The following is a 54,586-nucleotide window of genomic DNA, read 5'->3' on the forward strand; positions in this document are numbered from 1 at the left end:
CGTCGACCGCAAGAAGGACCTGGTGCTCGTCTCGGGCTTCAACGTCTATCCCAACGAGGTCGAGGATGCCCTGGCCAAGATGGAGGCGGTCCTTGAGGCCGCCGTGGTGGCGATCCCGGATGCCAGATCCGGCGAGGCCGTTCGGGCCTATGTGGTCAAGAATCCGGACTTCGCCGGCGAGCTGACCAAGGACGACATCCTTCGGCACTGCAAGGGTCTGCTGACCGACTACAAGGTGCCGAAATCCATCGTTCTGCGCGACGAGCTGCCCAAATCGCCCATCGGCAAGATCCTCCGCAAGGATCTGAAGTCCGAAGTGCGCGCCGAATTCGCCAAGTGAGGGGTCGCCAATGTTGACGGAACTGGAGACCACCCTGCTCGGCGTCATGATGATGGTCATCATGCTGGGCATGGGGGCGTCGATGACCTGGCGCGACTTCCTGATCGCGTTCCGCAAGCCCCAGGGCATCCTGGTCGGGCTGACGTCGCAATATCTGATCATGCCGCTGCTCGGCTTCACCCTGGCCATGGCGCTCGGCCTGCCGACGCCGATGGTGGTGGGGCTGGTGCTGATCGGCTGCATGCCGGGGGGCACCACCAGCAACATCTTCGCCTATTTCTCGAAGGGTGTGCTGGCGCTGTCGATCATGATGACCTCGGTCTCGACCCTGGTCGCCGTGATCATGGTGCCCCTGCTGCTGAGCTTCTACAGCAACCTGGCCGGTGTGACCGGCAATTACGTGATCCCCGCCGGCAATGTGGCCCAGGTTCTGGTCGTCCTGCTGGTGCCGACCGTGATCGGCATGATCCTGCGCAAGGTCAACGCCAATATCGGCGCCACCGTCGAGCTGATCGGCTCGCTGCTGGGTGTCGTGGTGATCCTGTTCCTGGTCGCCTCGTGGGTGCCGCGCAATTATCAGATGCTTCTGGACACGGGTCTGCCGGTCTATGTGGCGGTGATCGGCATCGGGCTGACGGGGATGCTGCTCGGCTACTTGCTGGCGCGCGCGCTCCGGCAGGACTCCAACCGCGCCCGCACCATCTCACTCGAGACAGGCATCCAGAACGGTCCGCTGGCGGTGCTGGTCATCACCCTTACCTTCACCGGCGTGCAGCAGCAGGAGGTGCTGTTCATCCCGGTTCTCTACAGCCTGTTCATCGTGATCACCTCGTCTCTCGTCACGATCTGGTACCGGAGAATGGCCACCACCGAGGCGCTTGCGCGCGATGCCGCCAAGGTGCGCACCGACGGCTGACCGGCGCGGCCGCATGACGACGGCGCCTTTGGTGCCGGTGTCGATGCATCGTGTTGCCGGTGGGTTCGGCATGGCACCCCCGGCAGAGATCCGTGTTGCTGACGGCGGAAGAGGATGGTTCTGTCCGCGCCGATTGGGCATCCGCCGCTCCGGCCATCGTCCTGCGCCGGGTCTGTCCGGTGCTCTCGGGCCAGGCCCGGCGGGACCCTGCCCACGCCGCCGCATCCCATGACCACCGCGCTGCCGCGCATCGCAGGAGCCCCCATGTCCCCGCCCCTTGACCGCATCGACAGCGATGCCAGCCTGCCGTCCCAAGCGGATGTCGTGGTCATCGGCGGCGGCGTCATCGGCATCTCGGCGGCCTACCAGCTTGCCCGCAAGGGCCATGCGGTGGCGCTCGTCGAGAAGGGCCATGTCGGCTGCGAACAGTCGAGCCGCAACTGGGGCTGGTGCCGCCAGCAGGGGCGGGCGCGGGCCGAGATCCCGCTGGCGCGCGAGGCGTTGCGCCTGTGGGAGGAGATGCAGGCCGAGGCGGGCCGCGATGCCGGCTTCCGGCGCACCGGCATCCTGTTCCTGACCCGCAATTCGGAGGAACTCGCGGCCTGGGAGAAATGGGCGGTGATCGCGCGCGAGCAGCAGGTCCATTCCACCGTGCTCACGCCGGCCGAGGTGCGCGAGCGCCAGCCCGGCCTCGCCGACGACTGGGTCGGCGGGCTCTACACGCCGAGCGACGGGCGGGCCGAGCCCTCGATGGCGGTTCCCGCGCTCGCCCATGCCGCCCGCAAGCGCGGCGTCACCCTTCACCAGGGCTGCGCGGCGCGCGGTCTGGAGACCGCTGGCGGGCGGGTCAGCGGCGTCGTCACCGAGAAGGGAACGATCCGCACGTCCTCGGTGCTGCTCGCCGGCGGGGCGTGGTCGTCGCTGTTCTGCCGGCGCCACGGCATCGACCTGCCGATCGGCCTTGTGAATGCCACGGCCTGCCGCACGACACCGGGTCCGGAGATCACCGAAGGCGCGCTCGGCACCGACTTCTACTGCATCCGGCGGCGGCTCGACGGCGGCTTCACGCTGGCCCTGCGCGGGCGCGGAACGGTGGAACTGACGCCCGACCTCATCCGCTACGCCCGCACCTTCCTGCCGACCTATCGCCAACGCCGGAAGGGCCTGAAGATCGCATTCGGCCGGGCGTTCTTCGACCAGCTCATGCGCGGGGCCAACTGGAGCCTCGACAGGCCCTCGCCCTTCGAGGCCGAACGGGTGCGCGATCCCGCGCCCGACATGGCGCTGGTCGAGGAGGGGCTGGCCGCCCTCATCGCCTCCAGCCCGGAGCTCAAGGATATCCGCATCGCGGAAGCCTGGGGCGGAACCATCGATTCGACCCCGGACACGATCCCGATCATCTCGGCCGTCGACACGCTGCCGGGCTTCTTCCTCGCCACCGGCTTTTCCGGGCATGGGTTCGGCATCGGGCCCGCCGCCGGCCGGCTGGCCGCCGACATCGTGACGGGCGACCCGCCGCTGATCGACCCGGCGGCCTACACCTACCAGCGGCTGGTGGACGGCCGCCCGCTCGCCCCGGTCGGCCTGTTCTGAGAGGCTGGCCGAAAAAGGGTTGGCGATGCCGACTTCGTCATGCCCGGCCTTGTGCCGGGTATCCATGACTTATCGTTTTCGGTCGTGTTCAAGTCGTGGATGGCCGGGACAAGCCCGGCCATGACGGTGGAGAGGGCTGCGTTTCCACATTCCGGGCCGGTTCTGAGGAACCCCGGGACGGGCTGGCCTGCCGTCCGGGGCCGGACGCGGCGTCAGTTGACCAGGGCCAGCGTCAGCCAGGGCATGGCGGCGATGGCGACCAGTGCCAGCAGCATGATCCCGAGGAAGGGCAGGGCACCGGCAAAAATCTCCTCGATGCCGGTCCTGTCCGCCAATGTCGCCTTGACGGTGAAGACGGATATTCCAAACGGTGGCGTGAGCAGCCCGGCCTCCACCGCGATGATCGTGATGATGCCGAAATGGATCAGGTCGAAGCCGAAGCCCTGCGCGATGGGTGCGGCGATCGGCACCATGATGAGCAGGATAGACGAGGAATCGAGGATCATCCCGAGCACGATGATGATCGCGACATAGATCAGCAGGAAGCCGTAGGGGCCAAGGCCGAGCTCGGTGACGAGGTCGGAGATCGCATTGGGGATTCCCGCCAGCGACAGCATGCGCGAATAGAGCCCCGCGGCGATCAGCAGGAACAGGATCGCCACCGACACCTGGCCCGTCTCGGTCAGGAGGCGCCAGAGGCGGCCGGGGTCGAGCCGGCGGCGAACGAGCGCGATCAGGAGCGCGCCGAAGGCGCCGACGCCACCAGCCTCGGTGGGGGTGAAATAGCCGGAATAGAGACCGCCGAGGATGAGCACCACCAGCGCCAGGATGGGCACCGACTTGCCCGCCATCTCCAGCACGCTCATGTCCGGCCCGTCATCGGCCGCGTCCGGCATCGCGGGATTGGCGAAGACCTGGCCCGGCGCATATCGCGCCATCAGGAAGATCAGGACGGCGAAGCCGACGGCGATCATGACGCCAGGAATGATGCCGGCGACGAACATCTTGCCGATCGAGACCTCCGCCAGCACGCCGTAGATGATCATCAAGAGCGAGGGCGGGATCAGCATGCCGAGGATGGATGACCCCGCCACGGTGCCGGTCGCAAAGCGCATAGTGTAGCCGTGGCGGCGCATCTCCGGCACCGCCACCTTGGTGAACACCGCCGCCGAGGCGATGGAGACGCCGGTTACCGCTGCGAAGACGGCATTGGCCGCAACGGTCGCCATGCCGAGCCCGCCGCGGATGCGCTTCATCAGCGCCTGGGCGACATCGAACGTGTCCTTGCCGACATCCGAGATGGAGACGAGAAGGCCCATCAGGACGAATAGCGGAATGGTGGCGAACAGATAGTCCTGGATGCCGGAATAGGTGGTCAGCGCGGTGAGGCGGAAGGCCAGTTCCAGATTGTCGCGGATCAGCCAGACGCCGACCGCGCCGAGCGCCATCAGGGCGATGCCGATATGCAGGCCGAGAATGATCAGCACGAACATGGCGCCGATCAGGATGAGGCCGATGAGGACGGGATCCATGGAAGTCCTCAGCGGCGGGGTGAGGCAGCCCCAGCCTGACGCAGCTCGGCGACGATCTGGACGGCAAAGACGATGGCGGAGAGCGTGGCCCCGAACACGATGGTGGCCCTGAACGGCCATGTCGGGATGGTGAACAGCCCCTGCACGCCGAAGAACTCGCTGGCGCGCAGCGCGTCCATCAGGGGCTTCCAGCCGGACCAGGCGATCAGCGCCATCACGGCCAGCCCGACGATGAGGAACAGGGCCTCCATCAGGTGGCCGAACCGGGGTGCCCGCAGGCGGACGGCGTCGATCATGACATCCGCGCGCGTCAGGCGGCGGGCATGGACGGTGGCGGCCAGCTGGATGAACACGATCGCGACGATCGAATGGGCGGCGATCTCGGCCACGCCCGTGATCGGCCGGGACAGGAAGGACCGCCCGATCACGTCGGCAACGATCAGGAACATCAGCAGGAAGGTCCAGGTCGTGCCGATCGCGGCGACGACATTGACGAAGCCGCCCAGCGGGCCGAGCGGCGTGGCTGACCGGTCGTCAAGGATGGCCGGGTCGGACTCTGTCGCCATGGGCACCTTCCGCGGCGAAGGGGCCGGCGCTGCCGGCCCCCCGCTGGTTCAACTGTCAGCGACCGGTGGCCGCCGGTCTCAGGCTTCCTCGTCCCAGGCGCGGGGCGGGCTGAACCCGCCCTGCCGCAGGGCCGCGAAATAGGCCCGGAGCATGGCACGCGACGCAGGACCTGCCGAGTCCGCCCAGGTCTTGCCGATGTTCGGCAGGCCCTTGATCCACTTCTCGCGATCGGCGGCGGCCAGGGTCGAGACGATGGCGCCCTTGGCGACCATCTCCTTCTCGTTGGCCTCGATGCGGCTGGCGACATCGGCGATGTGCCATTCGGTCGCCTTGCGGCCGGCCGCCACGAAGGCGTCTTGAACCGGCTTCGGATAGCGGTTCATCCGGTCGCGGTTGACCGCGATGGCCCCGACATACATCGATCCCAGATCGACCTTGGTGATGTATTTGGCGACCTCGTAGACGCGCGTCGGCAGAATGCCGACGAAGAACGAGATCGCGCCTTCCGACACGCCGGTCTGGATGTCGGTGTAGTAGGTGGTCAGCGCCCCATCGAGCGGCGTGGCGCCGGTTCCGGTGAGCCAGTTGGCCGAGGTGCCCGGTGCCGAGATCTTGCGGTTGCGCAGGTCGTCCAGCGAGCGGATCGGGAAATTGGTCCACAGGTGGTAGCTGTCGGTGATCATCGAGGCCAGCGGCACCATGTTCAGGCCGTTCCACGAAGCCCGGAGCGGGGCTACCGCGGTGTTCAGCATCTCGAAGGTGCGGGCCACCAGGCCATGGTCGCCGCCCGAGAAGGGCGTGAAATAGGTCATGTTCTGGAGCGGCATCGTCGAGCCTTCCCAGAGCGTCCCGACGAAGCCGACATCGACGATGTTGTCGCGCACCGCCTCCATCGTGTCCTGGAACTTGTAGAGCGTGCCGCCATAGGCCTCGCGCCAGGTGATGCGATGGGTGTTGCCGTTGTCGCGCAGGAACTTGTCGACCTCCGGCTGGAACGACTGCTTCATCGCCGCCACCCACATGTTCTGGACCGGATGGCTGGCACCGATCTGCACGGTGATGGCCTGCTGGGCACTGGCGCGGATGCTGAAGACGGGCAGGGTGGCGGCGCCAGCGGCACCGGCCATGAAGCGTCGACGGGACTGCTGGGACATGGAAGTCTCCTCCTTCGATGACAAAAAGGCCATTGGGCCTGTCGTGGAAGCCGGTCTGCCGCCGGCCTTGGCGGTTTCAGTAGCGGCCGAGCGCCCGCAGGATGCGGTCCGGCGTGAAGGGCTGGGCGAAGACCTTGGCCCCGAACGGGCGAAGGGCGTCGTTGATGGCGTTCATGATGGCGGCGGGGGCGCCCGCCGTTCCGGCCTCGCCCGCGCCCTTGGCGCCGAGCAGCGATTCCAGGGTTGGGGTCTCGACATGGCCGACATGAATGTCCGGCATCTCGGCCGCCATGGGCACGAGATAGTCGGCAAGCGTGGTGGTCAGGAGCTGGCCCTGATCGTCATAGACACAGTGCTCGTAGAGCGCCCCGCCAATGCCCTGCACCACGCCGCCGCGCACCTGCTCGTCGACCAGCATCGGGTTGATGATGCGGCCGCAATCCTCCACCACCCAGTGATCGAGAAGGCGGACGATGCCGGTCTCGACATCGACCTCCAGCCAGCTTGCCTGGATGCCGTTGGTGAAGGCGAAGGGGAATTCCTTGGTGGCGAAGTGCCGCGTCTGGACAAATTCGCGGGCGAGGTCCTTGGGCAGCGTGTCGCCGCGGAAATAGACCAGACGGCCGAGCTCCGCGAGTGCCAGCCGCTGCTCGCCGCTCGCCTTGTCGACGACATGGCCCAGCACGATGTCGAGCGCTTCGGGCGCTGCCTGCAGCATGGCCGCCGCGACCGTCAGGATCTGCTCGCGCAGGGCCAGTGCCGACTGGAGCGCCGCCTCGCCGCCGATGCCCGCGCCGCGGCATGCCCAGGTGCCGCCGCCATAGGGCGTGGTGCGGGTGTCGCCGGTGACGACCTTGACCTTGTCGATGGCGACGCCGACGCCCTGGGCGACGATCTGGGCGAGGATGGCCTCGGTGCCCTGGCCCTGCTCGGTGACGCCGGACATGGCAACCACCGATCCGTCCGGGTCCATGCGCACGGTGCAGCCATCCTGCGCGGAGATGCGCGCGCCGCCGATGCCGTACATGAACGGCGAGGGATTGGTCAGTTCGATGAAACTGGCGATGCCGAGGCCGCGGTAGATGCCCTGCTTGCGGAGCGCTGCCTGCTCGGCACGCCGGCCGGGCACGTCCACCATCTCCACCAGCATGTCGAGGGCCTTGTGGTGCGACAGCCCCTCGAACCGCATGCCAGACGGCGAGGTGAAGGGATAGGCGTCGTCCGCGATCAGGTTGCGGCGGCGGATGTCCACCGGGTCCATGCCGAGGGCTTCGGCAGCCAGATCCACCAGCCCCTCGGTCACCGTCGTGGCGATCGGATGTCCGACGGCCCGGTACTGGCAGGTCGGGGCCTTGTTCTGGAACACGACCGTCGTCGTGCAGCGGTAATGGTCGAAGGCATAGGGCCCGCCGCACAGGTTGACGACCTGGTTGCCTTCGATGGCGCTCGTGCGCGGATAGACCGAATAGGGGCCGATGCCGGTCAGGTCGTCGATATCGAAACCGATGATCCGGCCGTCCTCTGCGACCGCGATCCGCCCCTTGATGCGATGGTCGCGGGCATGGATGTCCGAGGCGAAGCTCTCGTAGCGGTCGGCGACGAATTTCACCGGCCGGCCAAGAATGCGGGCCATGGCGGCGACCGCCATCTCGTCGGGATAGACGTGAACCTTGATGCCGAACGAGCCCCCGACATCCTTGCAGATGACCCGCACGTCGCCTTCCGCCATGCGCAGGTGCTTTGCAAAAACCGTCTGCATCATGTGCGGTGCCTGGGTCGAATGATGCACGGTGAGCGTGCCGTCGGCCCGGTTGTAGTCGGCCACGATCGAGCGCGGCTCGAGTGTCACCCCCGTGTGGCGGGCGGTGTGGAAGGTCGCTTCCACCACCTTGTGGGCCCCCGCAAAGGCCTCGGTCACGGAGCCTGCCTCGGCGGTTCGGGTGAAGGTCAGATTGTCGCCGAGATCGGGATGAATCACCACCGCGCCGGGCGCCAGCGCGGTTTCCATGTCGGCCTGGACCGGCAGCGGCTCCCAGTCGATGACCACGAGCGCGGCTGCATCCTCGGCCGCTGCCACGCTGTCGGCCGCGATCGCCACCACCGCCTCGCCCAGCCAGGTGGCGCGCTCCAGCGGCAGCGCATGCTGCGGCGCCGACTTCATGCCCTTGAGGTGGGCCAGCACCGCCACCCAGGGGTCGCAGACCTCGGCAAGGTCCGCACCGGTGAACACGCGGACGACACCGGGCGCGGCGCGGGCCGCCTCGACGTCGATCGCGCGGATGCGCGCATGCGCGAGCGGCGAGCGGACGAAAGCCGCGTGGACCATGCGCGGCAGGACAACGTCGTCGGTATAGGTCGCCCGGCCCTCGACGAGGCGGCGCGCATTGGGCCGCGGCACCGAACGGCCGATATAGCTGTTGGGCAGGTCGACGCTGGACAGGCCGGAGGCTGCGGGATGGCTCATGGCTCAGGCCTCCCGCGCAGCGAGCCGCCGGCCGGCCACTTCGGCCACCGCATCGACGATGGACTGGTAGCCCGTGCAGCGGCAGTAATTGCCCGACAGATGTTCGCGGATGGCGGCGCGGTCGGTGGTCGGAGCGTTTTCCAGCAGATCGGTCGCGGTTACCAGCATGCCCGGCGTGCAATAGCCGCACTGGCAGGCGTTGCGCGCGATGAAGGCCTCCTGCAGGTCGCGGATCCGGCCCTCGTCGGCGAGGCCCTCGATCGTGTCGACGCTCGCGCCGTCGAGACTGGCCGCAAGGACGAGGCAGCCGCGCACGATCTCGCCGTCGACGAGCACCGTGCAGGCGCCGCACACGCCATGCTCGCAGCCGGCATGGGTGCCGGTCAGGCCGAGGTCGAGGCGCAGGAAATCGACGAGATGGCGGCGCGGCTCGACATGGCGCTCCACGCGCTCGCCGTTGACGGTCAGACGGACGGGGACAGGGGCGGTCACGCGGCCTCCTCCTCGGCAGGCATGAAGGAGGCGAGCGCGCGCGACAGCAGCACGCCGGCAAGGTGGCGCTTGAGGGCGGCCGGCCCGTGCAGGTCGGCCGACGGATCGAGCTCGCCCCGGAGCGCCTCGCGCGCCGCATGGATCGCCTCCGGTCCGAGCGGCCGGCCGTCGAGCGCCGCCATTGCCCCGGCGGCGGCGACCGGATGCGACCCGACGCCGAAGCACACGATGCGGGGATCGGCGATGGTGCCCGCGTTCAGCGCCAGGGCGACCGCCACGCCGGCGATGGCGTAGTCGCCGCTGCGCCGGACGGTTTCCACGATTGCCTGGAGGGACCCTGGGGACGCCTTGCCGATCTCGATGGCGGCGAGAATCTCGAAGGGCTCCAGCGCGGTCTCGAACAGGTCGCGGAAGAAGTCAGCGGCCGCGATGCGGCGCTCGCCTGCTGCCGAAACCAGAACCAGTGTCGCATCGAGGGCAACCGCGCAGGCCGGCAGTTCGGCCGCCGGATCGGCCAGCGCCAGGCTGCCGCCGATGGTGCCGCGGTTGCGGATGGCGGCATGGGCGATCAGCGGCACCGCCTGGTGCAGCATCGGAGCGTGGGCGGCGACGAGCGCGTTGCGGCCGAGCTCGGCATGGGTCGTCAGCGCGCCAATTCGCAGGCGGTCGCCGAGGTCGACAATGCCCTTCAGGGCCGCGATGGCGCGGATGTCGAGAAGCGCCGGCGGATCGGAAAGACGGAACGCCAGCGTCGCCAGCAGGCTCTGCCCGCCGGCCAGAACACGCGCTTCGGGACCGGCGGCCTGCCAGGCCGGCCACAGGTCATCGAGCGCCGTCACCCGGACGTAATCGAACGCCGGCCACTTCATGGGCTCTCCTCGCCTTGCGGTGCCGTCGCCTTGGCGCGGCACTTTCACATTGTTATTGATCGAACGATAAATAAGATCGGCTTGAATGCAAGGCCCTTGATCGTCGCGGGCCGGACGGTCATGACCGGCCCATGGCAGACGGGATCCGGACCGGCAGGACAGGCACAGCGATGGACAGCGACCGCAGCGCGGAGGCAGGGGCGTCGGCAACGCGGCGCCGACGCCTTCAGCCGGATGCGCGCCGGCTCGAGATCGTCGACGCGGCGGTGGCCCATTTCGCCGAGGTCGGCCTGTCGGGGTCCACGCGCGACGTCGCCAGGCGCGCCGGCGTCACCCAGGCGCTGCTCTACAAATATTTCGCCAGCAAGGCGGATCTGGTGGAGGCCGTGTTCGAGCGGGTCTATCTCGGCCGGTTGTCGCCCGGCTGGCAGGATCTGATCCGCGACCGCAGGCTGAGCCTTCGCGAACGGCTCAACCGCTTCTACGGCGAATATACCCGCGCGATCTTCACCTATGAGTGGATGCGCATCTTCATGTTCTCCGGCCTTGCCGGGGAGCGGCTGAACCGCCGCTACCTCGAGCATGTGCGCGACGTGCTGCTCGTGCCGCTGCTGCAGGAACTGTCCGAGCCCGGCCACGGCAGCCCACCGGACGAGGAGGACATCTGGAACCTCCACGGCGGCATCGTTTACATCGGCATCCGCCGCTTCATCTACCAGTTGCCGACTCCGGATGACCTCGCCCCGGTCATCGAGCGGGCGATCGACCGGTTCCTCGGCGCCTATGCCGATGCCTATGCCGGGGCAACGATCCGGCGGTCGGGCCTCCGGCCGTCCTGAAGGCTGCGATCGGGCAGAGGCCGGCGATCTGATGGCGGTTCGGGAACGCAAGGCCGCGTGGGGGGTTGGTCAGGCAACCAGGAGGCCACCCCGATGCGCCAGACCAAGCCGGACCTGATTGCCGCCACGCAGCCCCAGACGCCCGAGCCGCCGCCGCGTCCCGGCCCGACGCCGGACCAGCCCCAGCCGCCCGCGCCGCCACCGCCGCCCACCGATCCGATTCCGCCGCCGCCGCGGATGTGAAGCCGGTCAGGTGCGCCGGACCCGCGCAGAGGGGCTGAAAGGCTGGATCAGCTTGTGCCGGCTGACCGTTTCCGAGCGAACCTGGCCGAGCGTCGCAATCACCTGATCGCGCGACGTGTACATGATGGCCTGCACCGCGCGCTCGGCGGCGGCTTCGTTGCCGTCGTGGATCGCGAGGCTGGCCTCGGTCCAGATCGTTGCCGACTCGCGCCGACGCTCCGTCGTCAGGAAGTCGAGCGGCCGCTGTCGCCAGATCAGGCCCCAAATGGACCGGTCGCCCTGGTCACGCAGGAAGTCTGCCAGATAGTCGCTGCCGCAATGGCGATACAGCGCGGCTCCCAGCCGGCCGTTGGCCATGGCAAATTCCATGGAGCCGATATCCGGGTCGTCCACGGCGGCAACCAGCGCCTCGGCACGGGTCTTCAGGTCGGAGAGCCCGGCGGGGGGCCGACTGCGGGCCAGATAGCAGGCGGCAAGGCCGAGCAGCCGGGCGCGGATGTTGAACATGTCGGCGAGCAGGTCGAGCGAGAGCGGCACGGCATAGGCACCGCGGCGCGGATAGATGCGCACGAGCCCGCGCGTCTCCAGCGCCCTCAGCGCATCGCGCACGGGTCCGCGGCTGACGCCGTAGTCGTCAGAGAGCTTCTGCTCGACGATGCGCTCGCCATGGGCATAGGCCCCTTCGACGATCGCCATCCCGAGTTGCTCGGCGATCTGCTCGGGCAGGGTGCGCAGGCGCCCGCCATTGCTGCCGCGCCCTTCTCCGGGCGTGTGGCGTGGCCGGTCTGTCGTTTCCAGGACCATTCTTGATCCGTTCAGGCTTCGCCGACGATGGAATCATCACCGCCGGACCGATGCCGACCATCTAGCGTGACGGACGCGATCGATCCACCGTGCCCATGCCACCCATGCAACATCGCCCGTTCGGCCATGTCAATTGTTAACAATTAACGTTTGACAGAAGGGGGTGCAGATGGTCCGATCGGGGCATCGCGCTGCATGGCTCAGGCCAGACAAGAACGACAGCGCATCAACCCTGGGAGTTAACGCCATGTTGAGCAGGCGCGACCTCGTGCTGTCTGCGGCCCTCGTTGCCGCGTCCCATCCGCTCCGGGCGCAGGGCGCCCCGCCGCAGGGCAGTCTGACCCTCGCCTTCGGTGCCGAGCCCACGACGCTTGATCCGGTTCGCTATTCGGCTGGTGTCGATACCTACGGCGTCGGCCAGCTGTTCGAACAGCTCACCCGTCCGGACCCGTCGGGTGTCATGCGCAACTGGCTGGCCGAGAGCTACGAGGTTGTCGGCACGGCCGAGAAGCCGATCATCGACATCCGCATCCGCCGCGGCGTGAAGTTCCACAACGGCGATCCGCTGACGGCCGCCGATTTCGAGTTCTCCTACCAGCGCCTGCGCGACCCGGCCCAGAGCCGCTGGTCTCACCTGCAGGCCAATGTCGAGCGCTTCGAGATCGTCGACGACCACCACTTCCGCCTGCATTTCAAGCAGCCCGACGCCGTCTATGTGGAGCGCTACCTCCAGCTCTGGGCAACGCCGAAGCGCTATTTCGAGCAGGTCGGCCCGGAGGGTTTCGCCCGAGCACCGGTCGGCACCGGCCCGTGGAAGCTCGTCTCCTGGAAGCCGAAGGAGGAGATGCAGCTCGAGGCCTTCGACGACTACTGGAACCGCGATCACCGCCCAGGCGTGAAGAATGTCACCATCAAGTTCATCCCCGAGGACCTGACGCGCGTCGCCGCCTTCAGGACCGGCGCCGTGGACTGGATCGACGCGGTGCCGCCGGCGCTGGTCGAGGAGTTCAAGGCAATGCCGGATGTCGAGACGACATCGGTCATCAGCGGCAACAACCTGTTCCTGAACTTCGGCACGCACATGCCGAACTCGCCGTTCAAGGACGTGCGCGTGCGCCAGGCGGCGGCCCATGCGGTCAATTTCGACACGATCATCCGCCGCGTGCTGTTCGGCCAGGGCCAGCGCTATGCCGAGATCGGCGAGGGCTCGTCGGGCTACGATCCGGACCTGAAGCCCTTGCCCTTCGATCCGCGCAAGGCGCGCGACCTTCTGCGCCAGGCCGGCTTTGCCAACGGCTTCGACACGCCCTTCTACAACCTCACCACGCCGCGCGAGCCGAACATCAAGGAGATGGGCGAGGCCTGTGCCACCTATCTGACGGCGGTCGGTATCCGCTGCCGCGTGGTCCAGCTCGAATATGGCGCCTGGATCAATCTCGGCCGCCGCGGCCGGTCCGGTCCGCCGGACATGGACGGCATCATCTCGTGGATGTGGTCGCACGACGTGCCGGGTGATCCGGGCACGGCCTGGGCCGGCCACCTGCACAGCTTCCAGGCCGGCCAGGGCTGGGGCAGCTACTCCTACACCGAGGACGCGGAGATGGACGCCCTCGTCAAGGAACAGCGCGGCATCATGGATCGCGAGAAGCGTGCGGCCCTGCTGCGCAGGATCGCCCGGCGCAAGCGCGACGAGGTGCTCGGCGGCCTGACCTCCTACCGCCCGCTCATCACCATCGCCTGGCGCAAGGACAAGGTCTCGTTCAAGGGCTGGCCGTGGCCCGGCTACTACCGCAACCTCCAGGAAATCGGCCTGAAGAGCTGAGCCGGCAGGAGCAAGCGAAATGGATGCGGCAGCCTACGACGCGCGGCTACAGGAACTCTGGCGCAGCAACTGGCCGGCGGCGGTTTCGCCCGAACTGACCTATCCGTTCGGCGAGATCCCGCTCGGCGACTATCTGCGCCGCCGCGCTTCGGAGGCCCCCGACAAACCGGCGCTGATCTTCTACGGCACGGTCATCACCTATGCCGAGCTGAACGATCTCAGCGACCGCTGTGCCGCCCTGCTGCACAGCCACGGCGTCAGGCCCGGCGACCGCGTCGCCGTGTTCCTGCAGAGCAGCCCGCAATTCGTGGTCGCCTTCTACGGCATCCTGAAGCTCGGCTGCGTCCATGTGCCGGTCAACCCGATGTTCCGGGAGCACGAGCTCGAATACGAGCTGAACGACACCGACGCCTCGGTCATCATCGCGCAGGACACGCTCGTCGAGCTGGTCCGCGCGGTGCAGGCCAGGACCAGCATCCGCACGGTCTTCTCGACCAGCCTGGCGGAGATGCTGCCGGCCAGGCCGACGATTCCCGTGCCGGCCGGGCTCGACGCGCCGCCGGTCTCCCGCGCCGACACGATCGACTTCCTGCCCGCTTTGCGTGCTGTCGAGGCTCCGCCGCCGCAGGTCGCGATCGACCTCGATGCGGTTGCGGCCCTCAACTATACGGGCGGCACCACGGGCATGCCCAAGGGCTGCGTCCATACCCAGCGGCACATGATCTACACCGCCGCCACCGTCTGTTCTCGCGACGGCGGCAAGTCGCAGGACCGGGTGCGCGTCAACTTCATGCCGCTGTTCTGGATTGCCGGCGAGAATGCCGGCCTGATCGTGCCGGTCTTCGCCGGCGCGACGCTGGTGCTGATGGCCCGCTGGGACCCCGTGGGCTGGATGGCGGCGGTCGATCATTACAAGGTCGAGACCGCCGGTCTGCTCGTCGACAACGCGGTCCAGGTGATGGATCACCCGGATGTCGGCCGCTACGACCTGACCTCGCTCAAGACCACGACCTGTTCGTCCTTCGTCAAGAAACTGAACCTCGAGTTCCGCAGGCGCTGGAAGGCGCTGACCGGCGTCACGCTGATCGAGGCGGCCTGGGGCATGACGGAGACCCACACCAACGACACCTTCACCCTCGGCATGCAGCAGGACGACTGGGACCTGAAGACCCAGCCCGTCTTCGTCGGCCTGCCCGTGCCCGGCACGCGCTTCCGCATCTGCTCCTTCGAGACCGGCGAGATCGTGCCGCTCGGCACCGAGGGCGAGATCGTCGTCTCCTCGCCCTCGCTGCTCACCCATTACTGGAACAAGCCGGAGGCCACCGCCGAGTCGCTGCGCGACGGCTGGTTCCGCACCGGCGACATCGGCATGCTGGACGAGGACGGCTACCTGCACTTCCTCGGCCGCCGCAAGGAGATGCTCAAGGTCAACGGCATGAGCGTCTTCCCCTCGGAGATCGAGGCGCTGCTCGGCCAGCATCCCGCCATCCTCGGCTCGGGCGTCATCGGCATCGATGACGAGCGCCGCGGGCAGGTGCCGCTCGCCTTCGTCATCGTCGATCGCGCGCGCGCGCCCGATCTCTCCGCCGAGGAGCTGCGCGCCTGGTGCGCCGCCAACATGGCCACCTACAAGGTGCCGTCTTTCCGCATCGTCGATGCGCTGCCCATGACCGCCACCGGCAAGGTCAAGAAGGAGGAACTGAAGAAGCTCCTCGACACGGCCGGGGCCTGAACCATGTGGCTCTTCGTCCTCCGCCGCGCCGGCAACGGCCTCGTCAGCATCCTCGGCGCCAGCCTCGTGATCTTCATGATCTCGCGGCTTTCGGGAGACCCGATCACGCTGATGATGCCGCCCGACGCGCCCCCCGAGGCGATCGAGGCCATGCGGGTCTCGCTCGGGCTCGACCGGCCGTTGTGGACGCAATACTGGATCTTCATCACCAACGCGCTGATGGGCGATTTCGGCACCTCGTACCGCTGGCAGCAGCCCGCGCTGACCCTGGTGCTCGACCGCCTGCCGGCGACCATCGAACTGGCGGTTGCAGCGCTCCTGTTCAGCGTCTCGGTCGCCGTGCCGCTCGGCATCCTGTCCGCCGTCTATCGCGGCGGCTGGATCGACCGCCTCGGCCGCATCCTCGCCATGCTCGGCCAGGCCATGCCGAACTTCTGGGTCGGGCTCATGCTGATCCTGGTCTTCGCGGTCGCGTTCGGCTGGCTGCCGGCCTTCGGCCGCGGCGGACCGGAGCATCTGATCCTCCCGGCGATCGCGCTCGGCTGGTATCCGGTCGCCGCCCAGATGCGCATCGTCCGCTCGGGCATGCTGGACGTCATGGAGAGCGACTACATCCGCCTCAGTCGCGCGCTCGGCACGCCGGAACGCCTGCTGATCTGGAAATATGCCTTCCGCAATGCCGCCGTGCCGCTGCTCACCATGCTCGGCGTCTATTTCGCCGCCATGCTCGGTGGCGCCTTCATCGTCGAGGTGATCTTCGCCTGGCCCGGCATCGGCCGCATGGTGGTGGAGGCGGTTTTCGCGCGCGACTTCCCCGTGGTGCAGGCGGGCGTGCTGTTCTCCTCGATCCTCTTCGTCATGTCGAACCTGCTCGTCGACATTTCCTACGGCTTCGTCGATCCGCGGATCCGCAATGACTGACGCCGTGCAAGCTCCGATTCCAATGCCGCGCATGGCGTGGCTGGCCCGCCTGAGAGGCGCGCCGGTCATCCCGCTGATCATCCTGGGCACCGTGATCTTCTGCGCCGTGGCCGGCCATCTGGTGGCGCCCTTCGACCCCAACGATGCCGACCTCGACGCGTCCTTCCAGCCGCCGTTCTGGGCGAAGGAGGGCTCCTGGTCGCATCCGCTCGGCACGGACAATCTCGGCCGCGACATCCTCTCGCGGATCATTGCCGGCTGCCGGGTCTCGGTGATCGTCTCGCTCTATGCCATCGCCTTCTCCGGCGCGATCGGCGCGCTCGTCGGCATGATCTCCGGTTATTTCGGCGGGCGTGTTGATCAGGTCATCATGCGGCTGGTCGAAATCCAGATGTCGATCCCCTCGATCGCTTTGGCGCTGCTGCTGGCCGCGGCCCTCCAGCCCGGTCTGAGCACGGTGGTGATCGTCATCGTGCTGACCTACTGGACCTGGTATGCGCGCATCATCCGCGGCGAGATCCTGTCGCTGAAGACGCGCGACTATGTCGCCTTCGCGCGGGTTGCGGGCGTGTCCACGCCGGTTATCTTCCTGCGCCACCTCCTGCCCAACATCATGAACACGCTGCTGGTGCTGGCGACCCTCCAGGTTGGCCAGGTCATCATCTTCGAGGCGTCCCTGTCCTTCCTCGGCCTCGGCATCCAGCAGCCGGATGTCTCCTGGGGCCTGATGCTCTCCGACGCGCGCCAGTACATCTCCAATGCCTGGTGGGCGATCACCATGCCGGGCATCGCGATCATGCTGACCTGCCTTGCGGCCAATCTGTTCGGCGACTGGCTGCGCGACCGCCTCGACCCGCGCCTGAGGCAGATGTGATGACCGGGCCCGCTCCGCTTCTCGCCATCGAGGGTCTGAAGACCCACATCCATCTCAAGCGTGGCGTTGTGCGCGCCGTCGATGGTGTCGACCTCACCGTCGGGGAGGGCGAGACGCTCGGCCTGGTCGGCGAATCCGGCTCCGGCAAGTCGATGACCGGGCTGTCGATCCTGCGCCTCCTGCCCAAGGGCGCCGGGCAGATCGTTGCCGGCAGCATCCGCCTCGACGGCGAGGAACTGACCACGCTGCCGGAAAAGGTGCTGGCCCGCGACGTGCGCGGCCGGCGGATCGCCATGATCGCGCAGGACCCGATGACCTCGCTCAACCCGGTCTTCTCGATCGGCGACCAGGTGTCCGGGCCGTTCCGCTACCATGGCGGTCTGCCGCGCACCGAGGCCCGCGCCGCCGCCGTCGACGTGCTCCAGCGGGTGCGCATTCCCTCGCCGGAAGAGCGGCTCGGCCACTACCCGCACCAGTTCTCCGGCGGCCAGCGCCAGCGCATCGTCACCGCTATGGCCATCGGCCGCGGCCCGCGCCTCCTGATCGCCGACGAGCCGACCACGGCCCTCGACGTGACCATCCAGGCGCAGATGATCGCCCTGCTCAGGCGCCTGCAGGACGAGACCGGCGCCGGCATCATCCTGATCACCCACGACCTCGGCGTGGCCGCAAGCCTCTGCAACCGGATCGCGGTGATGTATGCCGGCCGCATCGTCGAGACCGGCCCGGTGCGCGAGGTGTTCCGCAATCCTGCGCACCCCTATACCCGCGCGCTTCTGGATGCGATCCCGAAGATCGGCAGCCGCGGCCGCCGCCTCGTCGCCATTCCCGGCCAGCCGCCGAGCCTGATCGACCCGCCGGCCGGCTGCCGGTTCGCGGCGCGCTGCCCGCTGAAGGTCGCCGCCTGCGAGCAATACCCGGACACCACGGCCGTCGGGCCGGGCCATACGGTCGCCTGCTGGCGGTCGGGGGAGGCGGCCTGATGCTCGTGCTCGACCGGGTCTCCAAGCACTACGGCGCTGTGAAGGCGGTGGACGGCGTCAGCCTCACGGTTCCCGAGGGTCAGACGCTGGCACTGGTGGGCGAATCCGGCTGCGGCAAGACCACGCTGGCCAAGCTCATCCTCATGCTGGAGCAGCCGACCGCCGGCCGCATCCTGTTCGACGGCCAGGACCTTGCCGGCATGAGCCGCGCGGAACTCAAGGGCTACCGCCGCCAGGTGCAGGCGGTGTTCCAGGACCCCTATGCCTCGCTCAATCCACGCATGCGGGTGGCCGGCATCGTGGCCGAGCCGATCCTTGCCCATGAGCGGCCGGACCGGGCAGCCTTGCGCAAGCGCGTCGAGGAACTGCTCGACCATGTCGGCCTGCCGGCCTCGGCCGCCTCGCTGTTCCCGCATGAGTTCTCCGGCGGGCAGCGCCAGCGCATCGCCATCGCGCGCGCGCTCGCCCTGCGCCCGCGCCTGATGGTGCTCGACGAGCCGGTCTCGGCGCTCGACGTGTCGATCCGCGCGCAGGTGCTCAACCTGCTCGCCGACATCCAGCAGGAATTCTCGCTCACCTATCTGGTGATCGCCCATGACCTCGCGCTGGTCGAGCATTTCTCGACCCTGACGGCGGTGGCCTATCTGGGGCGCATCGTCGAGCACGGCGGCACCGAGGACGTGTTCGGCGCGCCCTCCCATCCCTATACCCGCGCGCTGCTCGATGCCGTGCCGCAGCCCGATCCCGATCACGTCCTGCCGGATGCGGCTCTGCTCGGCGAGATCGCCAGCGCGCTCGACCCGCCGTCCGGCTGCCACTTCCATCCCCGCTGCCCGGTGGCCGTGCCCATGTGCTCGCAGGTGAAGCCGGAGAACCATGACGTTGCCGGTGCCGGCCATGTTGCGGCCTGTCACCTGCTGGCCCCCGACCGCGTGCCTGAAAGTGCGACCCTCGCCCCATGAGCCTGTCCTCGATCCTGATCGCCAACCGCGGCGAAATCGCCATCCGCATCGGCCGGGCCTGTTCGAGCCTCGGCCTGCGGCCGGTGGCTGTCCATTCGGCCGATGATGCCCAGTCGCTGCACGTCCTGCGCGCCGACACGGCGGTGGCGCTGCCCGGCCGGGGCGCGGCCGGTTATCTCGACATCGCGGCCGTCGTCGCGGCGGCGCGGCAAGCCGGTTGCGATGCCGTCCATCCCGGCTACGGGTTCCTGAGCGAGAATGCCGATTTCGCCGCAGCCTGTGCGGAGGCCGGCCTCACCTTCATCGGCCCGACGCCGGACATGCTGCGCCTGTTTGGCGACAAGACCGCTGCGCGCACCCTCGCCGCCGCCTGCGGCGTGCCGGTGCTCGGAGGCTCGCAGCGCTCGGACGATGTCGCCACGGCACAGGCCTTTCTTGCCTCGCTCGGTCCCGGCGGGGCGGTCATGGTCAAGGCGGTTGCCGGCGGTGGCGGGCGCGGCATGCGCGTTGCCCGCAATGCGGCCGAACTGGATGAAGCCTGGACGCGGTCGTCCTCCGAGGCCAAGGCCGCCTTCGGCAATGGCGATCTCTATGTCGAGGAACTGATCGCCGAGGCCCGGCATATCGAGGTGCAGATCGTCGGCGACGGCACCGAGGTGGTCCATCTCGGCGAGCGCGAATGCACCTTGCAGCGCCGCCACCAGAAGCTGGTCGAGATCGCCCCGAGCCCGACGCTCGATGCGGGCCTGCGCGCGCGCATCACCGAGGCGGCCGTCACCATGGCGCGCAAGGTCGGCTATCGCAGCCTCGGCACCTTCGAGTTCCTGGTCGATGCCGCGCGTTCGGATCGCTTCGTCTTCATCGAGGCCAATCCGCGCCTGCAGGTGGAGCACACGGTGACGGAGGCGGTGACCGGCATCGACCTGGTCCAGTCCCAGATCCGCATTGCCGGCGGCGCCAGCCTGAAGGAACTCGGCCTGACCCAGGATCTGGCGCCCGCGTCGCGTGGTCATGCCATCCAGCTGCGCATCAACATGGAGACGATGCAGGCCGATGGCGGCGCGCTTCCCGCCGGCGGCCAGATCAGCGTCTATGAGCCGCCTTCCGGGGCCGGCATCCGCGTCGACGGGTTCGGCTATTCCGGCTACCGCACCAGCGCCGCCTTCGATTCCCTGCTTGCCAAGCTGATCGTTCACGAGCCGGGCGGCGACTATGCCGCCGCCATGCGTGCGGCGCGCCGGGCGCTCGCCGAGTTCCGCATCGAGGGCGTCGCGACCAACGCGGCCTTCCTGTCGGCCCTGCTCGACCGCGACGACGTGGCCGCCAACCGGGTGACCACCCGCACCATCGACGCCCATGCGCCGGCCCTCGTGGCGGCCGCGGCCGCCATGGCGAAGCCGGCGCTGGCCATGGCCGTGGCGCCGCAGGCAGCGATCCGGATGGCCGATGGTCCGCCCGGCACCGAGCCGGTGACGGCTCCCATGGCCGGGCTCGTCGTCTCGCTCGACGTGGCGGTCGGTCAGGAGATCCGCGCCGGCGCCACGGTCGCCGTGCTCGAAGCCATGAAGATGGAGCATGTCATTGCCGCCCCGACCGGCGGCATCGTCCGCAGGATCGACGCGGTCAGGGGCGAGGTCACCAATCCCGGCGAGGCCATTGTCCATATCGAGGCGCTGGACCTCGGCGCGGAAGGCGAGGTCGAGACCAGGGCCGTCGATCTGGACGCCATCCGCCCCGACCTCGCCGAGGTTCTGGCACGCAAGCACCTGACCCTCGACGTGGCGCGACCGGAGGCGGTGGCGCGGCGTGCGAAGACCGGCGGTCGAACGGCGCGCGCCAATGTCGTGGACCTCTGCGATCCCGGCAGCTTCATGGAATACGGGGCGCTGGCGGTGGCTGGCCAACGCAACCGGCGCTCCATGGAGGAACTGCTCAAGGTCTCGCCGGCCGACGGCGTCATCACCGGCTGGGGCACGGTCAATGCCGAACTGGTCGGCCAGGACATGGCCTCCACCGTCGTCGTCGCCTATGACTATTCGGTGCTCGCCGGCACGCAGGGCACGTTCGGCCACGGCAAGCAGGACCGCATCTTCAACATCGCCGCAGACCTGCACCGCCCGCTGGTGCTGTTCGCCGAGGGCGGTGGCGGCCGGCCGGGCGAGACCGACAAGGAACTGCTGAAATCCGCCTCGCTCGACGTGCCGACCTTCGCGGCCCTGGCGCGGCTGTCGGGCCTCATCCCGCTGATCGGCGTGGTCAACGGCCGCTGTTTCGCCGGCAATGCCGCCCTGCTCGGCTGCTGCGACGTCATCATCGCCACCGAGAATTCCAACATCGGCATGGGCGGGCCGGCCATGATCGAAGGCGGCGGCCTCGGCGTGTTCAAGCCCGAGGATATCGGGCCCTCTTCGGTGCAGTGGCGCAACGGCGTCATCGACATTCTGGTGCGCAACGAGGCCGAGGCGGTTGTCGCCGCCAAGCGCTATCTGTCCTATTTCCAGGGTCCGCTGAAGGACTGGCAGGCAGCCGACCAGCGCGTGCTGCGCAATGCCATCCCCGAGAACCGGCTCCGCTCCTACGATATCCGCACCGTCATCGAGAACCTCGCCGATACCGGTTCGGTGCTGGAGCTTCGCCGCGGCTTCGGCCACGGCATGGTCACCGCCCTCATCCGCATCGAGGGCCGGCCCATGGGCCTGATCGCCAACAACCCGCTGCATCTCGGCGGCGCCATCGACGCGGAAGCCGCCGACAAGGCCGCGCGCTTCCTCCAGATGTGCGATGCCTTCGACCTGCCGGTGGTCTCGCTGTGCGACACGCCTGGCTTCATGGTCGGGCCGGAGGTGGAGGCGACCGCACAGGTGCGCCGCGTCTGCCGCATGTTCGTCGGCGGGGCGAACATGTCCGTGCCGTTCTTCACCGTCGTGATGCGCAAGGGCTACGGGCTCGGCGCGCAGGCCATGGCGGCTGGCTGCTTCCACAACCCGATGTTCAACGTCTCCTGGCCGACCGGCGAGTTCGGCGGCATGGGCCTTGAGGGCGCCGTCAGGCTCGGCTTCCGCAACGAACTGGCCGCCATCGCCGATCCCGAGCAGCGCGAGGCGGAATATCGCCGCCGCGTCGATGCGCTCTATGCCCGCGGCAAGGCGATCAATATGGCCTCGCTGCTGGAGATCGACGACGTCATCGACCCAGCCGACACGCGCACCTGGATCAGCCGCGGCCTGATGACCATCGCCCCGCCGCTGCCACGACGCGGCAAGAAGCGCGCCTTCGTCGATACGTGGTAAGCCCGACCCGTGAGGTGAGAGGCGGACGCTGTCTGAGCAGCGTCTGCCGATATTTCACGTGCTGACCGCTGTCCGGATCGCAAGATCGGCCGCGCCGCGCCGTCCGGTTGTGGCGGACGATCCGTATCGGCGCGGCCCCGCGTCCACAGGTCGAATTGACTTGGGCCGGTTCCATCCCTAACCCTCGGGGTTATAATGAGACCGTGCGAACAGGGCCGCTCCCGGCCCGGGACCGCACGCATAGACGGAGGAGCCCACATGGCTCTGCGCATTTCCGGCAAGAACCTCGACATCGGCGAGGCCCTGCGCGAGCGGATCGCAGAACGTGTCGGTGAGGCGGCCGCTCGCCATCTGGACGGCCGCGTGACGGGCCATGTGACGGTGGAGAAGGAGGCCCATGGCTTCCGCACCGTCGCCGCCCTGCATCTTCCCACCGGCACGACCCTTCAGGCCGAGGCCTTCGCGGCCGATGCCTATCCGGCCTGCGATCTCGCCGCCCTGCGCATCGAGAAGCGGCTCAGGCGCTATGCCCGCCGCCTCAAGGACAAGACCGGCCATCACAACCAGGTCTCGGGCATCGATGCCCGCGATTACGTCATCGAGGCGCCCGCCGAGTTTGATGACGACCAGGACGAGGCGGCCGGCGGCCCCTTCGAGCCGGTCATCATCGCCGAACAGACCACCAGCCTGCGCCGGCTGACGGTGGCCGACGCCGTTATGGAACTGGATGTAACGGGCGCTTCGGCGCTGGTCTTCCACCATGCGGTGCATGGCCGCGTGAACGTGGTGTACAGGCGCATGGACGGCCATGTCGGCTGGGTCGATCCGCCCGCCGCCGGGCGGGACGGGCCGAGTTGAGGCAGGTGCGCTGATCCGCGTCGCCGCCCGCCATGGCCCCCGTCATGGCACCGTCATTGCATGGGCCATAGTGACAGTTCCGCGTCTCCCCGCATCCTTCCGAAAAGGCAGCCAATGCCGCTTCCAGACATCATCGCCGAAGGCGGGATCATCCCGGCCCTGCGCGTGGACTCGAAGAAGCACCTTCTTCAGGAGCTTTCCGCGAGGGCGGCCCGGATCACCGGGCGGGACGCCGCCGAAATCTTCCGCACGCTGTCCGAGCGCGAGCGCCTCGGATCCACCGGGGCCGGCAACGGCATCGCCATTCCTCATGGCAAGCTGGCGCGCCTCGATCGGGTTTTCGGCCTGTTCGCCCGCCTCGACCCCGCGATCGACTTCGATTCGATCGATGGCCAGCCGGTCGATCTGGTCTTCACCCTCCTGGCGCCCGAGGGTGCTGGCGCCGATCACCTCAAGGCCCTGTCGCGCATTGCCCGGCTGACCCGCGATCAGGCCAATGTCCAGAAACTGCGGGCCGCCCGCGACGAGGCGAGCCTGAAGACCCTGCTGGCCGCAGGTCCCGCCTCCAACGCCGCCTGAACTCCAACGCGGCCTTTCGCCGCTGCAGACGACCCTCGCGCAGGCGTGGCTTGATGCAGCCACAGTCGCGGCTAGGCTGGGGGTGTCCGTGATCCGGTCCCGCGACCCGAGAGGCGAGCCGTGCCAGAACCGATTGCCTTCGACGAGTGCCTCCAGCTCGTCCTTCGCCTTGATGCCATGAAGCCTTCGCCGGCCCAGCCGCGCAGGCTCGATGCCCTGTTCCGAGACCTCGCCAGGTTCCGGCCGCAGACGCCTGCCTATGAGTTGCAGGACCTGATCTGGGCGATCTGGACCAATCACGAGGACGAATATGCCGACGAGGCGATGGAGCAGGCGATCAATGCGCTTGCCGCCAAGGACTATGACGTCGCCCATCTGGTGCTGGACGCGCTCGTCGATGCCCGCCCGGAATGGGCCGAGGCCTGGAACAAGCGGGCGACGCTGCATTTCATCAAGGGCGACGACGGCTATGCGGTCGCCGACGTGATGGAGACGCTGCAGCGCGAGCCGCGCCATTTCGGCGCCATTTCGGGCTTTGCCCAGATATGCCTGCGCCATGGGCGCGAACCGGAGGCGCTGATTGCCTTCGAGGCGGCGCTGGCCATCAACCCGCATCTGGAGGGCGTCGCCGCGCTCGTCGCGGAAATGCACGCCAATGACGGCCGCGTGCTGCACTGAGCGCTGGCCGGCGCATCGTGCGACCGGCCGGCTTGCCTGGCGCGCCGGCCCGTGTCACCAAGCTCCTTGAGCAGTGCCCGCTCCGGCGGGTGAAACGGGAACGGGGTCAGGTTCGCCAAAGCCCCGGCTGCCCCCGCAACTGTAGGCGGCGAGCGGCCGCCGCGATCCACTGGGCGCCCTCCCTGACGGAGCGGGTCCGGGAAGGGTGGCGGTCCGCATGGACCCGCAAGCCAGGAGACCGGCTGCTCACACCGCCCCGTCGGGCGCGTTGGACCGGGGTGTGTCCGTCGCGCGGCCGCACGCACGCGCGTGTCGCCGGGGCAGGTCGGGCGTGGCATGCCCGGTCGCTGACCGAGAGACGTCATGATCCCTCCCGCCCCCGTTGCCCAGGCCGACGCCCCGCCGGTTGACCTCAACTCCCCGCGACCGGCCCAGGCCGTCGTCACGGTCTGCACCGCCTGCCGCCCGGAAGGCGTGCCAAAGCAGGACGCGCCCGGCCGCAGTTTCCACGCGCTGGTGCAGCGCGAACTCGGCGATATCGCCGCCTGCACCGTGCGGCCGAGCGAATGCCTGTCGGTGTGCAAGCGGCCCTGCACGGTCGCTGTCTCCCATCCCGACGGCTACACCTACCTGTTCGGTGATCTGGACGGCGAGGAGGCGGCCCGCGCCCTGGCCGATTTCGCCCGCCTCTATGTCGAGGCGCCGCACGGCTTCGTGCCCTGGCGGGACCGGCCGGAAGTGCTGCGCCGCGCCATCGTCGCGCGCGTGCCGCCTGCCGGATGGTCGCCGGAGGACGGGGGCACGCCATGAGCGGGCCGGTCACGCTGGTCCTCGGCGGCGCCCGATCGGGCAAGTCGTCCCATGCCGAGGCGCTGGTCCGCGCCACCGGCCTCGCGCGTGTCTATGTCGCGACCGCCGGTGCCTATGATGCAGAGATGGAGGAGCGCATCGCCGCCCACCGGGCGATGCGGGCAAAAGATGGCTGGCACACGGTGGAGGAGCAGGTCGACATCGCCGCTGTCCTTGCCCGCGAGGCGGGTGACGGCCGGGCCGTTCTGGTCGATTGCCTGACGCTCTGGCTCTCCAACCTCATGCTCGCGGGACAGGACATCGGCAGCCGTCAGGCGGAACTGCTCGCCGCCCTCGGCGCGGCGGGCGGCCCTGTGGTGCTCGTCGCCAACGAGGTCGGACTCGGCCTCGTGCCGGAGACGGCACTCGGGCGCGCCTTCCGCGATGCGCAGGGGCGGCTGAACCAGGCCGTGGCCGCGCGGGCGGACCGCGTGGTCTTCGTCGCCGCAGGCCTGCCACTGGTGCTCAAAGGCAGCGGTTGACGCCTCGTCCACCCCCCCCGTCGTCAGGGACGGCTTGTCCCGTGCCCTATTCTGTGATGGCTATGCGGGGCTTTCGGTGCCGCCGCCCTCGCGGGTGGCGGTGAAACGGGAACGTGGTGCGAGGCAATGCCTCAAGGCCACGGCTGCCCCCGCAACTGTAAGCGGACCATGTCCTGTCCACGACGCCACTGGAGCCGAAATGCTCCGGGAAGGCGGACAGGGCGAGAGCCGCGAGCCAGGAGACCGGCCGGAAGCATGTCGTCAACCCTTGTCCGGCGGTGGGCCGGAAGGAGCACATGCATGTCGTCCCGGAGCATCCGCGCGAGCGCGGCATCCCTCATCCTATGCCTCGGCGCGCCCCCCGCGCTTGCCCAGGGCCAGACCACCACGCTGCCTGAAGTCGTCATCACCGCCACCCGCACGGAGGAAGACGCTTCCCGCACCGGCACGGCAGTCACCGTGCTGAGGGCGGAGCAGATCCAGCGCTCCAATCCAGGTTCGGTGGTCGATGTCCTGCGCGGTGTCCCCGGCCTCGATATCACCGAGAATGGCGGGCCCGGCGGTTCCACGGCCGTCCGCCTGCGCGGCGCCAATCCCGGCCAGACGCTGGTGCTGATCGACGGCCAGCGCGCCAACGATCCTGGCCAGGCATCCGGCGAATTCAACTTCGCCATGCTGGCGCCGGGCCTGATCGAGCGCATCGAGGTGCTGCGCGGTCCGCAATCGGCGCTCTACGGTTCCGATGCCATCGGTGGCGTCATCAACATCATCACCCGCAAGGGCTCGGGTCCGACGCGCGTCACGGCGGAAATCCAGGGCGGCAGCTTTGCCACCGCCTCCGGAGGCGGCACCATCTCGGGCAGCCGCGACGGCTGGTCCTATGCCTTCTCCGCCTTCGGCGCCCGTTCGGAGGGCTTCTCCCGCTATGGCTACCGCATCCCGCGCATCACCGCGGTCAGGCCGAACCTGGAGGCAGACGGCTATGAGCGCATCGGCGGCTCGGCGCGCATCGGCTACGACACCGGCTGGGGCCTGACCTTCGATTCCGCGCTGTTCTACACCAACACCCGGCTCGATTATGATTCGGCCTTCGGGACGTTTCCGGACACCGCCTCGCGGGGCCGTCAGGCGCTGCTCAACGGCTGGACCAAGGCAGCCTACGAGACCGCCGACAGGCGCTTCGCCCATTCGCTGACCGTCTTCATCAACGACACCGACCGGCGCTTCATCGACGTCACCTATTCGGCCGCGCCCTTCACGCCGGCCAACACCAACCAGTCGATCAGCGACTTTTTCGGCCGCCGGATCGGCGCGGAATACCAGGGCACGGCCCGGCTCGACGCCTTCGGAACGGTCGTCTTCGGCGCCCGCCACGAGCGCGAGAGCATCCTCACCTCAAGCCAGGTGCAATTGCCGGTCCTGATGCCGCTTGTGCCAGGGCAGAGCGCCTCGCAGGTGACCAACTCGGTCTTCGGATTGTGGACCCTGCCGGTCGGCGACCGCCTGACCGTCTCGCTCGGCGGGCGGGTGGACCGCATCGTCGACGGCCCGCAATTCGCCACCTGGCGCTCGACCGCCGCCTACCAGATCCCGGAGACCGGCACGACGCTGCGCGCCAGCGCCGGAACCGGCGGCAAGGCGCCCACCCTGTTCCAGCGCTTCGACCCGACCTACGGCAATGCCGCCCTGCAGCCCGAAACCTCGTTCGGCTGGGATGCCGGCATCGACCAGCGCATTCCGGGCAATCTCGGCAGCGTGTCGGTCACCTATTTCAACAACCGCATCCGCAACCTCATCGACTTCGTGTTCACCCCGGCGCCGGGAGGCTATCTCAACGTCTCGCGGGCGCGCATCCACGGGGTGGAGGTGGCGGCCGCGATCCACATCGTGCCGCGGGTGCTGTCCTTCCACGCGGCTTATACCCATCTCGACGCGCGCAACGCCGCCAGCGGCCTGCTGCTGGCCCGCCGGCCGCCGCACTCGGCCCGCCTCTCGATGGTCTGGACCCCGGACGACAAGTGGCGCATCGAGCCCATGCTGTTCCTGGTCTCCCACCGGTTCAGCGGCAACAACCAGACCAGCCGGCTGGCGCCCTATGCGCGCCTCGACGTGCGGGCCGACTACAAGCTGACGAGGAACGTTACGCTGTTCGCGCGCGCCGAGAACCTGTTCGACGTGCGATACGAGGAGATCCTCAACTACGGGACCGCCGGCCGCAGCGTCTATGCCGGCCTGAGGGGGACCTGGTGACGACAGTCTCCGCCGCCAGCGCGTCCGTGCGCGCCACCCGCGGGGGCGCGCTCGTCGTCCCCGTGCTGGCGGCGGTGGTTCTCATGCTCTTCGTCGCCTCGCTGGGCTTCGGCCCGGTGCCGATCGCGCCGGGGGACGTGTTGCGCGCGCTGGCCGGCCGGCTCGACGGGCCGCTCGCCATCATCGTCACCGAGATCCGCCTGCCGCGGGCCCTGCTGGCCGTGCTGATCGGCGCCATCCTCGGGCTGTCGGGTGCGGCGATGCAGGGGCTCCTGCGCAATCCGCTGGCGGCACCCTCCCTGTTTGGCGCACCGCAGGCGGCCGCCTTCGGCGCGGTGGCCTGCATCTCGCTGGGCGTCGGGGATGCGCTGTCCTGGATGCTGCCGGTGGCGGCGATTGCCGGGGCCTTCGCCTCGGTCTTCCTTCTGATCGCGGTGGCCGGCCGCAATGCCGGCCTGCTCATCCTCATCCTGGCGGGCCTCGCAATTTCCGCACTGGCCGGCGCCGGCACGGCGCTGGCGCTGAACCTTGCCCCCAATCCCTTCGCGGCGCTGGAGATCGCCTTCTGGCTGCTCGGCTCGCTGGAGGACCGTTCGTTCCGGCATCTCACGCTCGCCGCCCCGTTCATGCTGCTCGCGGCCGGTCTGCTGCTCTGGCAGGCGCCGGCCTTCCGGGCGCTCACCCTCGGCGAGGAGGTCGCCCAGAGCCTTGGCGTCGCGGTCGGCCGGCTGCGGCTGGTGGTGATCATCGGGGTCGCGCTCGGCGTGGGGGCTTCGGTCGCGGTGGCCGGCACCATCGGCTTCATCGGGCTGGTGGCACCGCATCTCATGCGCCCGCTGGTTGGCCATGATCCGTCGCGACTGCTCGTGCCGGCGGCACTCGCCGGTGCCGCGCTCCTGTCGGCGGCCGATATCGCGGTGCGCGTCATTCCGTCCACCACCGACATCAAGGTCGGCGTGCTGACGGCGCTGATCGGCGTGCCCTTCTTCCTGTTCCTCATCCTGCGCGAGCGCCGGGCCCTCGGCGGGGGCCTCGCATGAGCGCGCTCGTTCTGCAGGACGTCTGCGTCCGTCTCGGCAGCCGCGAGGTGGTGAGCGGTATCGACGCCACATTCCCCTCGGGCGCGCTGGTCGCGATCCTCGGACCGAATGGCGCGGGCAAGACCACGCTGGTCCGTGCCATAGCCGGGCTCGTGCCCCATGCCGGCCGGATCGATCTGGACGGGCGGTCGCTCTCTGCCTTCTCGGCCCCCGCGCGTGCCCGCCTCACCGGGTACCTGCCGCAGGGCCATGTCGCCCACTGGCCGCTCGCCGCCCGCGACATCGTCTCTCTCGGCCTCTATGCCCAGGGTGCGCGCGATCCGTCCCGCCTCACCGCCGAACAGACGGCGGCGGTGGACGCGGCCATGCGCCTCACCGGCACCTTGGCCTTCGCGGAGCGTCCCGTCACTGAACTCTCCGGCGGCGAGCGCGCCCGCGTCGCGCTGGCCCGCGTCATTGCCGGCCAGCCTCCGGTGATCCTCGCCGACGAGCCGACCGCCTCCCTCGATCCCCATTACCAGCTCGACATGATGAGCCTCCTGCGCGCCGAGGCCGATCGCGGCCGTCTCGTCGTCGCGGTGACGCACGACCTGACGCTCGCTGCCCGCCATGCAGACCTGGTCATGGTGCTCGCCGGGGGGCGGGTCGCGGCCCTCGGTCCGCCGGGCGCGACCCTGACGGCGGATCTGATGCGGGAGGTCTTTGCCATCGACGTGCTGGCTGTCGAGCGCGACGGAACACGGGTGCTGGTGCCATGGCAGGCCGTCTGATGGCACGCCGTCTGGCTTGGCTCGCCGCTGTCGTGCTCGCGGCCCTTCTGCCGGTTGTCGGTGCGGCCTTCGCGCAGGCGTCGCTCCCGCGGGTCGCGTCCAATAACCTGTGCACCGACCAGCTGCTGCTGGCGCTGGCCGAACCCTCCCAGATTCTCGGCCTCGGCCCCTATGCCCGCGATGCCCAGCGTGCCTGGGCGGCGGACCGGGCCACCAGCCACCGGATCCTCTCCGGCCATGCCGAGGACATTCTCGTGATGAAGCCGGACCTCGTCGTGGCCGGCCGTTTCACCCGCCGCGCGACGCGGGAGATGCTGCGCGCGCAGGGCGTGCGCCTCGAGGAATTCGACGCGGTCCGCACCATCGCCGAGGCGCGCGCGCAGATCCTGCGCATGGGCCGCCTGATCCGCCGGGAGGCCGTGGCGGAACGGCTGGTTGCGGATATCGATGCCGCCGTCGAACGCGCGCGCGCGCGCGCGCAAGCCTCGCCCGTGCGGGTGCTGCCGGTGCAGCGGCGCGGCTGGGTGACCGGCAGCGCCACCCTGACCAGCGAGATGCTCGCCACCATCGGGGTCGTCAATGTCGCCGCTGAACTCGGCCTGCGCGCCGGCCGCTTCGTCTCGCTGGAGGTCATCGTCGCCGCGCGGCCGGACGTCCTGCTGGTCACGCGGGACGACGAGCGCGCCGAGGACCAGGGCCGGGCGCTGCTGCTTCACCCCGCCCTCGAACGCACGGCATCGCGCACCCGCCGGGTCACCATCCCGGAGCGGCTGACCACCTGCGGCGGGCCCATGCTGATCGAGGCCCTCGACCTGCTGGCCGCCGAGTTCGAGCGTCTGGGCGGTGCCCGTGCTGCCACCCGCTGACCTGGCGCTGATCCTCTTGTTCGCGCTGGCGCTGGATGCGGCCATCGGCGATCCGGATGCGGTCTGGCGCCGCCTGCCGCATCCCGTCGCCTGGATGGGCGCCGGCATTGCGGCTTTCGACCGGTGGATGAACCATGACGGCGATCCGGCCGCCCGGCGCCGGCTTGCCGGGGTCGGTGCGCTGGCGCTGTTGATGCTTGGCTGGGGCCTTGCGGCGCTGGCGCTGCAGGCGGCGCTGCTGGCACTGCCCTTCGGCTGGCTCTGGCTTGCCGCCGCTGCCAGCGTGCTGATCGCGCAGAACAGCCTCGTCCGCCATGTCGCGCGCGTGTGCGACGGTCTGGCGGCAAGCCTCGCGGAGGGCCGCCGCGCCGTCTCCATGATCGTCGGGCGCGATCCCGAAAGCCTGGATGAGGCGGGCGTTGCCCGCGCGGCCATCGAATCGGCGGCCGAGAACTATTCCGACGGCGTGGTGGCGCCGGCCTTCTGGTTCCTGATCGGCGGCCTGCCCGGCCTCGTCCTCTACAAGCTGGTCAACACCGCCGATTCCATGATCGGCCACCGCACGGCGCGCCACGAGGCCTTCGGCTGGGCCGCCGCGCGCCTCGATGACCTGATGAACCTCCTGCCGGCGCGGCTCTCGGCCGTCTTCGTGGCGCTTGCCGCCCCGCTCGCGGGCGGCTCGCCGCTCGTCGCGCTGCGCACCGCGCTTGCCGATGCCCGCCTGCACCGCTCGCCCAATGCGGGATGGCCGGAGGCGGCCGCCGCCGGCGCGCTTGGCCTGGCGCTCGCCGGACCCCGCCGCTACGGCGCGCACCTCGTCGAGGACCCGTTCCTGAATGCCGGCGGCCGCCGCGATGCCGGGCCGGCCGATATCGCCCGCGCCATCCGCCTGATCGCCGCGGCCTGCCTCGTTCAGGCGCTCGCGATTGCCGGCGTCTGGCTGCTTCTGGCCTGAGCGATGGCAAGCAGGCGGTCGAGGTCGAGGTGCTGCTCCACATGGTCGGCCAGCGTGTCGAGAGCCGCCTCCACCCGAGCCTCGTAGGCAAGCTGCGAGGCGATCCCGAAGCCGGCGAGCCAGGCCTTCCGGAACCCGTCCGCGCCGAACAGGCCATGGACATAGCAGCCGGCAATGCGCCCGTCGGCCGAGACCGCGCCATCCGGCCTGTCCCCCAGCCGGACCATGGGCCGCGCGCAACCTGGTCCCGATGTCCGTCCGAGATGGATTTCGTAGCCGCCGATGGCGGCGCCGGTCGCGACATGGGTGCCAGAGGCGGGGGCGGTGATCTTGTCGCCGGTCAGCACCGTCTCGATGTCGAGCAGGCCGAGCCCTGCCACCTCTCCGGGCGGGCCCTCCACGCCATCGGGGTCGCGTACCACGCGGCCGAGCATCTGGTAGCCGCCGCACAGCCCGACCACATGGCCACCGCGCCGCACATGGGCGGCCAGGTCGATGTCCCAGCCCTGCGCGCGCAGGAAGGCAAGGTCACCGATGGTCGATTTCGAGCCTGGCAGGATGACGACGTCGCAGACCGGCAGCGGCTCGCCGGGACCGACGAAGACGAGCCGCACTCCCGGCTCCATGCCGAGCGGGTCGAGATCGTCGAAATTGGCGATGCGCGAGAGCACCGGCACGGCAACGGTCAGGCCCGCCGCTTCCCCTCCGCCCCGGTCGAGGTCGAGCGCATCCTCTGCCGGCAGGTCGCGCGCCGCCGCGCACCACGGCACGATGCCGAGCGAGGACCAGCCGGTCAGCCGCTCGATCGTTGCAAGCCCGCCGTCGAACAGGCTCACCTCGCCGCGGAATTTGTTGATGAGGAAGCCGCGGATCAGCGCGCGCTCGTCGGGCGGCAGCACGGCATGGGTGCCGACGAGGCTGGCGATGACGCCGCCGCGGTCGATGTCGCCGGCCAGCACCACCGGCACCCCAGCCGCCATGGCAAAACCCATATTGGCGATGTCGCCGGCCCGAAGGTTGACCTCGGCAGGGCTGCCGGCGCCTTCCACCAGAACCAGATCGGCGGCCCGTTCGAGCCGCCCGAAGCTGTCGAGAACCGGGGCGAGCAGCCGCTCCTTGCGGGTGCCGTAGTCGAGCGCGCGCAGGGTTCCGATGCGCCGGCCCTGCACGATCACCTGCGCGCCGGTATCGGTCTCGGGCTTCAGCAGCACCGGGTTCATGTGAACGGTCGGCGCAACGCCTGCCGCCCGCGCCTGCACCGCCTGGGCGCGGCCGATCTCGCCGCCGTCCACCGTCACCGCCGCATTGTTCGACATGTTCTGCGGCTTGAACGGCATGACCGTCAGGCCGCGCCGCCGATAGGCACGGGCCAGCGCCGCCACCAGCGTCGATTTGCCGACATTGGAGCCCGTACCCATCACCATGACGGCGGGGGTGGTCAATATTCGATGCCCTTCTGCGCCTTCACCCCGGCCCGGAACGGGTGCTTGACCAGCGTCATCTCCGTGACGAGGTCGGCAATCTCGATCAGTTCGGGCTTGGCGTTGCGGCCGGTGACGATCACATGCTTGCCGGCCGGCTTCTCGTCGCGCAGGAACGCCACCACCTCGTCGAGCGGCAGCGAGTCGTAGCGCAGCACGATGTTGAGCTCGTCGAGCAGCACCAGCCGGTGATGGTCGTCCAGGATCACCTCCTTGGCGCGCTCCCAGGCCCGGCGGGCCGCCGCCATGTCGCGCGTGCGGTCCTGCGTCTCCCAGGTGAAGCCCTCGCCCATGATCTCGAGCGTGCAGAGCTCGGGGAAGCGCCTGAGCAGCAGCGCCTCGCCGGTCACCCAGTCGGGCGCCTTGGTGAACTGCACGACGGCGGCCGGCAGGCCATGGGCGATGTGGCGGAACACCATGCCGAGCGCCGCCGAGGTCTTGCCCTTGCCGGGGCCGGTATGGACGATGAGCAGGCCCTTGTCGTCGGTCTTGCCGGCCAGCATGGCGTCCTTGGCCGCCTTGTGCTTCTTCATCTTTTCCGCATGGCGGATGTTCGCGGCCTCGTCGGTGGCGGTCATCCTGTCCTCCTCTGGAGGCCGGCGGCCAGAGCCGCAGACAGCCTCTGCCAGTGCGCGCGCCGGCCTGGCAGGCCGAACCGCAGCACCTCATGATCATGGTCGAAGCGCCGCGTCCAGAGGCCCGAACGGGCGAGCGCAAGGTGCCAGTCCTGTGCCCGCGGATGGTGGGCGAGCCGGAACAGCGGCGTGCCGCCGGGCCGCGCGAAGCCGGCCCCGGCCAGCAGCCGGTCGAGCCGGGTGGCCTCGCGTGCGAGCCGCTGCCGCATGGCAGCGGCCCAGGCCGCATCCGCCAGCGCCGCGGTGCCGATGGCGAGCGCCGGGCCGGACACGGCCCATTCGCCGAGCCGGGCCTCCAGCGCGCGGGTGATCTCTGGCGGGCCGATGGCGACGCCGAGCCTGAGGCCCGCAAGGCCGTGGAACTTGCCGAAGGAGCGCAGCACGACGACCGGATGCGTCGCGGCGAGGTGGACGAGCGTTGAGTCCGGCTTGCAGTCGACGAAGGCCTCGTCGATGACCAGCAGCCCATCCTGACGGGCGCAGCGCTCGGCAATCCGCATGACGGTTGCCCCGTCGAGCATTGCCCCGTCCGGATTGTTCGGCCGCACGATGACGGCGTGGCGGTCGATCGCCCCGATGCGATCCGGTGCGAGCGGCGCGATGGCGGCCCCCGCCGCCTGCCAGAGCCGTTCGTGCGAGCCGTAGGTCGGGCCGGCGATCGCCACCGGCCCGCCGCCGGCAATCAGCGGGATCAGGCCGATGAGCATCTCCGTGCCCGGCGCGGCGACGAGCCGGGCTCCGGCCGGTGCCCGGTAGGCTGCGCGGGCGGCGTCGAGAAAACGGGCGAGATCGGCCCGGCCGGGCAGGGCGGTCCAGGCGCGCGGGGCGATGCCCCTGACCGGCCAGGCATGGGGGTTGATGCCGGTCGACAGGTCGATCCAGTCCGAGATGTCGGGTACGAGCGCCGCCGCATCCGAAAGGTCGCCACCATGCCGCATGGAATCGCTTCAGCCGCCAACCTGACCGGTGGCCGTCGTCGCATGTTTCACCGCGCCGTCAAAGGCCGCAGGGATCAGCGGGTGGCGGGGGAGGGCAGGTCGACCGAGGCCAGTTCGGCGCTTGCATAGATCACCAGCACGGCGAACAGCGCCTGCCGCAGCACCGAGCGGCGGAAGCTCTCGGCCGCCAGCACGTCGCCGCGTGCCATCAGCTTGGCATGGCGGAAGCGGGCCGCCAGTGCGCCGAGCAGCATGGCGGCGACCAAAGCGGTCTTGGCGATCACCGCCCAGCCATAGCCGGGCGCGAGCAGCGCCCGCGGCGGGCCAGCGAGAACAAGGGCAAGCGCCACGCCGCTGCCGAGCGCCAGAGCGGCGAAGACCAGCGCCGGCCGTGACCAGACAAGGATGCTGGCCGCCGCCGAGCGCGGATCGCGCCGGAGCGCAACCGCGCGCAGCGGCAGGAGCGAGCCGAACCAGAAGGCGACGGCAAAGACGTGGAGCGCCGCCAGCGCCATGGCCTCCAGCCTGGCCGGCGCGGCTGCCGCATGGCCATGCATGGCGAAGCCGGCGGCAATCGCCGCGGCCCCGATGCTTGCAAGGCCCGCGCCCCAGGTTGTGCGGATGCGCGCGAACAGGGCGAGCACCAGTCCCGCGACCTGCCGCGGCCGCCTCGCCGAAGGGCGAGCGCAGGATCTCCCGGTAGAGCGGCCCGCGCCAGGCGCCGTCGCGGATGCCGGCAAGCTCGGCTGCCCGGAACGGCCAGCGGGCGGCCAGCGCCACAAGCCCGAGCAGGGCGAAGAGGGTCAGCCAGCGGCGGGCCGAGCGGGCTTCCTCCTCGCTCAGCTCCGCGCTCATGAACACGAGATAGAGCACGGCCCCGGCCGATCCGACGAGGCAGAGGTCGGCGAGCGCGCGCACCAGCACGCCGGTGCCCCGCACCATGTCGCCGCCGCCCTGCCAGAACTCCAGAATCATCGTGGTGCCCCTGACCCAGCGTCAGGTAGAGCGCCTGCGGAAGCGCCAGGCAAGGGCCAGCGTGGCCCCGAACGACAGGACCGACACGACGAAGACCAGCCAGAACCCGGCGATCGGCCCGAAATTGTCCAGCACCGCCGCATAGGCCGATGGCGCCGCTGCCGTGACGATCAGCCCGGGGGTGGCGATGGACGCCAGAACGCCGGCATAGCCGTGCCGCCCGAACAGCACCAGCGGCACCGCCCCCTTCACGATGGTGGCGAGCCCGACCGAGACGCCGAACAGCACATTGAAGGCGATCAGTGCCGGGCTTTCCACGCCGCTCGCCGCCAGCGGGGCGAAGGCGATCACCAGCGCGCCCGTGGAGATATTGGCGAGCAGGAACGGATCGAGGTTCCGGCCGAACAGGATCTCGATCAGCCGGCCGAGGGTCTGGAACACGCCGCGGATCGAGGAGATCCACACGGCGGTCGCCATGCCCACCCCCATGGCCACCAGTTGCGGGATGAGGTGGACCGACAGGGCCGTGGTGATGAAGGAATTTCCGGCCATGGCGATGGCGATCATGGCGATGGCGAAGGGCCGCGCGGCCACCGGCACGATGGGTTCGGGGTCGGGCTCGCCATTGCCGTTGCCCTCGCCATTGCCGATGGGCGTGCCGGGGCGCGGCATCAGCATGTGCAGCGGCGTGCAGATGACCAGCACGGCGAGCGCGCAGACCAGCCAGGCGCCGCGCCAGCCGAAGGCATCGTTCACATAGTGGCAGATCGGCCAGAACACGGTGGAGGCGAGGCCGCCGAACAGGGTCAGCACCGAGATCGGCCGGCGCGCCTTCAGCCCGTAGATCTCCACCAGCGTGGCGAAGGCGGCATCGTAGAGCGTCAGGCGTGCGGCGATGCCGAGAACGATCCAGGCCGCCATGTAGACGATCGGATCGCTGACGAAGGCCAGCAGCGCCAGCCCGAAGGAGCCGACCAGCGAGCCAAGCGTCAGGGTGATGCGTCCGCCGCGCCGCTCGATGAACCGGCCGACCGCCTTGGAAATGATGCCGCCGACCAGCAGCGACACCGAGAAGCCGACGAAGATGAAGGTGTGGCTCCAGCCGAGCTCGTCGCCCATCGGCTTCGCCAGCACCGAGATGCCGTAGAAGATCGTGCCCCAGGACACGATCTGGGTGATGCCGAGGGCGGTGATGATGAAGGGGAAGGAGGTGAGCATGATGCGCTGCGATGGTGGGTCCTGCGCCGCGCCGGGGTCAATTGCGGCCGGCGCGCGTCAGGCGTGCAACGCTGCCTGCAGCGCGCTCCCTCAGGTGCACACGCCGCCGAGATCTGTCAAACGATATTTCTAGTGAATTCGAAATAATGCGGGAGAGCGGATCGGCCGCCCGCTTTCAGCAGGCGTGGAAGCCGGCGCCGGGGATTGGCGCCAGCATGAGGATGCCGAGGATGCGCGGCGTCTCGGCTGGCTCGATGACGATGGCGGCGCCTTCCGGAAAGGCCCGTCCGCCCACCGCCGCGCCGAATATCATGATGGCCGGCGTGCGGTGGCCGACCAGCACGCGGTTCATGCGCACCGGCACGCCCTGCCGGAACAGGCGCCGATGTTCGGCCAGCACCCAGTCGAGGCGGGAACCGGCATAGTCGTCGGCCAGCAGGCTGTCGGTGATGGTCACCAGGTCGCGGCCGAAGGCCTCGATGGCGGTATCTGCGGCCCGGAACACGGGACCGGCCAGAATCGGTCCGCCGAGGGGGATCTCCTCCCGCCGGAGGACCTCGCCGATCCGGCGCGCCTGCTCGCGGCCCCGCGCGGATATGTTGCGCTGACCCGTGCGGTCACCGATCCGGTAGGTGCTGTCGCAGGGTTCGCCCGCCGTGTCGGCATGGCGGAAGAACAGGATCAGGCCGCCGCCCCTCAGTCGCTCGACCAGCCGGCGGCCCTCCGGGCTGTCGACGTTGACGGGAACCCGTTCGGACGCGAGGGCCCGGCTGGGCAGGGCCGCGACCGCCGCCACAAGGCTGAACAGCGCGCGGCGGGTCGGAGCCGGGCGGAGCGGGGATGTGGCGGACGTCATGGCAGCGGTCTAGCCGGGGTGCGCGGTCCGCACAATCGTGCGCCGTGTCGCGGCGGCGGCTCCGCTGCCCGGCGCATGGCCCCCTGGCAGGACCGACCTTGCTCCCGGCCGGCGATTGGCTAGAGATAGCGCCTTCAAAAATGGCTCCGGCAATCGAAGCGGGGCAGATGCGACGGGAGACGCATATGATCGGACACTGGATGAAGCTCGCCGCCTCCGCGGCGCTTGCGCTCGCTGCGGGACTGGCGTCGGTGCCGACCGATGTGGTCGCGCAGGCCTATCCGAACCGTCCGATCCGGGCGATCGTGCCCTTTGCAGCCGGCAGCGCCACCGACCTCGTCGCCCGCACCTTCGGCGACCAGATGAGCCGCGCGCTTGGCCAGACCATCGTGATCGAGAACCGGCCGGGAGCCAACGGCATGCTCGGCGCCGACGCGGTCGCCAAGGCGCAGGCCGACGGCTACACGATCCTGATCGGGACCAACTCGACCAATGCCGCGGCCCCCGCGCTCTACAACAACGTGCCCTTCGACATGCACCGGGACTTTCAGCCGGTCTCGTTCCTCTGCTCGGTGCCGCTGATCGTGGCGGTGGCCAATAACGTTCCGGCGCGGACCCTGCGCGAACTCATCGACCTCGCCAAGTCGCGCTCGGACCTGAACTTCGCCTCGGCCTCCTCCTCGCAGCGCGTCTCCACCGAAATGCTTCTGACCATGACCGGCATGAAGATGACCCATGTCTTCTACCGGCAGGGGCCGCAGGCCATGCAGGACCTGATCGCCGGCCGCGTCACCCTGTTCACCGCCGATCTCGGCGTCATGCTGCCCCAGGTGCGGGCCGGGACCGTGCGCGCGCTGGCCGTCACCTCCCAGGCGCGCACCCCCCAGCTTCCCGACCTGCCGACCGTCGATGAGGCCGCCGGCACGAAGGGCTATGAGCTGATCGCCTGGTTCGGCCTGTTCACGCCGGCCGGCGTGCCGGCCGAGGTTGTCGAGAAGCTGAACGCCGCCGTGCGCCAGGCCGCCGCATCGGCCGAAGTGCGCCAGACCCTGGTGGATCGTCTCGGCATGCAGGTTGCGCCCTCGACGCCGCAGGAACTGGCGGAGCGGGTGTGCGCCGAAGCCTTGAAGTGGGAGGAAGCCGCGCGCGCCGCCGGCATCGAGAAGCAGTGATCAGGACTGCGGGCCGGGCCGACCTGCCACGGATCCACGAGATCCGCATGGCAGTGCGCGAGAACCGACTCTCCCGGCCCGAGAAGATCACGGCCTCGGTGGATTATCTGATCGACCGCGACGGGTTCTGGGTGTTCGAGGAGGCGGGAACCATCCTCGGCTTCTCGTCCGCCGACCCGCGCGACGGTTCGATCTTCGCGCTGTTCATCGACCCCGATCACGAGGGCAGGGGCATCGGGCAGCAATTGCTTGCCCGGGCCTGCGAGGCGCTCGAACAGGCTGGGCATGGCGCGGCGGGCCTGTCCACGGATGCCGGCACCCGCGCCGAGCGCTTCTACCGTCGTCAGGGCTGGACCGACGTGGGACGCACCGGGGACGGCGAAATCATCTTCCGGAAAGCGCTGGGCGGTGGGGTCGTCGGGACTGCCGGCTGACACGCGGCCCTGACCGGGGGCTTGCCGGCAGGCCGCGGCGATGGCACCTGCCATCCATGACCCAGCTTCTGATCATCGGCCTCGGCTATTCCTCCCGCGCCGTCGTCCGTGCCGATGCCGGCCGGCATGACCCGATCATCGCCACGGTCCGCGACCCCGCGCGGGCTGCCGTCCTGACGGCCGATGGCACGGAGGGGCGCGCCGTGACCGTCATGCCGTTCGATGGCAAAGGCCTGACGCCCGATCTCGCCAGCGCCGTAGCGGCAGGCGGCGACCTGCTGGTCTCGGCGCCTCCGGGCGAGAACGGCGACCCGCTGCTGCACGCCGCCTCGGACGGGCTTGCCGCGCACCCGCCGCGCGCAATCGTCTATCTCTCCACCGTCGGCGTCTATGGCGACCATGGCGGCGCCTGGGTGGACGAGGAAACCGAGCCGAACCCCGGCAGTCCCCGCTCCGTGGAGCGGCTCGCCGCCGAGCGCGCCTGGCAGGCCTTCGGCCGTGCGCATGGCGTTCCGGTCTCGATCCTGCGCCTCGCCGGCATCTACGGGCCGGGCCAGAATGCGCTGGTCAATCTCCAGCGCGGCACCGCCCGGCGCATCATCAAGCCGGGCCAGGTATTCAACCGCATCCATGTCGACGATATCGCCCAGGCGGTACACGCCTGCTTCGCGCAACGCTTCGCCGGTGTTCTGAACGTCACCGACGACGAGCCCTCGCCGCCCCAGGACGTGGTCGCCTATGGCGCCGAACTGCTTGGGCTCCCGGTGCCGCCGGATATCCCCTTCGAGCAGAGCGGGCTCTCCGGCATGGGCCGCAGCTTCTATGCCGAGTGCAAAAGGGTGAGCAATAAAAGGCTGAAAGGTGAACTCTCCCTTAACCTCTTGCATCCAAATTTCACAGTGGCGCTCCGGGCATTGGCCGCCGGGGGCGACGGCAGCGCAGGCAGGCAGGTCCCATGATTTTGCAATGCAGCGTAACCACAGATGATTTGCTGCGATGCACAAATGACGGAACCATGACGCTGTCGTGAGCCGCCACTGATTCCCCGACGGCCGGTGCCGCGGTTGACGACCGTCACGCGAGCCTAGGGGTTTGTCATGATCGCATCGGGAATCGCAGACATTGCCATCATGCTGGTCGGCCTTGGCGTCGGCGCCGCGCTCGCGGTGTTCGTCGTCGACACGGCCCGGCAGATGAACCTGCGCACCGACCCGTAAGGCTCCTCCGTCAGGACGCGTCGCCGGACAGAAGAAGCCGGCCCGCGGGGACGCCGAGGACGTCCCACAATGACCTGGAAGCCGCGCGGATTGCAGGCGCGAGCGTATAGGGCGCATTGACCGTCACGAGCCCGGCGCCGGAGAGGCGCGTGCCGTCGACGGGGCGCCATATGGCCTCCACCGTGAGGCTTTTCGGGATCGCCAGACCGGCGATCGCCCGGTGGAACCGCTTCACCTCGGCCGGGTCCTTCACCGGATACCAGAGCAGGAAGATGCCGCTCGCCCAGCGGCGATGCCCTTCCGCCAGCGCCTCGACCAGCCGGTCGTAGTCGCCCTTCTGCTCGAAGGGCGGGTCGATCAGGATCAGGCCGCGCCGCTCCTTCGGCGGCAGGAAGGCCTTCGGCGCCAGCCAGCCGTCGCGCTGGATCACCTTCACCCGCCGGTCGCGCCGATAAAGATCCGCCAGGCCCTCGCCATCCTCCGGATGCAGTTCGCACAGGGTCAGGCCGTCCACGTCCCGCAGCATGCCGCGGGCGATCTCCGGGCTGCCGGGATAGAAGCGCAGCCGGCCGTCGGGATTCACCCCGGCCACCTGGTCGAGCCAGGGTCCGAGAAAGGCCTCCAGCTCCGCCGGCAGGTCGCGGCCCCAGAGCCGGCCGATGCCCTCCACCCATTCGCCCGTGCGCTCGGCGGCGTCCGAGGTCAGGTCGTAGAGCCCCGCGCCGGCATGGCTGTCGATGACGCGAAGGGGAGCCGGCTTCTGCACGAGATGGGCGATCACGTAGGCCAGCACGGCGTGCTTGATCACGTCCGCCGGATTTCCCGCGTGATAGGCGTGGCGATAGTTCATCGCCCCGCTCTGGCCCGGCCCGTCCCCTGCGTCAACGGGCGCCGATATGGGGAATTGATTCAAATGCGATGAAAATCCGCAAGGTGGATTTCAACCCTGTCATGTCATGAGGGTTGTCCAACGCCTTGTTGCGCCCGGGACAGGACATGCTGCGGATCGCCGTGATCGTCGTCGTCGCCTACGCCGCTGGTCACCCGGCGCTTGCGAGCGCGCGTCCGGAGGTGCTGGACAAGGCCCTGTCCGGCTTCCACGGCGACGTCAATTCGGTCAGTGACAGCGTCTGGCGGTCCATGGTGGCGGCCGACCGCACGGGTCTGCTGCGCGCGCTCGGCAATGCCACCGGTCTCGGCACGGCCCGCTGACCGGGCTCACCGCGCCGCGCTGGCGCTACCTGCCACCACGACATAGCCGGCCGTGGGCTGGCCTGCCTCGCGGCGGATCGAGGCCGGCTGAAGGGTCAGCAGGCCGAGGCCGGCCCCGGCGATGGCGGACCGCACCAGCGCCTCGCCATGGGCATAGCGCAGGCCCGGCAGCAGCACCGTTCCCTCGCCGTCATGGGTCTCGCAGGTGAAGGCGACCAGTCCGCCGGCGGCCAGCACGCGGGCCATCGCCGCCAGCGTGCCGGCAAGGTCCGCGCAATAGACGACGACGTCGGCGGCGACCACCAGATCGGCCGAGGCCGGCGGCTGCGCCGCGAGCCAGTCGGCGAGGTCGGCCACCGCCAGGTCGCGGTAGAGCCCCTTGCGGCGCGCTGCGGCCACCATGCGCGGCGCCAGATCGACGCCGTCGATGACCCTCGCCACGCCGGCAAGGGGCACGGCGGACAGCCCGGTGCCGCAGCCGAGATCGAGCATCCTGTCGAAGGCGAAGGGCCGGTCGGTGCGCGCGCAGGCCTCCTGCAGCGCATCTGCCAGCAGGTCCGGCCCGCAATAGCCGAGCCGGTCGACCAGCGCGGTCTCGAAGCGCGGTGCGAAATCGTCGAACAGGGCGGCGACATAAGCCGGCGTCATGGCGGCGGCGGCCTCCCCGGCGCCGAGACGGGCAAGGTGCAGGCCGGCGCCCAACCGGTCGGCCGGGTCGGCCCGAAGCGCGGTGCGGAAGGCGGCGACCGCCGCCTCGCATTCGCCCAGCCGCGCCTTTGCCTCGCCAAGCGCCAGCCAGGCGGCCGGCCAGCGCGGGGCTGCCTCGGCAGCCTGGGCGAACAGGTCGGCGGCCGCTGCGAGGTCGCCCTCGTCCCGCGCCGCAACGCCCCAGGCGTAGCGGCGGTCGGCAATCAGGTCACCGGAGGAGGCGAGGGGAGCGGTCATCGGTCGCTGTCTCTGCCGCAGGAGCGGCGGGGCGGGCAAGGGCCTTGCCGGCGTTGCAGTGGGTTATAGGCTCAAAATCATTGTATCGGAAAACATGCCTTGACAGCGTGACGATGGTTTGCTAGATTCCGGGTATGTTCGAAAGCTGCGCCCGGCGGGGGGAGACCCCGGCCGGGCGTCGTCGTTTCCGGCCCTCGGACATGCCTTGGGGAGGATCGCATGGTCGCCGCCGCACAGGTCCAACCGTCCCGGTTCCGATGGCCCCACCCTTGCCACCAGCCCCACCCTTACCCTCCCCGCTGCGCGCAGAGGGGGGCTACGGCGTCCCGCCTCGTCTCTGCCCCTGTGCCTGGCCCGACCGTCGCGAACGGGGCGCTCGGTCAAAGTCCCCCTCTCCGCGCAGCGGGGAGGGTGCGGGTGGGGCCCTTCATTCGTCTGCCCGCCATCCACCCGTCATCCCCGGCCGGGCGCAGCGAGGGGAAGGGATCCCGTTCTGGCGCCCCGGGGCGGATGAATGAGGACGAGGTTGTCGCGATGGGACGCGACCATATGTTCCACAGTCCTTGTGCGTTTGTCGGAGATTTTCATGTCGGAGCGCGTGGAATTTTACCTGAACAGACGCCTGCTGCTGGTGCTGGGCATCGTGCTCATTGCACTGGCGGGGCTGTTTGCGGTGTGGCTGTTTCCCACGGGCCTCCCCGAACTGGATGGCAATACAGCCGGCCTGCTGGCGTTCATCGCGGCCATGGCGGGTTTTGGCCTCTGGGTGTTGTCAGATCTGCGCAAGACGGGCGTGATTGTCGTGGTGGACAAGCACGGGATCACCGATGGCCGGCTGATGCCGACCCCGATCCTCTGGCACGAGGTGGAGCGGTGCGCGCTGGTCTCTGGCTATCGCGGCGACCACCTGCAGCTTGTCCTGCACCCGGGATCGCGCGCCGCGACACAGCTGAGCAGGCGCAAGGTGACCATCAACGAACGGGTGCTGTGGGGCGAGGTCGATGGCGTGCGGGGGGCCATCGCCCGGCTGGCGCCGCAGGTGCCGCGGGACTGGTAGGCGGCGCGGGGCCGGAGCGGACGACAGGGCAACGAAAGACAGGATCCTGTCCTGCTGCGGCTGACCTCCCGCGCTCAGTGGCTCGCCAGAAGCGCGCGCACCTTCTCGACCAGTTCCGTGCGCTTCGCGGCGAACTGGGCGGGGCGCGCGGCGCGCCACTCGGCATTGTCGGTGATGGTCTTGGCGGCCTCCGCGCCGGCGACGAGGTCCTTGATCATCACCTCGCCCGTCTCGCGCTCGTTGGAGCCCTGGATGATCACGGCCGGGGCGTTGCGCCGGTCGGCATATTTCATCTGCGCCTTCATGCCGGCCGACCCGAGATACATCTCGGCGCGGATCGGCGGATCAGCGTTGCGCAGTTCGGAGACCATCTGCTGGTAGTCGGCGATGCGCTCGCGCTCCATGACGAGGACGACGACGGGACCGACGGGCTTTTCCGCGCCGAGCTTGCCGAGCGATTTCAGCGCGGCGGCCAGGCGCGACACGCCGATGGAGAAGCCGGTGGCCGGCACCTCCTCGCCGCGGAAGCGGGCGACCAGCCCGTCATAGCGGCCGCCGCCGGCCACCGAGCCGAAGCGGACGATCTGGCCGTCATCGTTGGTGACGGGGAAGGTCAGTTCCACCTCGAAGACCGGGCCAGTGTAATATTCAAGGCCGCGAACGACGGAGACATCCAGCTTGATGCGCTTTGTTCCATAGCCTGAAGCTCGAACAAGCCGGGAAATCTCACGTAGATCGTGGATACCTTGCAGTGCGGTAGAGCTATCGGCGAACAACCGCTCATAGGTGTCAAGGAATCGCGGATCCGCGACCACCATGCGGTTACCGCTCGAAGTGGTCACGATTGCGTCGTCGTCAGAGGCAACGTCGGTTGTTTGGGGAGAAAGGATAAAGTCTTGTGGTCGTTCGCTCTGGTGAGCATAGAGCGTTTCGAGCCGAGTGATCTGCTCCTCATCCAGCCCGGCGCCCTTGGTAAAGTCCCCGCTCTCGTCCTTGCGGCCCGCACCCAGCAACAGCCGCACACCCTCGGGTCCGAATTTGTCGAGCTTGTCGATACCCCTGAGCACCGTCAGCCGTCGGCCGGCATTCTCCTCGCCGCCAAGCCCGATGGCCTCCATGACGCCATCCAGCACCTTGCGGTTGTTGACCCGCACCACATAGTCGCCGCGCTTGATGCCCAGCCGCTCCATCGTATCCGCCGCCATCATGCAGATCTCGGCATCCGCCGCCGGCGAGGCGGAGCCCACCGTGTCGGCATCGAACTGCATGAACTGGCGGAAGCGTCCCGGCCCCGGCTTCTCGTTGCGGAACACATAGCCGGCGCGGTAGCTGCGATAGGGCTTGGGCAGAGCGTCGTAGTTCTCGGCGACATAGCGGGCGAGCGGCGCGGTCAGGTCGTAGCGCAGGCTCAGCCACTGCTCGTCGTCGTCCTGGAAGGAAAACACGCCCTCGTTCGGCCGGTCCTGATCAGGCAGGAACTTGCCGAGCGCGTCGGTGAACTCGATGGCCGGCGTCTCCACCGCGTCGAAGCCGTAGAGTTCATAGACCTCGCGGATGGTCGCCAGCATGGCATCGACGCCGGCGATCTCGGCGGCATCGCGGTCGACGAAGCCGCGCGGCAGGCGGGCCAGCGTGCCGGGCTTCTTCTTGACAGGTTCGGACATGGCGGGCTTCCGGCAGGAGGGGAGCGCGCTTGCTAGCGTAAGGGGACGGGCCTGTCGACCTTTCGGGGGGAGGGCCGGCCGATGCGCCGGGGTTGCAGGGCCCCCACCCTCACCCTCCCCGCTGCGCGGAGAGGGTGACTTAAGGCGTCGCGCCTCTGTTTCGGCCGTGGAGCCTGGCCCGGCCGTCTCCAACGACGCGAGACGTCTTAGTCCCCCTCTCCTTCGAGCACAGCGAGAAGGGGAGGGTGCGGGTGGGGCCCTTCAGCGGCCCTGCCTTCGCCGGCCACCCACCATCCGTCATCCCCGGCCGAGCGCAGCGAGGGGAAGGGGATCCAGCATGGTACCGGCAGGGCGCGCAAGCGTGTCTCCAACAGTCCGGACCCCCTTCCCTCGGCCTCAAAGCACCTCGCTTTGGGCCTCGCCGGGGGTGACGACGGTGCGGGCGGCAGGTCGCCGGATGAGGGGTCGTAGCGTCGTTCCGTCCACCCTTGCGGCCGGAATTGACGAGAGGCGTGCCAGCCACTCTGCACGATGGAAATGCGTCCTTCGAGGCTCGCCTTTCAGGCTCGCACCTCAGGATGAGGAGGGCGGACCCTGCATCGGGGGTTGGGAGCGTGCGCATGGCCGCCACCAGCCGAGGTGCCAAGCAAAACCTCCTCATCCTGAAGTGCGAGCCCGGACCGGGCGAGCCTCGAAGGACGCACCTCAGAACTGCAGGACTGCAGGCGGGCCAGATTTCGGGCCTCGCCGGGGTGACGACGGTACGGGTCGCCGGATGAAGCCTTCCGGCGGCGACAGCGCCCGCCTCAATAGGCCTGTTCCTCAAACACCCGGTCGATCTGGCCCTGCCAGGGGCCGAGATATTTCTCGATCAGCGCCTCGGCGGGCGTGCGGCCGTCGTCGACAATGGCCTGGATGGGGTCGAGATAGCGCGTCTCGTCGCAGCCGTTCATGTCCAGCCGGTCGCGACGGCGCAGGCCGGTGCGCGCCAGGGTGAGCATCTGGCGGGCAAGGTCGCCCACCGTCTGGCCGCGGATCTGGGCCTTGAAGCCGAGCTTCGGCACGTCGTCGCGCAGCGTCTGCCGCTCCTCCGCGGTCCAGTCCTTCACAAGGTCGAAGGCGGCATCGAGCACGCCGTCGTCATAGAGCAGGCCGACGAACAGCGCCGGCAGCGCGACGATGCGCGACAGCGGCCCGGAATCGGCGCCGCGCATCTCCAGATAGCGCTTCAGCCGCACCTCGGGGAAGATCGTGCCGACATGGTTCACCCAGTCGGAGAGCACCGCCCGCTCGCCCGGCGCGGCCGGGTTCTTTCCCTCAAGCAGGTCGCGGAACGAGGAGCCGGCGACGTCGATATAGGTGTCGCCGCGCTTGATGAAATACATCGGCACGTCGAGTGCGTAGTCGACATAGCGCTCGAAGCCCATGCCGTCCTCGAATGCAAAGGGCAGCATGCCGGCGCGGTCGTTGTCGGTGTCCATCCACACCGCCGAGCGGAACGACAGGTAGCCGTTGAGCCGGCCCTCGGTGAACGGCGAGTTGGCGAAGATGGCGGTCGCCACCGGCTGCCAGGCGAGCGACACCCTCAGCTTCTTCACCATGTCGGCCTCGGAGGCGAAGTCGAGGTTCGCCTGCACGGTCGAGGTCCGGTACATCATGTCGAGGCCGAGACTGCCGACCTTCGGCATGTAGCGCGTCATGATCTGATAGCGCGACTTGGGCATGACCGGGGTCTGGGCCCGCGTCCATTTCGGGCTCATCCCGAGGCCGAGGAAGCCGATGCCCAGCGGGTCGGCGATCTGGCGCACCTGGGCGAAATGGGCATGGGCCTCGGTGGAGGTCTGGTGCAGCGTCTCCACCGGCGCGCCGGACAGTTCGAACTGGCCGCCAGGCTCCAGCGAGATGGCGCCGCCACCGGTGACATCGGCCAGGCCGATGATGTTGTCGCCGTCGAGGATCGGTTCCCAGCCGAGCAGGCCCTCCATGCCTTCCAGCAGCGCCCGGATGCCGCGCGCGCCCTCGTAGGGCACCGGGCCGTGGCCGTCGCGGTAGAAGCCGAACTTCTCGTGTTCGGTGCCGACCCGGAACCGCTCCTTCGGTTTTGCGCCCTTTTCGATCCATGAGACCAGTTCGTCGCGGGATTCGATGGGCGTCAGATCGACGGTATCGCGGGCCATGAGGCGGTCCTGATGCGGATGCGGATAGCCAGGGGGCGGCGAGAAAAGCACGCGCGCCCCCCGGAAGCTAGTGCGGGGAGATAGCCATCCGGGCGCCTGTCCGGAAGAGGGGCCGCCACGAAATCGCCGCGCAGCCATCACATTCGCGCCATGTCCGGGCATCGCCTTTCGTGGTGTTTCGTCCGGTTTTGCAAGGGTTTGGGGGGCGGCGAAGCAGGCGTCCGCCCTGCCTCGGCGCGCAGGGCCGTCATGCTATGGTGGCCGGACCGATTCGACCGGAGGCCCGACACATGCCCTGTCCCGCTCCGCTCCGCGCCGGCCTCGCGGCAGCCGTCCTGATCGGCGCGGCGGGCCTCTGCGGGCCGCTCGCCGCCCAGACCACCCAGCAGGTCACCCCCACGCTCCAGGCGCCCGACCGGGTGGCGCCAGCGCCTGTCGGGCCGACACCGACCGACATTTCCACGCTCGCCGAGCGCGCACGCGAGTCTGCCGCCGCCGGCCGGTCCATGGAGGCGCTGGACGCCCTCGACGACGCGGCCGCGCTGATTTCCGAGCGCATGCCGCTGACCATCCGCCGCGCTACCTTCGTGGCCGAGGAGCCGCAGGGCTACGGGGTGTTCAATCCGCGCGACTCGACGACTTTCGAGGCCGGCCAGCCGCTGCTGATCTATGCCGAACTGGCCGGGCAGGGCTGGCGCCGCTCCGGCGACATCTTCCGCACCGATCTGGTGCTGGATTTCGAGCTGAGGCGGGCCGACGGCCAGCCGCTGGTCGCCCAGCAGGCCTTCAACACGATTGCCACGGCCAGCCGGCGGCGCAACCGCGAGTTCTTTCTCTATGTGACCTACGGCTTCACCGGCATCGAGCCGGGCGACTACGTGGTGCGCACCATGGTCCGCGACCGGGCCGGCAACAAGCAGTCGTCGTTCGACCTCGCCTTCCAGATCAGGCGATAGCAGCCGCCTGCCGGTTCACTCCGCCGCCTGGGCGTGTTCGGTCAGGTTGTCGAGGCTGGAGACGACATGGTCGGCCAGCGCCTCGGCCAACTGCGACATCTCGTGCGGATTGCGCAGCAGCGCGATCGACACCGAGGGCAGGGGCGGGAAGCCATCGGCCGGCTGCAGGACGCGCATACCGGGCCGCAGCGCCGATTCCGGCAGCACCGACACGGCAAGGCCGGCCATGACCGCGGCGCCGACGGCGGTGGAGTTCCAGCTGGCATAGAGAATGCGGTAGCTGCGCCCGACCGCATCCAGCCGCTCGGTCGCAGCCCGCCGCCAGTCGCAGGTCGGCCGTCCGGCGGCGAGCGGCACCGGGTCGTCGCAATGGACCGAGGAGCGCGCCGAGGTCACCCACAGAAGCTGCTCGCGCCGGAACACGAGCGCCGGGCCCTGCTGCGCGCAATGGGTGATGATGGCGATGTCGAGATCGTTGGACTTGATGCGGTCGACCAGCATGGGCGACGGCTCGCACACGACCGTCACCTCCGCGCGCGGGTTCGAGCGCGAGAAGCGCGCGAGGATTTCCGGCAGATAGCGGTCGGCATAGTCGTCCGGCACGCCGAGCCGCACCCGGCCGGTCAGTTCCGCGCCGGAAAAGGCCGACACCGCCTCCATGTTCAGCTTCACGATGCGGCGGGCATAGTCGAGCAGCCGCTCGCCATCCTCGGTCAGGCGCGAGGCGCGGCCGTCACGCTCGAACAGCGGTTTGCCGACCCGTTCCTCCAGCCGCTTCATCTGCATGGACACGGCCGACTGGGTCTTGAATACGACGTCGGCCGCGCGCGTGAAACTGCCGGTGTCGGAGATCGCCATGAAGGTGCGGAGCTGGTCGATATCGAGAAGAACGGCCATGGCGGTGCCCCTTCAGGCAGTCATCATCAATCCTGATGGGCGACATTAAAAACATTCGCTTCAATGATCAATCGCTTTCTGGCAATCTCGCTCCATCGGCACATGACACCAGATGACGGGCCCGCCCGTCGCCGGCCGCGCCTTCCGGCGCGGGCGAACGGTGACGCCCGCCGATCCGCCCGCTGTCATCAGGAGACCGCCATGACCACGACCGTCGACACCTTCAGCTCCGTTCTCTTCGCGGTTGCCAATGTCGTGCGCCGCAAGGTCGTGGCCGTGCGCAACTGGCATCTCGCCCGCAAGGATTACCGCCTGCTGTGCGAGATGGACGAGAAGACGCTGTCCGATATCGGCCTGACCCGCGCCGACCTGCGCGATGCGACCGCCGCCGGCTATTTCGCCGATCCGACCACCGTGGTTGCGGCCCGCGCCGCCGAGCGGGTGGGTCGACGCCGGGTGGTTTCGCTGACGCCGGCCCCTTCGCTGGTGCCGGATGCCGCCGCCGGCCTGCCGAAGCCCGTCGCCTGCGGCTGAGCCGCCTCCATCCGCTCCTGCGGGGGCCTTCCCGCCCCGCCTGACCGTCCCGGGTCGGCCGTCCCCTCGTTCTCCCCGGGACCTCCTGAAGCCGCCGCGGCCTGCCGTGGCGGCTTTTTTCCGCAGTGCATTTCGCATGGGGGCTGCGCGCGGCGCCCCTGTTCATCACGGCGCCGGACCGATAGCCAACGCTGATGATTGCCGGCAGCTTCCCCACCGATATCGGCTTCTATGCCATCGGCTTTGCCGCGACCTTTCTCATGGGTCTCGGCAAGGGCGCGTTTGGCGGCGGGCTGGCCATTCTCGGCATCCCCATCCTGGCGCTGGTCATGGGGCCCATCGAGGCGGCCATCGTCACGGCTCTGCTGGTCGCCTTCATGGATTTTTTCGCGCTCGGCAGCTTTCCGCGCGCGGCCTGGTCGAAGCCGGACCTCGCCTGGATCCTGCCCGGCCTCGGCGTCGGTCTGCTGGCCGGCTTTCTCACCTTCGAATGGGTCGACCGGCGGATCGTCGCGCTGGTCATCGCGGTCATCACGCTGGCCTATACCGCGCACTATTTCCTGGCGCGCGGCGCGAAGCCCGCCGACCTGCCGGTCTCGCCGGGCCTGGCGCTGGCGGCAAGTTCGCTGGCCGGCTTCACCACCTATGTCGCCCATGCCGGCGGACCGCCGCTTGCCTTCTACCTGCTGCGCCGCGGCCTGACCAAGACCGCCTATGCTGCCACCACGGTGGCGGTGTTCACGGTCGGCAATCTGGTGAAACTGCCCGGCTACGTCTATTCGGGGCTTGGCGAGCCCGGCATCTTCATGAAGGCGCTGGCGCTCTCGCCCATGGTGCCGGTCGGCGTCCTTGTCGGCCGCCGCCTGCATGATGCCCTGCCGCGCGAGCGGCTGTTCACGCTCTGCTACGTCCTCGTCGGCCTCGCCGGCCTCAAGCTCCTCTGGGATGCGCTCCGCGCGCTCGTCTTCGCATGACCCTGTCCCCCGCCCTGCGTCCGGCGCTGCCGTTCCTGATGTCGGCTCTCGGCATCTTCTTGCTGTCGGCCATGGATGCGCTGATCAAGTCCGTGGCGGCAACCCACCCGACCGCGCAGATCGTGTTCATGCGCTATGCCTGCGGGCTGCCCTGGGCGATCCTCTATTTTCTCTGGGCGGGCCCGGTGGCCCCGACCCGCGAGATGCTGCGCGCCCATGTCATTCGCGGCGTGCTGGTGGTCATCACCGCCTTCCTGTTCTTCTACGCGCTCGCCACCCTGCCGCTGGCCGAGGCGATCACGCTCACCTTCCTGTCGCCGCTGTTCCTGGCGGTGCTGGCCGCGCTGATCCTGAAGGAGCCGATCCCGGCCAGGGTGTTCGGTGCCATCGTCATCGGTTTCGTCGGGATGATCGTGATCGTCGCCGGCAAGATCGGCGGCGGCGTCTTCGACATGGTCCGGGCGCTCGGCATTGCCGCCGCGGTGTCGTCGGCGCTTGCCTATGCGGCCAATCTGGTCCTGCTCAGGAAGCGCGCGCAGACCGATCCCTTCGGCCTCATCATCCTGTTCCAGAACCTCGTGCCGCTGATCCTCATCACGCCTTTTGCCTGGGCGGTATGGGAGGTGCCGGAGCTGCGCTCCTGGATCCTGTTCCTCGGCATCGGCGTGCTCGGATTGGCCGGCCACCTGTGCATCGTCTGGGCCTTCAAGCACGCCAATGCCGGCCCGCTGGGGGTCATCGAATACACGGCCCTGATCTGGAGCGCGGGTCTCGGCTTCGCCTTCTTCGGCGAGGTGCCGGGCCTTGCCACCTGGGCGGGGGCGGCGCTCATCATCGGCGCCTGCCTGGCGGTGATGCGGCGGCGATAGGGCTTCGGCCCCGCCCGTCACGTGCCCGGCCCGGCGGCGGCAGGACCTCGCGCCTCCTGGTGCGGGCCCGCGCACTCCAGGGGCTGTGCGGCCGTCACGATGAGCCGCCTCAGCCAGACGTGGCGTGGCGCGTCCTGGTGGCGGGCGTGCCAGGCAAGGCTGAGCGCGAACTGCGTCCGGCCGATCGGCGGCGGCACGGTGACGAAACGCCCGGCCGTCATGGCCGTGCCGGCGAGGCTGGCCGGCAGCGTCATGGCCATGTCGGAGGAGGCAGCGATCTCCGCGGCCGCGAGGAAGTTTGGCACGCGCACGCGCACGCGGCGGCTGTGCCCCAGGGCCGACAGCCGCTCGTCGACGGCCGACATGCCCCTGCCGGTGATGCTGACGGCGATGTGGTCGAATGCCAGATAGCGGTCGAGGGTCAGATCGTGGCCGGCTGCCGGGTGGCCGTGGCGCAGGAAGGTCACCAGCCTGTCCTCGTAGAGCGTCCTGCGGAGAATGCCGGCAGGCGCCTGGTCGATCACGCCGGCGGCCGCATCCGCGGCGCCCGTTTCCAGGGCCTCCATGGGCGCCGGGCCGGGCGGCACGATGACCAGGTCGACCGCCGGCGCCTCGCGCGCCAACTGGGCCAGCACGCGCGGCCCGAGCACGGCCGCCTCCAGATCGGTCATCAGCAGCCGGACCTCACCGCTCGCCTTGGCCGGCTCGAAGGCGCTCGCCTCCAGCATGGCGCCGATCCCGGCGAGGGTCTGCCGGAGCGCCGGCCTCAGTTCCTCCGCGCGGACGCTCAGCAGGTAGCCCCGCGGCCCGTCGACCAGCAGGGCATCGGCGAACAGCGCGCGTAGTCGCCCGAGCGCACGGCTCGCGGCCGGCTGGCTGATGCCGAGACGGATCGCGGCACGGGTCACGCTTCGCTCGTCCAGCAGCGCGTCGAGGACTACGAGAAGGTTCAGATCGATCCGGCGTAAATCCACTTCGCGCATGATCTCTATATATCACATGCATTGGACGCATGGGATCCTGCCCTTTAGCCATGACGCCGCGATCACGGCAACCAGGGAGACGGATCATGCAGGTGGTGTTCGGGGCCAATGGCCGGGCGGGCGGGGAGACGGCGCGCGCCCTCATGGCGGCGGGCGAGGCTGTTCGTGTCGTGCTGCGACGGGCGGAGCAGGCGGGGCCATGGACCGCGGCGGGGGCGCAGGTCGCCATTGCGAGCATGGACGATGCCGGTGCCGTGGCCGCGGCGCTGGATGGCGCCAGCGGAGCGTTCCTGCTCAATCCGCCGCCCGTCAGCGGCGACCCCTTCGAACAGACGGAGGTCATCGGCCGCGCGCTGGCCGAGGGCGCGCGGCGCGTGCGGCTGCCGAAGGCCGTTGTCCTGTCGTCGATCGGGGCGCAGCACGCCGACGGCACCGGCGTGATCGTCACGCTGAACCGGATGGAACGGCTGCTGGATGGAGCGGCGACGGCGACAGCCTTCCTGCGGCCCGGCTATTTCGTGGAGACCTGGAGCGAGGTGGCGCAGGCCGCGGTGATCGAAGGGGTTCTGCCGACCTTCATCGCTCCCGCCCAGACCCTGCCGATGGTGAGCACGGAGGATGTCGGCCGGACCGCCGCGCAACTGCTTCGGGAGGACTGGACCGGAAGCCGCGTGGTCGAACTGTCCGGGCCGCAGGACTGGAGCCCCGGCGATGTCGCGGCAGCTTTCGCGGGCGTGCTCGGTCGGGCGGTGACGCCGGTTCTTGTTCCGCCCGGCCAGCGGGCGGCCCTGCTTGCCGCCGAGGGGGTCCCGCCGCAGGTCGCCGCCGCGCTTCTTGCAATGTACGACGGCATTGCCGGCGGGAAGGTGGCTCAGGAGCCCGGCAGGGACCTGCGCCGCGGCACCGTCCCGCTCGACAGGGCGGTCGGCCGGATCGTTGCGGCGCTTCGGGCCGCGGCCTGACCCGCCTCTCAGGCCGGTGCGGACGGGCGCGCGTCGAAGATCAGGCAGGTCTCGGTGCCATGGGCGATCAGGCGGCCCTTGCCGTCGACCAGCTTTGCCTCCGAAGTGGCGATGCGCCCGCCGGCATGGATGACCTTGCCCTCGCAGCGGACGAGGCCGGTATGGGGCATCAGCGCGCGCACGTAGTTCACCTTCATCTCGACGGTCGTATAGGCCTGTCCCGCCTTGATCAGCGTGTGGACGCAGCAGCCGAGCGCGGAATCGAGGATCGTGGCCGTCCATCCGCCGTGAATGGTGCCGAGCGGATTGAGGAAATCCGCGGTGGGCGTGCCCTCGAAGACCACGCGGCCGGGCTCTGCCTCGGTCAGGATGAAGCCCATGGCGCCGGCGATCGGCGGCGCGGGATAGCGCTGCTCCAGCATGCCGCGCAGGAAATCCATGCCGTCCTGCCCGGTCGCCTCGGCCATGTCGACGACGCCGTAGCGGAGGGCGGGGCTGGCAGCTACGTCGGTCATGTTCGGCTCCGGGGGCAGGCGATGTATCGTGTATTTGCACGATAAAGCCGGCGCCGGAACGCGTCAATCGGCGGTCAGGCCGTGCGGGGTCGGCAGGCGGGCAGTTGCGGCCGGGTTCTCAGCCCTCGCCGACCTTCAGGCTGCGCCGGATGGCCCTGAGGCCCTCGCGGGTGGCGCCCCAGACCTCGGCA

At 69.4% G+C, this 54,586-nt stretch carries 53 protein-coding genes and 2 riboswitches (2 of these 55 running past the window's edge); of the genes, 32 read left to right on the forward strand and 21 right to left on the reverse strand.

All coding sequences use genetic code 11. The features are described from left to right. The 3 genes from ACTIFS_RS04940 to ACTIFS_RS04950 all read left to right on the forward strand — a co-directional run. A protein-coding gene (locus tag ACTIFS_RS04940; RefSeq protein WP_439572925.1) for an AMP-binding protein crosses the window boundary here: on the forward strand, positions 1 to 340 show its final stretch. The gene continues 1,397 nt to the left of window position 1, outside the view; the window shows 340 of its 1,737 coding nt (coding positions 1,398-1,737); its start codon lies off the left edge, out of view; its stop codon occupies positions 338 to 340. 10 nt (positions 341 to 350) lie between these two features. Next, a complete protein-coding gene (locus ACTIFS_RS04945) occupies positions 351 to 1,256 on the forward strand; it encodes a bile acid:sodium symporter (RefSeq protein WP_439572926.1) in 906 nt (301 codons plus the stop codon). A gap of 264 nt (positions 1,257 to 1,520) precedes the next feature. Beyond that, complete coding sequence (locus tag ACTIFS_RS04950) at positions 1,521 to 2,849, forward strand: NAD(P)/FAD-dependent oxidoreductase (RefSeq protein WP_439572927.1); 1,329 nt, start codon at positions 1,521 to 1,523, stop codon at positions 2,847 to 2,849. Between the two features lie 212 nt (positions 2,850 to 3,061). On the opposite strand, the gene ACTIFS_RS04955 is transcribed toward ACTIFS_RS04950, so the two are convergent. The 6 genes from ACTIFS_RS04955 to ACTIFS_RS04980 all read right to left on the reverse strand — a co-directional run bounded on the left by ACTIFS_RS04955 (position 3,062) and on the right by ACTIFS_RS04980 (position 9,927). Then, the gene (locus ACTIFS_RS04955) at positions 3,062 to 4,381 is read right to left on the reverse strand and encodes a TRAP transporter large permease (protein WP_439572928.1); all 1,320 of its coding nucleotides are present in this window, start codon (positions 4,379 to 4,381) and stop codon (positions 3,062 to 3,064) included. Positions 4,382 to 4,389: 8 nt separating this feature from the next. Beyond that, positions 4,390 to 4,947: a TRAP transporter small permease gene (locus tag ACTIFS_RS04960; RefSeq protein ID WP_439572929.1), complete on the reverse strand. Its 558-nt coding sequence runs from the start codon at positions 4,945 to 4,947 to the stop codon at positions 4,390 to 4,392. A 78-nt stretch (positions 4,948 to 5,025) separates the two neighbouring features. Continuing rightward, on the reverse strand, positions 5,026 to 6,102 hold the full coding sequence (locus tag ACTIFS_RS04965) for a C4-dicarboxylate TRAP transporter substrate-binding protein (RefSeq protein WP_439572930.1): 1,077 nt from the start codon (positions 6,100 to 6,102) through the stop codon (positions 5,026 to 5,028). Positions 6,103 to 6,178: 76 nt separating this feature from the next. Continuing rightward, entirely contained in the window at positions 6,179 to 8,566 is a 2,388-nt protein-coding gene (locus ACTIFS_RS04970; RefSeq protein ID WP_439572931.1) for a xanthine dehydrogenase family protein molybdopterin-binding subunit, read from the reverse strand. Between the two features lie 3 nt (positions 8,567 to 8,569). Continuing rightward, complete coding sequence (locus ACTIFS_RS04975) at positions 8,570 to 9,058, reverse strand: (2Fe-2S)-binding protein (RefSeq protein ID WP_439572932.1); 489 nt, start codon at positions 9,056 to 9,058, stop codon at positions 8,570 to 8,572. Continuing rightward, positions 9,055 to 9,927, reverse strand: a complete 873-nt coding sequence (locus ACTIFS_RS04980) for an FAD binding domain-containing protein (RefSeq protein ID WP_439572933.1) — start codon at positions 9,925 to 9,927, stop codon at positions 9,055 to 9,057. Before ACTIFS_RS04980 ends, ACTIFS_RS04975 begins: the two co-directional genes overlap by 4 nt. Positions 9,928 to 10,097: 170 nt before the next feature. Between ACTIFS_RS04980 and ACTIFS_RS04985 the strand changes: the two genes are divergently transcribed. Together ACTIFS_RS04985 and ACTIFS_RS04990 are read left to right on the forward strand one after the other, a co-directional pair. Further along, positions 10,098 to 10,766, forward strand: coding sequence for a TetR/AcrR family transcriptional regulator (locus ACTIFS_RS04985; RefSeq protein ID WP_439572934.1), 669 nt, complete (start codon positions 10,098 to 10,100; stop codon positions 10,764 to 10,766). Between the two features lie 93 nt (positions 10,767 to 10,859). Further along, positions 10,860 to 11,009: a hypothetical protein gene (locus ACTIFS_RS04990; protein WP_439572935.1), complete on the forward strand. Its 150-nt coding sequence runs from the start codon at positions 10,860 to 10,862 to the stop codon at positions 11,007 to 11,009. Positions 11,010 to 11,015: 6 nt separating this feature from the next. On the opposite strand, the gene ACTIFS_RS04995 is transcribed toward ACTIFS_RS04990, so the two are convergent. Continuing rightward, a complete protein-coding gene (locus tag ACTIFS_RS04995) occupies positions 11,016 to 11,813 on the reverse strand; it encodes a GntR family transcriptional regulator (protein WP_439572936.1) in 798 nt (265 codons plus the stop codon). 247 nt (positions 11,814 to 12,060) lie between these two features. On the opposite strand from ACTIFS_RS04995, the gene ACTIFS_RS05000 reads away from it, so the two are divergent. From ACTIFS_RS05000 to cbiB, 17 genes are all read left to right on the forward strand, one after another. Further along, positions 12,061 to 13,635, forward strand: coding sequence for an ABC transporter substrate-binding protein (locus tag ACTIFS_RS05000; RefSeq protein ID WP_439572937.1), 1,575 nt, complete (start codon positions 12,061 to 12,063; stop codon positions 13,633 to 13,635). Positions 13,636 to 13,654: 19 nt separating this feature from the next. Next, positions 13,655 to 15,367: an AMP-binding protein gene (locus tag ACTIFS_RS05005; RefSeq protein WP_439572938.1), complete on the forward strand. Its 1,713-nt coding sequence runs from the start codon at positions 13,655 to 13,657 to the stop codon at positions 15,365 to 15,367. A gap of 3 nt (positions 15,368 to 15,370) precedes the next feature. Beyond that, the gene (locus tag ACTIFS_RS05010) at positions 15,371 to 16,288 is read left to right on the forward strand and encodes an ABC transporter permease (protein ID WP_439572939.1); all 918 of its coding nucleotides are present in this window, start codon (positions 15,371 to 15,373) and stop codon (positions 16,286 to 16,288) included. 31 nt (positions 16,289 to 16,319) lie between these two features. Next, positions 16,320 to 17,162: an ABC transporter permease gene (locus ACTIFS_RS05015; RefSeq protein WP_439572940.1), complete on the forward strand. Its 843-nt coding sequence runs from the start codon at positions 16,320 to 16,322 to the stop codon at positions 17,160 to 17,162. Then, the gene (locus ACTIFS_RS05020) at positions 17,162 to 18,145 is read left to right on the forward strand and encodes an ABC transporter ATP-binding protein (protein ID WP_439572941.1); all 984 of its coding nucleotides are present in this window, start codon (positions 17,162 to 17,164) and stop codon (positions 18,143 to 18,145) included. Before ACTIFS_RS05015 ends, ACTIFS_RS05020 begins: the two co-directional genes overlap by 1 nt. Then, on the forward strand, positions 18,145 to 19,107 hold the full coding sequence (locus ACTIFS_RS05025; RefSeq protein ID WP_439572942.1) for an ABC transporter ATP-binding protein: 963 nt from the start codon (positions 18,145 to 18,147) through the stop codon (positions 19,105 to 19,107). The genes ACTIFS_RS05020 and ACTIFS_RS05025 overlap by 1 nt, the downstream gene beginning before the upstream one ends. Then, positions 19,104 to 22,397, forward strand: a complete 3,294-nt coding sequence (locus tag ACTIFS_RS05030; protein ID WP_439572943.1) for a carboxyl transferase domain-containing protein — start codon at positions 19,104 to 19,106, stop codon at positions 22,395 to 22,397. The genes ACTIFS_RS05025 and ACTIFS_RS05030 overlap by 4 nt, the downstream gene beginning before the upstream one ends. Before the next feature lie 258 nt (positions 22,398 to 22,655). Then, positions 22,656 to 23,255: a ribosome hibernation-promoting factor, HPF/YfiA family gene (gene hpf, locus ACTIFS_RS05035; RefSeq protein WP_439572944.1), complete on the forward strand. Its 600-nt coding sequence runs from the start codon at positions 22,656 to 22,658 to the stop codon at positions 23,253 to 23,255. A gap of 114 nt (positions 23,256 to 23,369) precedes the next feature. Continuing rightward, positions 23,370 to 23,834 (forward strand): PTS sugar transporter subunit IIA, encoded by a 465-nt coding sequence (locus ACTIFS_RS05040; RefSeq protein ID WP_439572945.1) that lies wholly within the window; start codon positions 23,370 to 23,372, stop codon positions 23,832 to 23,834. 120 nt (positions 23,835 to 23,954) lie between these two features. Then, positions 23,955 to 24,512 (forward strand): tetratricopeptide repeat protein, encoded by a 558-nt coding sequence (locus ACTIFS_RS05045; RefSeq protein ID WP_439572946.1) that lies wholly within the window; start codon positions 23,955 to 23,957, stop codon positions 24,510 to 24,512. A gap of 54 nt (positions 24,513 to 24,566) precedes the next feature. After that, positions 24,567 to 24,773, forward strand: a riboswitch (cobalamin riboswitch). A 102-nt stretch (positions 24,774 to 24,875) separates the two neighbouring features. After that, positions 24,876 to 25,322 carry a DUF1636 family protein gene (locus ACTIFS_RS05050; RefSeq protein WP_439572947.1) on the forward strand — a complete coding sequence of 149 codons (447 nt, stop codon included), beginning with the start codon at positions 24,876 to 24,878 and terminating at the stop codon, positions 25,320 to 25,322. Next, the gene (gene cobU, locus ACTIFS_RS05055; protein ID WP_439572948.1) at positions 25,319 to 25,843 is read left to right on the forward strand and encodes a bifunctional adenosylcobinamide kinase/adenosylcobinamide-phosphate guanylyltransferase; all 525 of its coding nucleotides are present in this window, start codon (positions 25,319 to 25,321) and stop codon (positions 25,841 to 25,843) included. The genes ACTIFS_RS05050 and cobU overlap by 4 nt, the downstream gene beginning before the upstream one ends. Before the next feature lie 57 nt (positions 25,844 to 25,900). Further along, positions 25,901 to 26,109, forward strand: a riboswitch (cobalamin riboswitch). A gap of 34 nt (positions 26,110 to 26,143) precedes the next feature. After that, complete coding sequence (locus ACTIFS_RS05060; protein ID WP_439572949.1) at positions 26,144 to 28,093, forward strand: TonB-dependent receptor plug domain-containing protein; 1,950 nt, start codon at positions 26,144 to 26,146, stop codon at positions 28,091 to 28,093. Positions 28,094 to 28,176: 83 nt separating this feature from the next. Beyond that, positions 28,177 to 29,133 (forward strand): FecCD family ABC transporter permease, encoded by a 957-nt coding sequence (locus ACTIFS_RS05065; protein WP_439573049.1) that lies wholly within the window; start codon positions 28,177 to 28,179, stop codon positions 29,131 to 29,133. Then, the gene (locus ACTIFS_RS05070; RefSeq protein ID WP_439572950.1) at positions 29,130 to 29,903 is read left to right on the forward strand and encodes an ABC transporter ATP-binding protein; all 774 of its coding nucleotides are present in this window, start codon (positions 29,130 to 29,132) and stop codon (positions 29,901 to 29,903) included. Before ACTIFS_RS05065 ends, ACTIFS_RS05070 begins: the two co-directional genes overlap by 4 nt. Continuing rightward, a complete protein-coding gene (locus ACTIFS_RS05075) occupies positions 29,903 to 30,769 on the forward strand; it encodes an ABC transporter substrate-binding protein (protein ID WP_439572951.1) in 867 nt (288 codons plus the stop codon). The genes ACTIFS_RS05070 and ACTIFS_RS05075 overlap by 1 nt, the downstream gene beginning before the upstream one ends. Next, positions 30,753 to 31,724 (forward strand): adenosylcobinamide-phosphate synthase CbiB, encoded by a 972-nt coding sequence (gene cbiB / locus ACTIFS_RS05080; RefSeq protein WP_439572952.1) that lies wholly within the window; start codon positions 30,753 to 30,755, stop codon positions 31,722 to 31,724. The genes ACTIFS_RS05075 and cbiB overlap by 17 nt, the downstream gene beginning before the upstream one ends. On the opposite strand, the gene ACTIFS_RS05085 is transcribed toward cbiB, so the two are convergent. The 6 genes from ACTIFS_RS05085 to ACTIFS_RS05110 form a co-directional block, all read right to left on the reverse strand. Continuing rightward, positions 31,682 to 33,169 carry a cobyric acid synthase gene (locus tag ACTIFS_RS05085; protein ID WP_439573050.1) on the reverse strand — a complete coding sequence of 496 codons (1,488 nt, stop codon included), beginning with the start codon at positions 33,167 to 33,169 and terminating at the stop codon, positions 31,682 to 31,684. The two genes, cbiB and ACTIFS_RS05085, sit on opposite strands and share 43 nt — an antisense overlap. Then, entirely contained in the window at positions 33,163 to 33,783 is a 621-nt protein-coding gene (gene cobO / locus ACTIFS_RS05090) for a cob(I)yrinic acid a,c-diamide adenosyltransferase (RefSeq protein ID WP_439572953.1), read from the reverse strand. Before cobO ends, ACTIFS_RS05085 begins: the two co-directional genes overlap by 7 nt. Next, complete coding sequence (cobD, locus tag ACTIFS_RS05095; RefSeq protein ID WP_439572954.1) at positions 33,780 to 34,778, reverse strand: threonine-phosphate decarboxylase CobD; 999 nt, start codon at positions 34,776 to 34,778, stop codon at positions 33,780 to 33,782. The genes cobO and cobD overlap by 4 nt, the downstream gene beginning before the upstream one ends. Before the next feature lie 74 nt (positions 34,779 to 34,852). Further along, positions 34,853 to 35,422, reverse strand: a complete 570-nt coding sequence (locus ACTIFS_RS05100) for a CopD family protein (protein WP_439572955.1) — start codon at positions 35,420 to 35,422, stop codon at positions 34,853 to 34,855. 352 nt (positions 35,423 to 35,774) lie between these two features. Next, complete coding sequence (locus tag ACTIFS_RS05105; RefSeq protein ID WP_439572956.1) at positions 35,775 to 36,971, reverse strand: MFS transporter; 1,197 nt, start codon at positions 36,969 to 36,971, stop codon at positions 35,775 to 35,777. Positions 36,972 to 37,146: 175 nt separating this feature from the next. Beyond that, entirely contained in the window at positions 37,147 to 37,827 is a 681-nt protein-coding gene (locus ACTIFS_RS05110) for a hypothetical protein (RefSeq protein WP_439572957.1), read from the reverse strand. Positions 37,828 to 38,012: 185 nt separating this feature from the next. Here ACTIFS_RS05110 and ACTIFS_RS05115 point away from each other — a divergent pair, with 185 nt between their 5' ends. From ACTIFS_RS05115 to ACTIFS_RS05125, 3 genes are read left to right on the forward strand one after another with little or no spacing between them, the layout of a single operon-like run. Continuing rightward, positions 38,013 to 38,999, forward strand: coding sequence for a Bug family tripartite tricarboxylate transporter substrate binding protein (locus tag ACTIFS_RS05115; RefSeq protein ID WP_439572958.1), 987 nt, complete (start codon positions 38,013 to 38,015; stop codon positions 38,997 to 38,999). Positions 39,000 to 39,046: 47 nt separating this feature from the next. Continuing rightward, positions 39,047 to 39,433: a GNAT family N-acetyltransferase gene (locus ACTIFS_RS05120; protein ID WP_439572959.1), complete on the forward strand. Its 387-nt coding sequence runs from the start codon at positions 39,047 to 39,049 to the stop codon at positions 39,431 to 39,433. Between the two features lie 56 nt (positions 39,434 to 39,489). After that, positions 39,490 to 40,392, forward strand: a complete 903-nt coding sequence (locus ACTIFS_RS05125; protein ID WP_439572960.1) for an SDR family oxidoreductase — start codon at positions 39,490 to 39,492, stop codon at positions 40,390 to 40,392. Between the two features lie 268 nt (positions 40,393 to 40,660). On the opposite strand, the gene ACTIFS_RS05130 is transcribed toward ACTIFS_RS05125, so the two are convergent. Further along, entirely contained in the window at positions 40,661 to 41,500 is an 840-nt protein-coding gene (locus ACTIFS_RS05130) for a 23S rRNA (adenine(2030)-N(6))-methyltransferase RlmJ (RefSeq protein WP_439572961.1), read from the reverse strand. A 146-nt stretch (positions 41,501 to 41,646) separates the two neighbouring features. On the opposite strand from ACTIFS_RS05130, the gene ACTIFS_RS05135 reads away from it, so the two are divergent. Beyond that, positions 41,647 to 41,862, forward strand: coding sequence for a hypothetical protein (locus ACTIFS_RS05135; protein WP_439572962.1), 216 nt, complete (start codon positions 41,647 to 41,649; stop codon positions 41,860 to 41,862). 6 nt (positions 41,863 to 41,868) lie between these two features. Here ACTIFS_RS05135 and ACTIFS_RS05140 read toward each other — a convergent pair whose 3' ends face one another. Beyond that, positions 41,869 to 42,807 carry a methyltransferase domain-containing protein gene (locus ACTIFS_RS05140; protein ID WP_439572963.1) on the reverse strand — a complete coding sequence of 313 codons (939 nt, stop codon included), beginning with the start codon at positions 42,805 to 42,807 and terminating at the stop codon, positions 41,869 to 41,871. 586 nt (positions 42,808 to 43,393) lie between these two features. On the opposite strand from ACTIFS_RS05140, the gene ACTIFS_RS05145 reads away from it, so the two are divergent. Further along, positions 43,394 to 43,864, forward strand: a complete 471-nt coding sequence (locus ACTIFS_RS05145) for a hypothetical protein (protein ID WP_439572964.1) — start codon at positions 43,394 to 43,396, stop codon at positions 43,862 to 43,864. 74 nt (positions 43,865 to 43,938) lie between these two features. Here ACTIFS_RS05145 and hisS read toward each other — a convergent pair whose 3' ends face one another. Both hisS and ACTIFS_RS05155 read right to left on the reverse strand, forming a co-directional pair. Beyond that, positions 43,939 to 45,528 carry a histidine--tRNA ligase gene (gene hisS, locus ACTIFS_RS05150; protein ID WP_439572965.1) on the reverse strand — a complete coding sequence of 530 codons (1,590 nt, stop codon included), beginning with the start codon at positions 45,526 to 45,528 and terminating at the stop codon, positions 43,939 to 43,941. Positions 45,529 to 46,334: 806 nt separating this feature from the next. Beyond that, positions 46,335 to 47,705, reverse strand: coding sequence for a glutamate--cysteine ligase (locus tag ACTIFS_RS05155; RefSeq protein ID WP_439572966.1), 1,371 nt, complete (start codon positions 47,703 to 47,705; stop codon positions 46,335 to 46,337). A 290-nt stretch (positions 47,706 to 47,995) separates the two neighbouring features. On the opposite strand from ACTIFS_RS05155, the gene ACTIFS_RS05160 reads away from it, so the two are divergent. Then, a complete protein-coding gene (locus ACTIFS_RS05160) occupies positions 47,996 to 48,661 on the forward strand; it encodes a hypothetical protein (protein ID WP_439572967.1) in 666 nt (221 codons plus the stop codon). Between the two features lie 15 nt (positions 48,662 to 48,676). Here ACTIFS_RS05160 and ACTIFS_RS05165 read toward each other — a convergent pair whose 3' ends face one another. After that, positions 48,677 to 49,558, reverse strand: a complete 882-nt coding sequence (locus ACTIFS_RS05165; RefSeq protein WP_439572968.1) for a LysR substrate-binding domain-containing protein — start codon at positions 49,556 to 49,558, stop codon at positions 48,677 to 48,679. A gap of 201 nt (positions 49,559 to 49,759) precedes the next feature. Here ACTIFS_RS05165 and ACTIFS_RS05170 point away from each other — a divergent pair, with 201 nt between their 5' ends. The 3 genes from ACTIFS_RS05170 to ACTIFS_RS05180 all read left to right on the forward strand — a co-directional run bounded on the left by ACTIFS_RS05170 (position 49,760) and on the right by ACTIFS_RS05180 (position 51,935). Beyond that, on the forward strand, positions 49,760 to 50,092 hold the full coding sequence (locus ACTIFS_RS05170; protein ID WP_439572969.1) for a DUF1127 domain-containing protein: 333 nt from the start codon (positions 49,760 to 49,762) through the stop codon (positions 50,090 to 50,092). A 194-nt stretch (positions 50,093 to 50,286) separates the two neighbouring features. Further along, positions 50,287 to 51,066, forward strand: coding sequence for a sulfite exporter TauE/SafE family protein (locus ACTIFS_RS05175; RefSeq protein WP_439572970.1), 780 nt, complete (start codon positions 50,287 to 50,289; stop codon positions 51,064 to 51,066). Then, positions 51,063 to 51,935, forward strand: a complete 873-nt coding sequence (locus tag ACTIFS_RS05180; RefSeq protein ID WP_439572971.1) for a DMT family transporter — start codon at positions 51,063 to 51,065, stop codon at positions 51,933 to 51,935. The genes ACTIFS_RS05175 and ACTIFS_RS05180 overlap by 4 nt, the downstream gene beginning before the upstream one ends. Positions 51,936 to 51,952: 17 nt before the next feature. Here the strand turns inward: ACTIFS_RS05180 and ACTIFS_RS05185 are convergent, their stop codons facing one another. After that, the gene (locus ACTIFS_RS05185; protein ID WP_439572972.1) at positions 51,953 to 52,918 is read right to left on the reverse strand and encodes a LysR substrate-binding domain-containing protein; all 966 of its coding nucleotides are present in this window, start codon (positions 52,916 to 52,918) and stop codon (positions 51,953 to 51,955) included. An 86-nt stretch (positions 52,919 to 53,004) separates the two neighbouring features. On the opposite strand from ACTIFS_RS05185, the gene ACTIFS_RS05190 reads away from it, so the two are divergent. Next, the gene (locus ACTIFS_RS05190; RefSeq protein ID WP_439572973.1) at positions 53,005 to 53,880 is read left to right on the forward strand and encodes an NmrA family NAD(P)-binding protein; all 876 of its coding nucleotides are present in this window, start codon (positions 53,005 to 53,007) and stop codon (positions 53,878 to 53,880) included. Positions 53,881 to 53,888: 8 nt separating this feature from the next. Here the strand turns inward: ACTIFS_RS05190 and ACTIFS_RS05195 are convergent, their stop codons facing one another. Then, positions 53,889 to 54,395: a PaaI family thioesterase gene (locus ACTIFS_RS05195; RefSeq protein ID WP_439572974.1), complete on the reverse strand. Its 507-nt coding sequence runs from the start codon at positions 54,393 to 54,395 to the stop codon at positions 53,889 to 53,891. Between the two features lie 118 nt (positions 54,396 to 54,513). Then, positions 54,514 to 54,586: the 3' end of a MarR family winged helix-turn-helix transcriptional regulator gene (locus ACTIFS_RS05200; protein ID WP_439572975.1), read on the reverse strand. It continues 410 nt past the right edge of the window; the window shows 73 of its 483 coding nt (coding positions 411-483); its start codon lies beyond the right edge, outside the window; it ends in the stop codon at positions 54,514 to 54,516.

Source organism: Phreatobacter sp., from assembly GCF_051860605.1.
In the GTDB taxonomy this organism is placed as follows: domain Bacteria; phylum Pseudomonadota; class Alphaproteobacteria; order Rhizobiales; family Phreatobacteraceae; genus Phreatobacter.

What these genes read in the sequence shown, in the direction of transcription:
- ACTIFS_RS04945 (WP_439572926.1), top strand. Translation starts at nt 351, where the DNA reads ATGTTGACGGAACTGGAGACCACCCTGCTCGGCGTCATGATGATGGTC.
- ACTIFS_RS04950 (WP_439572927.1), top strand. Translation starts at nt 1,521, where the DNA reads ATGTCCCCGCCCCTTGACCGCATCGACAGCGATGCCAGCCTGCCGTCC.
- ACTIFS_RS04955 (WP_439572928.1), bottom strand. Translation starts at nt 4,381, where the DNA reads ATGGATCCCGTCCTCATCGGCCTCATCCTGATCGGCGCCATGTTCGTG.
- ACTIFS_RS04960 (WP_439572929.1), bottom strand. Translation starts at nt 4,947, where the DNA reads ATGGCGACAGAGTCCGACCCGGCCATCCTTGACGACCGGTCAGCCACG.
- ACTIFS_RS04965 (WP_439572930.1), bottom strand. Translation starts at nt 6,102, where the DNA reads ATGTCCCAGCAGTCCCGTCGACGCTTCATGGCCGGTGCCGCTGGCGCC.
- ACTIFS_RS04970 (WP_439572931.1), bottom strand. Translation starts at nt 8,566, where the DNA reads ATGAGCCATCCCGCAGCCTCCGGCCTGTCCAGCGTCGACCTGCCCAAC.
- ACTIFS_RS04980 (WP_439572933.1), bottom strand. Translation starts at nt 9,927, where the DNA reads ATGAAGTGGCCGGCGTTCGATTACGTCCGGGTGACGGCGCTCGATGAC.
- ACTIFS_RS04985 (WP_439572934.1), top strand. Translation starts at nt 10,098, where the DNA reads ATGGACAGCGACCGCAGCGCGGAGGCAGGGGCGTCGGCAACGCGGCGC.
- ACTIFS_RS04990 (WP_439572935.1), top strand. Translation starts at nt 10,860, where the DNA reads ATGCGCCAGACCAAGCCGGACCTGATTGCCGCCACGCAGCCCCAGACG.
- ACTIFS_RS04995 (WP_439572936.1), bottom strand. Translation starts at nt 11,813, where the DNA reads ATGGTCCTGGAAACGACAGACCGGCCACGCCACACGCCCGGAGAAGGG.
- ACTIFS_RS05000 (WP_439572937.1), top strand. Translation starts at nt 12,061, where the DNA reads ATGTTGAGCAGGCGCGACCTCGTGCTGTCTGCGGCCCTCGTTGCCGCG.
- ACTIFS_RS05005 (WP_439572938.1), top strand. Translation starts at nt 13,655, where the DNA reads ATGGATGCGGCAGCCTACGACGCGCGGCTACAGGAACTCTGGCGCAGC.
- ACTIFS_RS05010 (WP_439572939.1), top strand. Translation starts at nt 15,371, where the DNA reads ATGTGGCTCTTCGTCCTCCGCCGCGCCGGCAACGGCCTCGTCAGCATC.
- ACTIFS_RS05015 (WP_439572940.1), top strand. Translation starts at nt 16,320, where the DNA reads ATGGCGTGGCTGGCCCGCCTGAGAGGCGCGCCGGTCATCCCGCTGATC.
- ACTIFS_RS05020 (WP_439572941.1), top strand. Translation starts at nt 17,162, where the DNA reads ATGACCGGGCCCGCTCCGCTTCTCGCCATCGAGGGTCTGAAGACCCAC.
- ACTIFS_RS05025 (WP_439572942.1), top strand. Translation starts at nt 18,145, where the DNA reads ATGCTCGTGCTCGACCGGGTCTCCAAGCACTACGGCGCTGTGAAGGCG.
- ACTIFS_RS05030 (WP_439572943.1), top strand. Translation starts at nt 19,104, where the DNA reads ATGAGCCTGTCCTCGATCCTGATCGCCAACCGCGGCGAAATCGCCATC.
- hpf (WP_439572944.1), top strand. Translation starts at nt 22,656, where the DNA reads ATGGCTCTGCGCATTTCCGGCAAGAACCTCGACATCGGCGAGGCCCTG.
- ACTIFS_RS05040 (WP_439572945.1), top strand. Translation starts at nt 23,370, where the DNA reads ATGCCGCTTCCAGACATCATCGCCGAAGGCGGGATCATCCCGGCCCTG.
- ACTIFS_RS05050 (WP_439572947.1), top strand. Translation starts at nt 24,876, where the DNA reads ATGATCCCTCCCGCCCCCGTTGCCCAGGCCGACGCCCCGCCGGTTGAC.
- cobU (WP_439572948.1), top strand. Translation starts at nt 25,319, where the DNA reads ATGAGCGGGCCGGTCACGCTGGTCCTCGGCGGCGCCCGATCGGGCAAG.
- ACTIFS_RS05060 (WP_439572949.1), top strand. Translation starts at nt 26,144, where the DNA reads ATGTCGTCCCGGAGCATCCGCGCGAGCGCGGCATCCCTCATCCTATGC.
- ACTIFS_RS05065 (WP_439573049.1), top strand. Translation starts at nt 28,177, where the DNA reads ATGCTCTTCGTCGCCTCGCTGGGCTTCGGCCCGGTGCCGATCGCGCCG.
- ACTIFS_RS05070 (WP_439572950.1), top strand. Translation starts at nt 29,130, where the DNA reads ATGAGCGCGCTCGTTCTGCAGGACGTCTGCGTCCGTCTCGGCAGCCGC.
- ACTIFS_RS05075 (WP_439572951.1), top strand. Translation starts at nt 29,903, where the DNA reads ATGGCACGCCGTCTGGCTTGGCTCGCCGCTGTCGTGCTCGCGGCCCTT.
- cobO (WP_439572953.1), bottom strand. Translation starts at nt 33,783, where the DNA reads ATGACCGCCACCGACGAGGCCGCGAACATCCGCCATGCGGAAAAGATG.
- cobD (WP_439572954.1), bottom strand. Translation starts at nt 34,778, where the DNA reads ATGCGGCATGGTGGCGACCTTTCGGATGCGGCGGCGCTCGTACCCGAC.
- ACTIFS_RS05105 (WP_439572956.1), bottom strand. Translation starts at nt 36,971, where the DNA reads ATGCTCACCTCCTTCCCCTTCATCATCACCGCCCTCGGCATCACCCAG.
- ACTIFS_RS05110 (WP_439572957.1), bottom strand. Translation starts at nt 37,827, where the DNA reads ATGACGTCCGCCACATCCCCGCTCCGCCCGGCTCCGACCCGCCGCGCG.
- ACTIFS_RS05115 (WP_439572958.1), top strand. Translation starts at nt 38,013, where the DNA reads ATGATCGGACACTGGATGAAGCTCGCCGCCTCCGCGGCGCTTGCGCTC.
- ACTIFS_RS05120 (WP_439572959.1), top strand. Translation starts at nt 39,047, where the DNA reads ATGGCAGTGCGCGAGAACCGACTCTCCCGGCCCGAGAAGATCACGGCC.
- ACTIFS_RS05125 (WP_439572960.1), top strand. Translation starts at nt 39,490, where the DNA reads ATGACCCAGCTTCTGATCATCGGCCTCGGCTATTCCTCCCGCGCCGTC.
- ACTIFS_RS05130 (WP_439572961.1), bottom strand. Translation starts at nt 41,500, where the DNA reads ATGAACTATCGCCACGCCTATCACGCGGGAAATCCGGCGGACGTGATC.
- ACTIFS_RS05135 (WP_439572962.1), top strand. Translation starts at nt 41,647, where the DNA reads ATGCTGCGGATCGCCGTGATCGTCGTCGTCGCCTACGCCGCTGGTCAC.
- ACTIFS_RS05140 (WP_439572963.1), bottom strand. Translation starts at nt 42,807, where the DNA reads ATGACCGCTCCCCTCGCCTCCTCCGGTGACCTGATTGCCGACCGCCGC.
- ACTIFS_RS05145 (WP_439572964.1), top strand. Translation starts at nt 43,394, where the DNA reads ATGTCGGAGCGCGTGGAATTTTACCTGAACAGACGCCTGCTGCTGGTG.
- hisS (WP_439572965.1), bottom strand. Translation starts at nt 45,528, where the DNA reads ATGTCCGAACCTGTCAAGAAGAAGCCCGGCACGCTGGCCCGCCTGCCG.
- ACTIFS_RS05155 (WP_439572966.1), bottom strand. Translation starts at nt 47,705, where the DNA reads ATGGCCCGCGATACCGTCGATCTGACGCCCATCGAATCCCGCGACGAA.
- ACTIFS_RS05160 (WP_439572967.1), top strand. Translation starts at nt 47,996, where the DNA reads ATGCCCTGTCCCGCTCCGCTCCGCGCCGGCCTCGCGGCAGCCGTCCTG.
- ACTIFS_RS05165 (WP_439572968.1), bottom strand. Translation starts at nt 49,558, where the DNA reads ATGGCCGTTCTTCTCGATATCGACCAGCTCCGCACCTTCATGGCGATC.
- ACTIFS_RS05170 (WP_439572969.1), top strand. Translation starts at nt 49,760, where the DNA reads ATGACCACGACCGTCGACACCTTCAGCTCCGTTCTCTTCGCGGTTGCC.
- ACTIFS_RS05175 (WP_439572970.1), top strand. Translation starts at nt 50,287, where the DNA reads ATGATTGCCGGCAGCTTCCCCACCGATATCGGCTTCTATGCCATCGGC.
- ACTIFS_RS05180 (WP_439572971.1), top strand. Translation starts at nt 51,063, where the DNA reads ATGACCCTGTCCCCCGCCCTGCGTCCGGCGCTGCCGTTCCTGATGTCG.
- ACTIFS_RS05185 (WP_439572972.1), bottom strand. Translation starts at nt 52,918, where the DNA reads ATGCGCGAAGTGGATTTACGCCGGATCGATCTGAACCTTCTCGTAGTC.
- ACTIFS_RS05190 (WP_439572973.1), top strand. Translation starts at nt 53,005, where the DNA reads ATGCAGGTGGTGTTCGGGGCCAATGGCCGGGCGGGCGGGGAGACGGCG.
- ACTIFS_RS05195 (WP_439572974.1), bottom strand. Translation starts at nt 54,395, where the DNA reads ATGACCGACGTAGCTGCCAGCCCCGCCCTCCGCTACGGCGTCGTCGAC.